The sequence below is a fragment of the Ruegeria sp. HKCCSP351 genome, assembly GCF_017872535.1.
Classification (GTDB): domain Bacteria; phylum Pseudomonadota; class Alphaproteobacteria; order Rhodobacterales; family Rhodobacteraceae; genus Ruegeria.
In genome coordinates, this window is record NZ_JAEDOV010000005.1 from 1 (window position 1) to 55,665 (window position 55,665).

The following is a 55,665-nucleotide window of genomic DNA, read 5'->3' on the forward strand; positions in this document are numbered from 1 at the left end:
TCGCCCTCAGCGAAGGCAACGACCCCCGCATCACAAAAGGGGCCCTCAACGCGCAGAGGGCCAATCTGGCCGATATCATTCTGGTTGGCCCGCACGCCGAGGTCGAAGCAGCCCTGAACGATCAGGGGGCTGCGGCCTCTCAGGGCATTGAGATCCATGACCCCAAGACTTCGGACCTGACCGAAGAATTTGCCCAGACCTTTTTCGAACTTCGCCAGCATAAAGGCGTCGATCGGGCCAAGGCCCGTGCTGCCGTTGAAACACCCCCCGTCTATGCCGCCATGCTGGTGCGCAGCGGACGCGCCACCGGCACTGTAGGAGGGGCCGTTCACACGACCGGCGATATTGTCCGCGCAGCCATCCAGGTGATTGGCATGGCCCCCGATGCAGGAATGGTGTCGTCCTTTTTCCTGATGTACCCGCCGGAAAACGCTCAGCCCGGGGCGCGGGCGATGCTGTATTCCGATTGCGGGCTGGTCATCAATCCGACCGCGGGCGAGCTGAGCAAGATCGCCATCGCGTCCGCCACATCGGCCCGGACGCTGCTGCAGGTCGATCCAAAGGTCGCGATGCTCAGCTTTTCCACCAAGGGCAGTGCCAAGCATCCCGACGTGGACAAAGTGATCGAGGCCACTGAGGCACTGCGCCAGGCCGCGCCAGATCTGAACGTCGACGGTGAACTGCAATTCGACGCCGCCTTTGTACCTTCGGTTGGTGAGCGTAAATCACCGGGTTCGTCTGTCGCCGGGCAGGCCAACGTGATGATCTTTCCCAACCTTGATGCTGGAAATATCGGCTACAAAATCACCCAAAGACTGGGGGGCTACACCGCCATTGGTCCGGTCTTGCAGGGGCTGGCCAAACCCGCCAACGACCTGTCCCGCGGATGCAGCGCCGAGGATGTGACCCAGATGATCGCCGTGACCGCGCTACAGACAACTGGACTGTAACACTTAATTTTCGCACCGTTCCCGGAACGATGTTCTAAAGTACCGAGGAAACTGACAAAATCCTCCTGACATAACCAACTGGACCCGCAAATGACCCATCAGCAGCCGATCCTTGATACGTCACCGAAAGTCTCGGACGAAATCCGCAGGACCACCTGCTACATGTGCGCCTGCCGATGCGGCATCAACGTCCACATGAAAGACGGCAAGGTTGCTTATATCGAAGGCAATCGCGACCACCCGGTGAACAAGGGTGTCCTGTGTGCCAAGGGGTCCGCCGGGATCATGCAGGTCAACGCCCCCTCGCGCCTGCGCAAGCCACTGAAACGGGTCGGCCCGCGTGGCTCGGGTGAATTTGAAGAGATCAGCTGGGACGAAGCGCTGGAACTGGCTGTCAGCTGGCTGGAGCCGATCCGTAAAGACAACCCGGAAAAGCTGGCCTTTTTCACCGGACGGGACCAAAGCCAGAGCTTCACCAGCTTCTGGGCTCAAAATTTCGGAACCTGCAACTATGCGGCGCATGGCGGCTTTTGTTCGGTCAATATGGCTGCGGGCGGCATTTATACGATGGGCGGCGCATTCTGGGAATTCGGCCAGCCTGATTGGGACCACACCAAGCTGTTCATGTTGTTTGGCGTGGCCGAAGACCACGACTCCAACCCGATCAAAATGGGTATTGGCAAGATCAAAGCGCGCGGTGCACGTGTTATCGGCGTCAACCCTATCCGCAGCGGATACAACGCCGTCGCTGATGATTGGGTCGGCATCACACCGGGAACTGACGGGCTGTTCATCCTGTCGTTGATCCATGTGCTGATGAAAGCCGGAAAGATCGATCTCGACTATCTCAGCCGCTATACCAATGCCCCGGTTTTGGTGAACGCGTCCGAAGGCGCCGGAAGAGGCCTGTTCCTGCGCGACGATGACGGAAAGCCTCTGGTCATCGACCGGAATACAGGCAAGCTGACGGCTTTCGATACGCCTGGCGTTCGCCCGGATTTGTCGGCGGTCTACGAAAACGACGGTGTCGTTCATCGCCCTGTATTTCACTTGATGGCGGAAAAATACCTGTCCGAGGAGCACGCGCCCGAAGCGGTTGCCGAAAAATGCGGCATTCCCGCCAAGCGCATTCGCGCGATTGCCACGGAACTGGCGCGCGTCGCCTTTGACGAGGCATTCGAGCTGGATCACGAATGGATCGATTTCCGGGGCGAGAAACACACAAAGATGATCGGTCGCCCTGTTGCGATGCACTCGATGCGCGGCGTTTCGGCTCATGCCAATGGTTTCCAGACCTGCCGCGCGCTGCACGTGCTGCAAATCATCCTGGGCACGGTCGAGGTTCCCGGCGGCTTCCGCTTCAAGCCCCCCTACCCCAAACCGGTCGAGGCGCACCCGACACCGCATTGCAAGGTGACGCCCAACTCGCCCTTGGATGGCCCGCATCTGGGGTTCGTCCGCGGTCCGGAACACCTAGCGCTGAAGGAAGATGGCAGCCCCGCACGGATCGACAAGGCGTTCACCTGGGAAAACCCGATGTCCAGCCACGGGCTGATGCATATGGTGATCTCGAACGCACATGCGGGCGACCCGTACAAGATCGATACGCTGTTCATGTACATGGCCAATATGTCGTGGAACTCGACCATGAACACCAAGGGTGTCATCGAGATGCTGACGGACAAGGATGAAAACGGCGATTACATTATCCCGCGCATCATCTATTCAGACGCCTATTCTTCCGAGATGGTGGCTTACGCGGACCTCATCCTGCCGGATACTACTTACCTCGAACGCCACGACTGTATCTCGCTGCTGGATCGCCCGATTTGCGAGGCGGATGCGGCCGCTGACGCAATTCGCTGGCCTGTGATCGAACCGGACCGCGACGTGCGCGGGTTTCAGTCAGTATTGATCGATCTCGCTAACCGCATGAAGCTTCCGGGTTTCACCCATGAAGACGGCAGCGCAAAATGGGTCGATTACGCCGACTATATCGTCAATCACGAACGCAAGCCGGGTATTGGCCCGCTGGCCGGATTCCGCGGTGAAAATGCCAACAAGGAAGGACGCGGAGAGGTCAACCCGGATCAATTGAACCGATATATCGAAAACGGTGGCTTCTACGTGGCGCATATCCCGCAAGGCGCGGATTACTACAAACCATGGAATGCTGCCTATCAGGACTGGGCCGTGGGCATTGGGCTCTATGACAGCCCGCAGCCATACCTATTCCAACTCTACTCCGAACCGATGCGCAAGTTTCAGCTGGCAGCCGAAGGCCATGGCGACCGACAGCCGCCTGATCATCTGCGCCAGCGGATCAAAGACACGATGGACCCGCTTCCGATCTGGTACGAAACCGACCAGCAGGGCAACGACGGCTTCACTGTCAACGCGCTGACTCAGCGCCCGATGGCGATGTATCACAGCTGGGGCACGCAAAACGCCTGGCTGCGGCAGTTGCACGGGCGAAACCCGCTCTATGTTCCGACCAGGCTGATGCGCAAGCATGGGCTGAGCGACGGAGATTGGGCCAAAATCACATCCCCTCATGGTGAGATCACCGTCCCTGTGATGGAAATGGCCGCGCTGAACGACAACACCGTCTGGACATGGAACGCCATCGGCAAACGCAAAGGTGCCTGGGCGCTGCAAGAAGACGCGCCGGAGGCCACAAAGGGTTTCCTACTGAACCACCTGATCCACGAACTGCTGCCGCCAAAAGGCGACGGGCTACGCTGGGCCAATTCGGACCCCATAACTGGTCAGGCCGCATGGTTTGACCTGAAGGTGAAAATCGAAAAGGCCGACGCGCCCGCCGATGCCCAAAGCCAACCTCATTTTGACCCGATCAAATCACCGGTCGGAACTGGCCCCGACAATCTGGCTTGGAAGGTGGGCAAATGACCCGGATCCGCGCTTCATCTGGCCACAAATATCCCGGGGGTGAATTGAGCCGCAGGCTCAAGAGAGGGCTGGCCCCCTCACCCGTCCTCAACAGCACAGGTATCCTGACATGACCCAGCTACCGAACTCAACCGAGCGCAAGATGGGTCTGGTGATCGACCTGGACACCTGCGTTGGATGCCATGCCTGCGTGATTTCCTGCAAGGGCTGGAACACGGAAAATTATGGCGCGCCACTGTCCGATCAGGACGCCTATGGTGCCAACCCGTCGGGCACTTTCCTGAACCGCGTGCATTCCTACGAGGTGCAACCGGCGGAAGGGCACGCGCAACTGATCCATTTCCCGAAATCCTGCCTGCATTGCGAAGACGCGCCCTGCGTCACCGTCTGCCCGACCGGGGCCAGCTACAAGCGAACCGAGGATGGCATCGTGCTGGTCAATGAAAGCGACTGCATCGGGTGCGGCCTGTGTGCCTGGTCCTGCCCCTATGGCGCGCGTGAACTGGATAAGGCCGAGGGGGTGATGAAGAAATGCACCCTCTGCGTCGACCGGATCTATAACGAGAACCTGCCCGAGGTGGACCGGATCCCCTCTTGTGTCAGAACCTGCCCGGCGGGCGCGCGGCACTTTGGCGATCTGGGTGATCCGTACAGCGACGTCAGCAAGCTTGTTGCGGAACGCGGCGGAATGGACCTGATGCCCGAAATGGGCACCAAACCCGTCAATAAATATCTGCCGCCGCGCCCGAAAGACACGGTGGAAGACCAGATCGACATCCTGGCCCCCCTGTTGGCACCTGTCGCTGAAGAACCCAAAGGGTTCCTTGGCTGGCTCGACAAGACGTTGGAGAAACTCTGATGCATCCCGCACCCTCCGTCATTCTGTTCACCACCCTGTCCGGTCTGGGATTTGGACTGCTGTTCTTTCTTGGCCTGGGGTTTCCGGCTGTCTCGGGTTGGGTGGCCTTTGTGTTCTTCGCCATTGCTTACGGTCTGGCCGTCGGAGGGTTGATGGCCTCGACCTTCCACCTCGGCCACCCGGAACGGGCCTGGAAGGCTTTTACCCAATGGAAAACCAGCTGGCTTAGCCGTGAGGGCTGGTGTGCCGTGCTCGCCCTGGTCGTCATGGGACTTTATGCGATTGGCGTAGTGTTTCTGGATCGGCATTGGAGTCTACTGGGTTGGATCGGAGCGTTGATGTCACTGGCGACCGTGTTCACGACTTCGATGATCTACACGCAACTCAAGACCATCCCGCGCTGGAATATGAACCTGACCCCTGCCATGTTTCTGAGCTTCAGCCTGGCGGGTGGTGCGTTGCTGGCTGGCCAGACACGTGTTGCTATTCCGCTTCTGCTGATCGCCGCTTTTGTTCAAATCCTGTATTGGAAGAAAGGCGACAAAGCGCTGGAGGCATCCGGAACGGATCTGGGCACGGCGACAGGTTTGGGTAACCGGGGCACAGTCAGAGCGTTCGAGCCACCGCATACCGGTACCAACTATCTGCTGCGTGAGTTTGTTCATGTGGTCGGGCGCAAACATGCCGAAAAGCTACGGGTGATCTCGTTTGTATTGGCCTTTGTCCTGCCGGTTCTGTTGCTGGTCCTGCCATTCAATCATTTCCTGGCCCTGCTGGCAGTGGCATCGCATCTGGCAGGTGTCGCGACCTCGCGCTGGCTGTTCTTTGCGCAGGCTGAACATGTCGTTGGGCTTTATTACGGTAAGCGTTGAGGGGGCTCTGCCCCCGCCGCGGCAAGCCGCGGCTCCCCCGGGATATTTTTGGCCAGATGAAGCCTGGATCCTGAAAATGAAAAAGGCGGCGCTCAGTATTCGAGGCCGCCTTTTCCTGTTTCTGAAGACCGGGTCAGATGAGGCCCGCGTGTGCCATTGCTGCATCAATCGCGGCCTTTGTGCTGTCTTCCAACTCTGTCAGAGGCGAGCGCACTTCGGTGCTGCAAAGGCCCAGTTTGCTGAGTGCATATTTGGCACCCACAAGGCCCGGCTCGATGAAGATCGCCTCATGCAGCGGCATCAGTTTGTCCTGATACTCCAACGCTTTTGCATAATTTCCGGCCAGCATGGCCTGCTGGAATTCAGCACAGAGCCTGGGAGCCACGTTTGCGGTGACTGAAATGCATCCTACACCGCCATGGGCGTTGAAACCCAGTGCAGTGGCATCTTCACCGGACAGTTGGCAGAAGTCCTTGCCACAGATCGCACGCTGCTGGCTGACACGCGCCAGATCGCCCGTCGCATCCTTGACCCCGACAATACGCGGCAACCGGGCCAGTTCGCCCATAGTGGCAGGGGTCATGTCGATGACCGATCGCCCGGGAATGTTGTAGATGATGATCGGAATATCCGCAGCCTCGTGCAGGGCTTGGAAATGCGCGATCAAGCCGCGTTGAGTCGGCTTGTTGTAGTAAGGTGTGACAACCAGCGCCGCATCGGCACCAACTTTTTCGGCGAACTGAACGAACCGGACGGCTTCGACCGTGTTGTTCGACCCGGCACCGGCAATAACCGGCACACGGCCAGCAGCCGTTTTGACCACTTCTTCGATGACCGTTTCGTGTTCGTCATGGCTGAGCGTCGGGCTTTCGCCGGTGGTTCCAACAGGCACCAACCCGGTCGAGCCTTCGGAGATCTGCCATTCGACCAGATGTTTAAGCGTCTTCAGGTCCAACTCGCCGTTGTTGAACGGAGTGACGAGGGCTGGCATCGAGCCTTTGAACATGACACGCTCCTTAAGGTGCATTTTGCAGTTTTTACGCCGCGGCCTCTCACGTTTCCAGCTTTGTGAGTTGATCCCGGCGGCGCAGGGTTTATCCTCACAGGCTCTATCCTCGGTTGGTTGGGAAATGCAAGGGATGACACGCTTTCTGGCACTGTTGACTGGTGTGATTCTATACGCAGCGGCGACACCGCAAGCCGCACGCGCGGACGCGGCCGGTGATTTGCGCGCTGGGCTTTATGAAATGCGCAAGGGCGACTGGAACGCGGCGCTGCGCGTATCGGGCCAGCGCGGCTCGGTCTCGCGCGATGTCATCGTCTGGCACTGGTTGCGTGAGGGGTTTGGCAGCTCGGGCGATGTGCTGGTGTTTCTCGAACGCCGCGCGGACTGGCCCGGTCTGGATTGGCTGCGCCGCAAGAGTGAGCCGGTCTTTACCGGGGCCGATCCGGACAGGGTTCTGAAGTTTTACGCTGGCTTACCCCCTCAGACTGCTGAAGGCGCGCTGAACTATGCGGTGGCCCTAAAGGCCAAAGGGCGCATTGGCGAGGCGGAAGCCGATATCGTGACAGCCTGGCGTACCATGCCGATGGGGTCGGGGTTGCAAAAGGACTATCTGGAGAATTTTGCCAAACTGCTGAAGCCGCACCATGCCGCGCGGCTGGACCGGATGCTGTGGGATGGCCATTTGGTCAGTGCTGAACAGATGCTGCCCCTGGTCACCACCGATGAGCGCAAGCTGGCCGAAGCGCGAATTGCGTTGCAGAAACGCCAGTCGGGCGTAGACGGCAAGGTGGCGGCGGTGCCAAAGTCGCTGGCAGATGCGCCGGGGCTGGCATTCGACCGTTTTGTCTGGCGCGACAAGAAAGAACTGGATGACAGCGCCGTCGACCTGATGCTGGCACGTTCAACCGGACCGGAGGCCCTGGGCGAGCCTGACAAATGGGCCGAGGGACGCCGCCGTCTGGCCCGGCTCGAGATGCGATCGGGGCGGGCAGCGCGTGCTTATGACGTGGCCGCCAAGCACCATATGACCCCGGAAATGGGATATTCCTATGCGGATCTGGAGTGGCTGGCCGGGTTTCTGGCCCTGCGCAAGCTGAATGACCCTGCCACAGCCGTGCGACACTTCCAGAATTTTTCGAATGCCGTGCAATCGCCGATCTCGAAAGGGCGCGGCGGCTATTGGCTGGGGCGGGCTTACGCCGAGCTTGGGGACGCAGACAAAGCCTATGAGGCCTATGCGATGGGCGCGGATCATCAGACCTCTTTTTATGGTCTTCTGGCGGCGGAACGGATCGGACGGCCATTTGACAAGGAACTGGCCAATCCGCGTCGCGCCCCGCATTGGCGTCAGGCAGATTTCGCCGATTCCAGCGTTCTGGAAGCCGGGCTGCTGTTGCTGAAGGCCGGAGAAGACAACTTGTCCGAGAGGTTCCTGACGCATCTTGTCGAAGGTCTTGACCCTGTGCAGGCCAATCAGTTGGGCGACCTTGCGATCGAGCTGAAACAGCCGCATCTGGCCGTCATGATCGCCAAGCGGGCAGCGACCACGGGCACAGTTTTGCCTGCGGCCTATTACCCGGTTCATCCTGTAGCCGACATGCGTCTGCCAATGGCCAAGGAAATGACGCTGGCTATCGCACGGCGCGAAAGCGAATTTGATCCGGTTGTCGTCAGCGGCGCGGGTGCGCGCGGCCTGATGCAAGTGATGCCTGCAACAGCCAAGCTGGTGGCCGGAGAACTGGGGATACTCAGCGGCCACCAGACCGGTCGGTTGACGTCGGACTGGCAATACAATGCCAAGCTTGGCGCCAACTATCTTTCGGGCCTTGCGACCGAGTTCAACGGGAATGTCGTCATGATGGCAGCCGGATACAATGCCGGTCCAAAGCGCCCGATCTCGTGGATGGAGCGCTATGGTGATCCGCGCACCGGCGAGGTGGATATCGTAGACTGGATCGAGACCATTCCGTTCAATGAGACGCGCAATTATGTGATGCGCGTGACCGAAAGCCTGCCGGTCTACCGCGCCCGTCTGGGGCAGCCCGCCCTGCCGGTTCCGTTTTCGCAGGAACTGATCGGATCATCGCTGGCGGCGTTCGCGCCATAAGGTAAACAGCCCTGCGGCCACAACAATCGCTGCGCCCGCGACAACTTCGGGGCGCAGTTTTTCACCAAAGATCGAAATCCCCAGAATCGCGCTCCAGACCAGGTGGAAATAGGCGAAAGGTTGGACGGCGCTGGCTTCGGCCATCTCATAACACTTGATCAGCAGCCAATGCCCGGTTGCCCCGCTGACGCACAGCAACGCCATCCAAAGCCAGTCGCTGCGGGCCATTGGCTCCCAGAACCACATCCCAAACAGGGTCATGGCGACGGCGCCAACGACCCCGGTCCAGAAAAAGCTGGTGGCCGTGCTGTCCTGACGCGCGACATAGCGCGTCAGCAGGCCGTAGATCGCAAACAGAAATGCCGAGATCAGCGGTATGACGGCCCAAGGATCAAAAACACCAACGCCCGGCTGCAGAATGATCAGAACACCAATGCAACCGACACCGATCGCAACCCAGCGCCGCCATCCGACCTGTTCGCCCAGAACCGGACCGCTCAGCGCGGCGACAAGCAGGGGATAGCATATGAAAACGGCCATACTGTCGATCAAACCGAGCACTGTGAAACCGAACACGGCGACGCAGATCTCGGTGGCCAGCAGCAGGCCCCGCAATATTTGCAACCCCATCTGGTTCGTCTGCATGGCTGCCCTTAACCCGCCTGAGGATCGCGCCGCCAGTGCAATGACAAAGGCCGCGAAGAACCAATAGCGGATCATCACCACCATGTAGGTGTTATAGGTTCCGGCCAAATGGCGTGAGATGCCGTCCTGCAAGGCAAAGACAATCGTCGCGCCCACCATCAGCGCGATACCCGCACCTGCATTGTTTTTCTGCGTCATGCCTTGAGTGCCCGCGTCATGTGCCGCTTGCGGCCATAGCCGGATGTACGGGTGACGGTGAAACCGGCATCCTGAAGCCCGCGTCGAACAAACCCGGCGGCCGTATATGTGGCTGCCGTGCCATCGGTGGCGGTGTGCGCCGCCACTTGCTGCATCAACTCTGTCCCCCACAATTCAGGGTTCTTGGCCGGAGAGAACCCGTCGAGGAACCAGGCGTTGGCCATGCCTGCCCATTGCGGCAGGCTGTTGCGCGCATCGCCGATGATCACTTCGCATTGAAGGGTTTCAAGATTGCAGGCGCGACCTGTCCAATGGGCCAAAAACCGGCTGCTCCACGGGTGCAACTCGGGGAAGGCCCCAAGCGCGCGACGCATATCATCCGTGGCCATGGGAAAGGCTTCGAAACTGGTGAACCGAAGCGGCCCTGTTTGGCCGGATCTCTCCCATTCGGACCAAACCGTCAGCAGGTTCAGACCGGTACCAAAGCCCAACTCGGCAATATGAAACCCCGGCGCAAAGCGTTCTGGCAGACCATTGCCTGCCAGAAACACATGGCGCGTCTCTTCCTGCCCGTTCTGCAACGAGTAATAGGGATCGTCGAAACGGTCCGAGACCGGTACCTGATCCTCGGTCCACGTCAATTCGGCATGCTGGTCTGCCATCGGGGAATCCTGTAGCTAAGCGGCGCGACACTGAACAAGGAAAAGGGAATTGGCAATGGTCGATGTGACGGTTCGCGGGGCGGGAATTTTCGGCCTGTCCATCGCCTGGGCCTGCGCCCGGCGGGGCGCGAAGGTACAGGTCGTCGATCCTTTTGGACCTGGTTCCGGGTCCAGTGGCGGTCTGGTGGGGGCCTTGGCCCCGCATGTGCCCGAAAACTGGAATGCCAAGAAAGCTTTTCAATTCGACAGCCTGATCATGGCCGAACCCTTTTGGCAGCAGGTCGAGGGTACCGGCGGCGTTTCTCCCGGCTACGGGCGGCTGGGCCGTCTTCAACCCATTCCTGATACCCGAAGCCTGGATCTGGCCCGGCAACGCGAAGGTTCCGCCGATCAGCTTTGGCAGGGGCAGGCAGAATGGCGGGTGATCAGCACATCGCAGGCCGGATCGTGGTGCCCGCCCAGCCCCACCGGTTTTGTCATCCGCGATACGCTGACGGCGCGCATGCATCCCCGACGGGCCTGCGCCGCGCTGGTTGCAGCCCTTGAGGTCATGGGTGTTCACGTTGTCGCAAACGCAGACGACAGGGGGCAAGTTGTCCACGCCACGGGCCTTGCAGGATTACTGGAACTGAACGACGCCTACGGAAAGACCGTCGGAAACGGTGTCAAAGGTCAGGCCGCCCTGTTGCGCTTTGATGCAGGAGAGATGCCACAGCTATTCGCGGATGCGGTCCATATCGTGCCGCATGCGGACGGGACGCTTGCAATCGGATCAACGTCCGAACGGGACTACGACGACCCGACCAGCACAGACAGTGCTTTGAACGATGTCATTGACCGCGCCACGCGCGCGCTGCCGCTTTTGCACGGGGCCGAGGTGATCGAACGTTGGGCCGGGGTGCGCCCCCGCAGCAAAAGCCGCGCCCCGATGTTGGGCCTGCATCCATTGCACCAGGGCCAGTTCATCGCCAATGGCGGCTTCAAGATCGGCTTTGGCATGGCTCCGAAAGTTGCCGAGGTTATGGCCGATCTGATGCTGGAGGACCGGGATTCGATCCCCGATGACTTCCGCCCCGAAGTCTCACTGTAATAGGGCCACAGCCTTCATGCATTGCCGCCCGTCCGGGCCGCGCACCCACATGTCCTGACCGTTCCGGCACAGCTGTGCAGTCTCGAAATGCATCAACGGTGAGGTCGCACGGAAAGAAAACGATTTGAGTGGTCCGCCAAGATCAACTGCAAACAGCATCAGAAGCTGCGCCAGAAGTGGCCCGTGCACAACCAGCCCTGCATATCCTTCCACATCACGCGCATAGTCCAGATCGTAGTGAATGCGATGGCCGTTGAAGGTCAGCGCCGAATAGCGAAACAGCAGGGTGGAATTAAACTCGACCGCGCGGATATCCGTTTCATCCGTGCGCGATTGGGGCGGCGCCGGAGTCATCACACCCGGTGCGGGGTCTTCACGATAAACAAGATCCTGCCACTCGGTCAGACAAAGTTGGTCGCCTTGCCGTATCTCGTGCCGCAACGTGACAAAACCCAACGGGCCGGACCGCCCCGCTTTTGCGCTTTGGTTTTCAAGAACCGATGTCCTGTCAGCAGGGACACCCGCGATCAGCGGTGCATGAAATTCCAATTGCCCACCGGCCCACATTCTGCGGGGCAATCCCATATCCGGGATCAGGCCACCCACCTTGGGATGCCCATCCCGCCCCAGCGCGGCAGGTGGTTGCGGCGCCCAGAAATAGAGCTGATGGAAGAATGGCGGCAGAGTTGAGCCTTTGGAAATAGTTGGCTCAGAGCCCAACGCAACCTGAAACGACGCGGCACGGGCCGGGTCAAGAATATCGCTTTGACGCTGTTCCAACATATGGGCAGTCCAAGCTTAGAAACCGGCCTCGGCCCTGAGTTTCTGCATCAGCATGTGCAGCGAGTTTTCGTATCGCTCGGACAACAACCTACCCTGATCGTCGAACTCATTCGAGCTGTCAGCAAGGTGAATTTCCGGACCCTGCAAGATACGGGGCTGAAAGGGCACCATGCAGGCGCGCAGGATCATCTGTGCCCTTTCCCCACCCGCGCGGCCACCCGCGGCCGACATTACAGCAACCGGCTTGCTCGCCCATGGATTGCCTTTCGTCCGGCTGACCCAGTCCAGTGCGTTTTTCAGAACACCCGAAGGCCCTTTGTTGTACTCGGGCGTCGAGATGATCACGGCATCCGCCTGCCCGATCTGGTCGGCCAGCATCTGAACAGATGCCGGTATCCCTTCGGCATCCTCCAGATCGCCATCATACAGCGGCAGGTTCAGGTCTGCTTCGGCATAGCTGACAGGGTCGAACAACCGGGCAGCTTCGCGCAGCAGCTTGCGGTTCGTCGCGTCCTTGCGCAGGGAGCCGGACAGGCCAAGCAGGGTCGGTTGAGACATCAGGGACAACTCCGTTTCAGTGTTTCCCAATAGTTAAACCGAGATTGACCCTGACCAAACCCCCATTGACGCACAGTCATTGCGCAACAAGGGCCGGGCCAGACCGGTCCTGCGTTTCAGGATCACGCGTTTCCGCTGGGGACTACGACAATCTCAACCCGACGGTTTTGCGCTTTCCCTTGTGGCGTCAGGTTGGACGCGACCGGGTTGTTCTCACCCTGACCGTAGGTTCTGATACGGCTGTAGCTGACACCATTGGCTTGCAGGATATCCGCGACCGCGTTTGCGCGACGCTCGGACAATCCCTGATTATAAGACGCGTCACCATCGCTGTCGGTATGACCGATGATCTGAACGTTCGAGTTGGGATAGTTAACAAGGTTCTGGCCCACTTTCACCAGATCCGCCCGCAGCGCCGGACGCACGGTCGAGCTGTCCGTGTCAAACGTAATGTCATTCGGAACAGTCACGATCAGCCGGTCACCCGCATTGACGATTGTAATCCCGTCATTCGCCAGTTGTTGGCGCAATTCCGCAGCCTGCTTGTCCAACTGGTTGCCGATCAGACCGCCACCTGTGGCACCAATGGCAGCACCAGCCAGCGCCCCAAGACCCGGGTTCGAATTATTGGCGATCGCGCCGACACCCGCACCGATAAGCCCCCCCAGAACCGCACCCTGCTTGGTATTTTTATTGGGGTCGTTCTGCACGGTCAGGGTGCCCGGATCGGTACAGGCCGTCACGGCCATGATTGAACACAAGCCTGTCGCCAGGAAAAACTTTGAAATCGTCATGATATCACCTTCTGCTCCGGTACCCGTTCTTCGGGCTTGATCCATTTCACCCAGTATATCACTGCGCTTGCTCACAGGCTCAAGCAACAATGCGGTGAAATAGGCGAATACCCGCCAAAGGCCACTCATACCGGTTCCGCAAAGGTGCCCGCGTGCTGTTGCTCCTGCCAGAGATCGCGCAAAGATTTACCCTGCCCCAGAAATCCTTCGTCAGTGTATTCACTGGACCAGATGCGATCGGTTCTGAAATGGCGAAAGCCGTTTCGCATCTCGCACCACCCTGCCAGCAACGTGCATTCGACATGATAGATCAGCGCCAGAGGGCGCACCACGCGGATGGTTTGTTCGCCTTCGCCGTCTATATAGGTGATACGGATTTTCCGTTCTGCCCGAATAGCTTCGCGATAATGCGAAACAGAAACACACCCCTTGTCGGGATCATCCGCCGGAGCCCCCCAGGGTGAAACCTGCAACCAATCGGTCGGGCTATGCAGAGCATCGATCTTCTGACAGATCCGACTGGCGGCCCGCTGCAGGTGGCTGTCGCCGGTGCGCGCCAGAAGAGAAAGGCCAACCCACAGGGCTTCAACCTCTTCCGCGTCGAAATTCAGCGGCGGCAAATCGTAACCGCGCCGCATCATGTAACCGACACCGGCCTCACCTTCGATGGGTGTTCGCTGGGCCTGCAATTCGGCAATGTCACGATAGACAGTGCGGATGGACACCTCCAGCCGGGTGGCCAGTGCTTCTGCCGTGACCGGCGCACTTGCGGCCCGCAGAATCTGGATGATTTCGAACAAACGGGTCGAACGGCGCATCGCATTCTCCTGACACTCTGCTGACACCCTAGCACACCCCACTGACACCATGCTGTCAGCAGTGAAGGGCGACAATGGGTGGATATCACACAAGGAGCCAAGAAATGCCGCACCTCGACAACCACATAATGATGACATTGAAACTTGGCCAATGGTCACAGGATCACACACTGCGTGCCTTCGAGATTGAACGTGAGCTCGCGCAGGAGCGCCATTGCCGCCAGCCGGTTTCAACGAAACGAACAAGACGTATTTCGCTGGGCAACCTGAAGATGTTGTGGGCCGGAATTGTCTGAGGTCAGAAATCGGGCTGGGCGCGAAACTTCATCGAGTGCCCGCCCTCGGGATGCTTCAGGCGCAGTTCTTCGGAATGCAGCATCAATCTGGGAAATTCCCTTGCCGCACCTGTTGCATAGAACGGATCGCCCAGAATCGGGTGACCCAATGCCTGCATATGAACGCGCAACTGATGAGACCGCCCGGTTTTGGGAAACAAACGTAGGCGAGAGGTTTCACCCTCATGTTTCACAACGCGCCAATCGGTGACCGCAGGTTTACCCGTATCATGACACACCATTTGTCTGGGTCGGTTGGGCCAGTCCACGATCAACGGCAGGTCAACGGTGCCGGTCTTTGGCTCCATCCGCCCCCAGACACGGGCAATATAGGTTTTCCGGGTCTGCCGCTTCTCGAACTGCATACTTAGATGCCGTTGTGCATGGGGCGTTTGGGCAAATACCATGACACCTGATGTGTCCCGGTCCAGTCGATGCACAAGCAGCGCCTGAGGGAAAGCCGCCTGCACGCGTGTCAGAAGGCAATCAGCCAGATGCTCGCCCCGCCCCGGCACGGAAAGCAGACCCGGCGGTTTGTTCACCACAATCAGCTGCGCATCTTCGTGCAGCACGTCCAGCGCGGTTTGCGGGGGGGCATAGGTTTCGCTCATGCTGGCCTGCCTATCTCAGCGCGCACCTTCCCGCAACGTCGTCCTTGCGCGCCCGGCCATGTTCGGTGAACTTCTGCGCAGGAGGACAGGACATGCACCCGACAATTGAACGACTGCAAGAGGTTGTCGCCAAGGGCGATGAGGCACTGATCCACGATCTGTTGGCCGAAGACGTGCAGTTCCTGCCACCAACCTATTACAGCACCTGGACCCGGCGCGCACCTGTGGCTGCCGTTCTTGGCCATGTCGGGCAGGTCTTTTCCGACTTCCGGTATCGCCGGGTCATGGGCGCCGGCAACGATTGGGCGCTGGAGTTTCAATGCAAGATTGGAGATCTGGACGGCATTGGCGTTGACCTCATTACACTGAACGATGAAGGTTTGATCCAAACCTTCGAAGTGGCCATGCGCCCCTACAAAACCGTCGGCGCTTTGCGCGAGGCGATGATGGCGCGCGTGATGACTGACGCTCGTTTTCTGGAATTCAAAAACGCCCTGACGTGACTTGATGATGCGCGCCCTGATAGCACCCGACCAGGTATTACGTGTGCCCTTGCTGCCCGTTCTGGCCACGCAAGCGCTTTTGGTGCGCCGCAACGCCCGGCTTTTGCCGGAGCCCACTGGCCCGCGAGAGGGCCGAACAGGGCGTGGGCCCCGCCTGCGCCTGCTGATCACCGGCGACAGCTCGGCGGCCGGAGTGGGCGCGGGAACTCAGGCACAGGCCTTGTCGGGACAGCTTGTGGACCGGTTGGCCAGACACCACTCGGTTGAATGGCAACTTGAGGCCACTACAGGGCACACGACGCTGGACACAATTGACCGTCTGAGGGGCATAAAGGGAGAATTCGATGCGGTGGTCACGGCTTTGGGGGTGAATGACGTCACCCGCGCCGTCTCCTGCCGCACATTTTCGGAACGTCAGGCTCAGCTTATTAACATCCTGTCAAACGAGCTGGAGGCGCGGCGCATAATCATCACCGGCGTTCCGCAAATGCACAGGTTTCCGGCCCTGCCACACCCATTGGCCTGGGTGCTTGGCCGTCAGGCTGCACGGTTGGATAACGCGTTGCAACAGGTTGTTTCCGTCCATTCCCATGTGCAGCACCTGAGGCTTGATCTGCCCGACGACCCGGCCCTCGCGGCACCGGACGGCTATCACCCAAGCCCCCGGGCCTATGCGCTGTGGGCAGATGCTGCAGCACGCCTGTTGCTTCAGGCCTGAGCCCGCGCCTGCCGGATCAATGGGATCGAGTAAATGACCAAAGCCACCCAGATCAAGGGGAATGCGATCATGCGTCCGGTGTCGATCTTCTCACCGAACATGGTGATGGCTGTAGTGAAAATCATAGTCGGCGCAATGTATTGCAGGATACCCATTGTCGACAGGCGCACCAGCTTGGCCCCGTTCGCATAGACCAACAATGGCACCGCCGTGACGATACCGGCGCAGGACAACAATACAGTATCAGACATCGCTACGCCAAAATGACCTGTGCCTTGCACGCCCAGCCAGGTGACATAAGCCAAGGCCGGGATCAAAAGGATCAGAACCTCAAGCAGGAAACCTTGGTTTGGTCCTATCGGCAGTGAACGTTTGAAAAACGCGTAGAACCCCCAGCTTACCATCAAACCAAGCGCCGCCCAGGGCAACCGCCCAGCCTCGAGAACAAGTACAAGAACGCCCAACGCGGCAAGCCCCACCGCGAACAGTTGGGTCCGTGTCAGGGGCTCACGCAGCAGAATTGCACCCAACGCAATACTGAACAGCGGGTTGATGTAATACCCCAACGCCGCGTCCAGCGCGTGCCCCGTCGAGATCGCCCAAACATAGATCGCCCAGTTCACGGAAATCAGCGCCGCCGTCAAAGCCGCCATGGCCAGCATCCGGGGATTGCCGAGTGCCGCCTTCAAGTCCCGGGTGCGCCCCAGCGCGACCAGCAGCAAACCTGCAACCGGAACAGACCAGATAACCCGATGCGCCACCACCTCGACCGGTCCTATGTGATCCATCGCCTTCATGTAAAGAGGCAGAAATCCCCACAGGACATACGCCGTGACAGCCAAAGCCAAACCTTTGGGCGTGTCTGCATTCTGAGGTGATAAAGGCGAGGCTGTCACGAAGGCTCTCCGGTTGATACCGGTTTCGTTTACGGCAGAACTGAACGGATTGAAAACTCTGAAAACAGTGAAGTGTCACATAACGATTTGTGATAAGTTAGCTGACCGCAGCTATTGCCCCAAAAATGCGAGGCTCTGCCTCGCGCTCCGGGATATTTAGAGCCAGGTGAAGCAAGAGATCCGCACTTCATCTGGCCCAAAATATCCCGGGGGAGTCGCCCGGCACGGGCGGCGGGGGCAGAGCCCCCTACCCTGTCTGTCAGACCTTCACCCGTTCGGATTTCGGGTCATACATCGGTTTAAGCGATGCTTCGGCTTTGACCTTCACGCCGCAAACATCGATCTCATAGGTTGAACCCAGAACGTCTGCGGCCTTTTCACCTTCGCACGGTACATAGCCCATTCCGATGGCACCGCCGAGGCTATGACCGTAATTGCCGGAACTCAGGTAGCCGACATATTCGCCATCACGCACGATCGGCTCGTTGTGGAACAACAGCGGTTCAGGGTCGGTCAGACGGAACTGCACCAGGCGCGATTTCGGGCCGCTTTCCTTGCGCGCGATCACCGCCTCGCGGCCGATGAAGTCGCAGCCCTTGTCCACCTTGACGGCAAAGCCAAGACCAGCATCAACCACGTGATCCTCACAGGTGATATCATGGCCGAAGTGGCGGAAACCTTTTTCGATCCGGCAGCTGTCCATCATGTGCATACCACACAGCTTCAGCCCCATATCCTGACCGGCCTCATGCAGCGTCTCAAACACGTGGCCCGCCATGTCCGAGGAAACATAGATTTCCCACCCAAGCTCACCCACATAGGTCACGCGATGTGCACGGGCCAGGCCCATTCCGATCTCGATCTGCTGTGCCGTGCCGAAGGGATTGGTCGCGTTTGTGAAATCGTTGGGCGAGACCTTTTCCAGCAGCGCCCGGGCGTTTGGACCCATGACAGCGAGAACGCCTTCACCCGCTGTGACATCTGTAATGACCACGCTGAAATCCCCGACATGGCGCATCATCCATGTCTGATCCGCCAAGCGTGTGGCTGCGGGGGTCACGACCAGATAGGCGGTTTCGGTCAGGCGGGTCACGGTGACGTCTGCTTCGATCCCGCCTGTGCGGTTCAAAAACTGCGTATAGACGATCTTGCCGATAGGGACTGAGTAGTCACCCCCGCCGATGTAGTTCATGAACTTTTCGGCATCAGGGCCTTCCACGCGAATCTTGCCGAAAGAAGACATGTCATACATGCCCACATTCTCACGCACGGCTCTGTGCTCGGCTGCGGAATTCTCGAACCAGTTCTGGCGCTTCCAGCTGTACTGGTATTCGCGCTCCTGCCCTTCATTCGCGTACCAATTGGCCCGTTCCCAACCAGCGATTTCACCAAAAACGGCGCCCTGTTCTTTCAGGTGATGGTGGAACGGGGTTCGGCGCACACCGCGTGCCGTAGCTTTCTGGCGATAGGGGTAGTGGTCGGCGTAGAGCAGCCCCAACGTTTCTTTTGAGCGTTCATAAAGGTATTTCTTATTGCCCTGAAACGGCTGCATCCGTCCGATATCAACATCGCCCAGATCGAAGGGCTTTTCACCGGTATCCATCCACTCGGCCAGCGACATGCCCGCGCCACCGGCGGACTGGATACCGATCGAGTTGAACCCGGCCGCGACCCAGACATTGTCCATCTCAGGCGCCAGACCCAGGTGATAGGCGTCGTCGGGAGTAAAGGATTCAGGGCCGTTGAAGAAGGTGTGAATACCCGCCTCGGACAGCATAGGCATCCGGCTGCAGGCCGCTTCGAGGATCGGCTCGAAGTGGTCGAAATCTTCGGGCAATTGGTCGAACTCGAAGCTGTCGGGAATACCGTTCATCGCCCAAGGTTTGGCATTGGGCTCGAATGCGCCCAGCATCATTTTGCCTGCATCTTCCTTGTAGTAGGCGCATTCATCTGGCACCCGCAGAACCGGCATCTGGCTCAACCCTTCAATGGGTTCAGAGACGATGTAGAAATGTTCGCAGGCATGCAGCGGCACATTCACGCCAGCCATCTTGCCTACCTCGTGTCCCCACATTCCCGCGCAGTTAACAACCATATCGCAGGCGATATGCCCTTGGGTTTGCCCATCATCACTGACCCAGTCGACACCGGTTGCACGCCGTCCGCGCCGGGAAATCCCGGTCACCTTCACCCGTTCCTTGATCACCCCACCGCGTTGACGCGCACCCTTGGCCAACGCCAAGGCAATATTAGCAGGATCCGCCTGGCCATCGGTTGGCAACCAGACGCCACCTGCCACGCCGTCGAGGTTGATGTGCTCATATCGCTCTTTGACTTCGGTCGGAGAAAGCTCTTCGACCGGAACGCCAAAGGCGCGGGCCATTGCCGCATTTCGGTGAAGCTCTTCCAACCGCTCACTTGTCAGGGCAACCGAAACGGACCCGACCTGACGGAGGCCGGTGGCGACGCCGGTCTCTTCCTCAAGGCCCAGATAAAGTTCGGCGGAATAGCGCGCCAATTTGGTCATGTTGGAAGACGCGCGCAGTTGCCCGATCAGGCCCGCCGCGTGCCAGGTGGTGCCGCTGGTCAGTTGCTTGCGCTCAAGCAGAACAACATCGGTCCAGCCCTTCTTGGTCAGATGATACGCGACCGAACATCCGATGACGCCGCCACCGATGATGACCACTCGGGCCTTGCTGGGAAGATCAACCATCCTGAAATCTCCGCTGTGTCAGGTTTGGCGTAAACTGCCACGGAAGATCGACAATAAATGCACCAAAAACGTCACAAGATCCGCATTTTTCACCGATGTGTCGCGGCCCGCTTTTCCCGCCGAACGACAAAGGGAGTGACTCCGAAGAAGCTTTTGTAAACAGAGGAAAACCCGTTCGGAAAACCGCAGGCCAACCCGATTTCGCGAACGCTCATAGTGGTGTTCAAAAGCAGGTTGTTGGCCTTGGCCAGCCGCATTTCGCGATAGAATCCGTTGGGCGTGGTGCCAAAGAAGGTTTTGAACTTACGCTCAAGCGAACGGTTCGACAGTTGCAGCGAATCGACGATCTGATTGATCGGCAGAGGGTCTTCAATATTGGCCTGCATGAGCTTGATGCACTGATCCAGCTTAACATCTCCGGTCGCCGTCAACTTTACCCCCGAGAAAGGCTGCATCGAGGCGAAATCCCGGATGTTTTCATGCAGCATGATGTCCGCCACGGTCATCTTCGCAGGCCCCGAGATATGGCGACCGATTACTGCCAGCGCGACATCTGTTGTCGCCTCCATTCCGGCACAGGTCACAACGGCGCCCTGTTCGGTTGCAATCGACAGCTTGGCTTCAAACCGGGCCCCGCGTTCCCGCAGGAACGAGGCGTTTTCCCAGTGAGTTGCCAAGTCATCTGAACCCTGTTCGTCGATATACCGGCTGGCCGCTTCCGCCAGCAGAAACACCTTGGCATCGCGGAAGGTATAGTCCGACACCACCCGCCCCAAAGACAAGTCCGGGTGATCCGGGTCAGAATTGCCGATCACAAAAAGATAATTCGCCTTGGGTTGCGCCTGCACGCGTTCCGTTTGCACCACCGCGTCGCTGCTGCTGGAGATCGGGCCACCTTTGAGCGACCGATAGGCAAAAGTGAACGGCGGCTTCGGACACACACGATTTGCCAGCCTGAGAACCTCGACCAATGAGGCCAGTTCAAGCAGCACAAATCCGGGTGCGACCAGAATATCGAAATGTTGCTGTATTGCCTGCGGTGAATCAGAAGCAACTTTCCTCATCGCTGTCACCTTAGACGATCTCGTGCCCGGCAGCACGCAACCGCTTGGCCAGCGCTTCGATGTGGTCCGGGCCAATTTCGCAGCACCCGCCGACAATCGTGGCCCCCTGATCGACCCAACGCATGACGTGATCCGCATAGGCATCGGGATCAAGATCATGGCGCTGATCCAACGCATCCACTGTCGGCGCGTCCTTTAGAAACTCATCTGAAATATGTGTAAAGCCGTTGGCGTAAGCACCATAGGGCTTGTTCATAGTGGACAGGATTTCCAGAGCAGCCGGGATCGCTTCGGGGCGCGAACAATTGATCAGCAGCGCGTCAGGCGAAAACTCTTCTACCAAAGGCGCGACATCCCTGAGTGGTTCGCCGGACCTGAGGCGACGGCCATCGTCGTCATTGACCGTGAATGACAGCCAGACTGGTTTGCCACATCCGGTCGTTCCACGCAGCGCGCCCTCGGCCTCCTGCACCGAAGATACTGTCTCGATCAGAAACAGATCGACGCGTGCAGCCATCAAGGCCACAAGTTCAGCGAATTTTTCCGCCGCATCTGCCGGGTCGGGATTCAGGTCGGGTCGGTAAGAAGCCAGAAGCGGCCCCAGAGACCCGGCGATCCGCCCCCCGGTCTCAGTACGGGCACGTTCGGCCTGCGTCAGGGCAGTGTCGATAAGGGCGGGCATCTGGTCCTCCATCCCCACCCGCACCAGGCGTGAGCGGTGGACAGCATAGGTGTTGGTGGTGGCAACCGTGGCACCACTGCGGAAGTAGTCGCCATGCACCGCGCCGACCAGATCAGGGTGGTCGATCATCACACGTGTGGACCATAGCGGCGTCGCCCGGTCTCCGCTGCGTTTGACCAGTTCCTGTCCGATCGAACCGTCCAACAGAGTGATCTTTGTCATGTCCTTGCTCCTTAAGGCAGCAGCACGAGTTTACCCGGAAGGGTCTTTGCCTGAAAATCAGCCTGTGCGCGGGCGATATCCTTCAACGGGTAGGTTCGGGAAACCAGTGGTTTGATCCGTCCGGTATTCATCAACTCCACAAGGCGGCCAAAGACTTCGGGAGCCTGATGCGTGCAGCCGTGGACGGTGATATCGCGCAAATAGATGTCTCGCAGATCAGCCTCGACAATCGGTCCGGCAATTGCCCCCGAAACGGCGTAGTGCCCGCCGGGTTTCAGGGCAAGGATCAGCGATGCCCATGCGGGCCCGCCCACCACATCGATGACCGCGTCGAACATATCCTGCGGCGGCAGCTCATCCCGGCCAAATGTGCCCAACGCGCCTTGGGATTTGACGACCTCTGCCTTCGCTGCCGCCGTCACACCCCAAACCGACGCTCCGCGCAGCGCAGCAAGCTGCACCGCCGCCAGACCAACGCCGCCTGACGCGCCGGTGATCAGAACCTTTTGCCCTGCCGTCACGCCCGCGCGCGTCAGCAGGTTTTCGGCAGTACCAAAGGCACATGGAATGGCCGCAATTTCCACGTCTGACAGGGGCGATGCACTTACGTCATAAAAGTCATTTGCTTCAACCAGACAGTATTGGGCAAAAGCGCCATCAATCTCAGACCCGAGCGCAATAAAGCCCTGAGGGCTGCCGGGGCGCGGACGCGGCAGGTTGATCGGGCAAGTCACGCGCTGGCCCTTTTTGAACCCCGAGTTTGGCCCAACCTTTTCAACGATCCCGCACAGATCGCCCCCCTGAATGCGGGGAAAGTTCAGTGCGCCACCCCATCCGCCGGCTTCAATATCCTGATCGACGGCATCCGTCGCACCGGTGACATCCGATGAATACCAGCCGACCCGCGTGTTGATGTCCGTGTTATTCACGCCTGCTGCAGCGACCCGAACAAGCACCTGCCCCGGCCCAGGGGCCGGGACAGGGATATCGTCGCGCCATTCCAGCGCCTCTGGCCCGCCATGGCCGGTCAGATAGACGCCAGACATGGTCGCCGGAAGCGTCACGCGCGCAACCGCTCGTTCTCGGGGTCCCAGAGCGGCTGGTCCAGCTCTACCACGGCGCGGCATTTCTGGCCGTAGATTTCGACCTCAAGCTCAGTTCCCGGATTGGCAAGCTCGGCTCGGATCATGCCCAGCGCGATGGATTTACCAACACGGTAGCCCCATGCGCCGGATGTGGTTTCGCCCACGATCTCATCGCCATGCCAGATGCAGGACATATACGGCGCGTCGCAATCGCCCGCATCAACAGTCAGGGTGACGAAGGACTTTTTCACGCCTTGCTGCTTTTCGTTCAGGATTGCGGCCTTGCCCGGGAAGTCCTGCGGTTTGTCCAGCTTGACGAAACGCTCCAACCCGCCTTCAAGCAGGGAATAGTCGGTCGACAGATCGCCCTTCCAGGCGCGGTACCCCTTTTCGATCCGCAGCGAGTTCAGCGCATACATCCCGAACGGCTTGGCACCGGCATCGATGATCGCGTCGTAGATCGCAGGCATATCCGCATTTTCCGCGTGAACTTCCCAGCCCAGCTCACCAGCGAATGAGACGCGCAGCAGAGCGACCCATCCGCCTTTGATTTCGCTTTCCTGAAAGCTGAGCCACGGCAAGGTCAGATCGGCCTCGGTAACTTTGCTGAGAATGTCCCGAGATCGAGGCCCGGTAACGATCAGCGTGCTCATCCGCGTTGTCCAGTCTTCCAGCGTGAACTCGGCATCGGCAGGTATGTGACGCACAAGCCATTCACGGTCATGCCATTGCGCGGTCGCTGCAGTGACCAGAACGAACAGGTCTTCGGCCTCGCGCGTGACCGACATTTCGGTCAGGATACGCCCGCGGTCATCTGCGAAGTAAACCAGCCCAACCCGACCAATCTTGGGCAATGCCCCTGCAACCAGACCGCGCAGCCATTCATCAGCACCCGGCCCCTGTATTTTGAACCGCGAGAAGCCCGGCAGGTCCAACACGCCACAATGATCGCGCACGGCCTCACATTCTTCCTTGATCCGCTGTTCCCACGGTCCGGACCGACCCCAAGTATGGGTCGCGTCCAGCGAGGTGTCATCGCCGGGCTGTGCAAACCAGTTGGCGCGTTCCCAGCCGCTATAGGCCCCCATGACACCGCCGTGCGCGATCACCTTGTCATGCACGGGCGACAGCTTCTTGTCTCGTGCGGCAGGCCATTCATGGTGCGGGAAGTGCATGGCATATTCGTTGCCATAAACTTCCATGCCTTTCTGGTTGCAATAATCCTGATCGGTGTAATCGGTATAGCGGCGCGGATCGACGGCCCACATATCCCATTCGGTCGCGCCATCAACGACCCACTCGGCCAGAACCTTGCCTGCGCCACCACCCTGCGCGATGCCAAACGTGAAAGTATGTGCTTCGAACGCGTTCTTGACGCCGGGCATCGGGCCGATCAAAGGCAGCCCGTCAGGCGCGTAAGGGATCGGCCCGTTGATGACGCGTCCAACGCCCGAGGTTGCCATCAGCGGCACTCGCTCCATCGCATCGGTGACGATATCTTCGATGCGGTCCAGATCGTCATTCCACAGCTGAAAGCTGAAATCATCCGGCATCGGATCGTCTTCGGTCATCCAGTGGCCCTTGCAGTTCGGCTCGTAAGGACCAAGGTTGAAGCCGTTCTTTTCCTGACGCAGGTAGTACGAGACATCCACATCACGCAGCAACGGCAGTTTGGCACCGCTTTGCTTGGTCCATGCTTCGATCTCGGGGATTTCATCGGTCAGCAGATACTGGTGGCTCATGACCATTGCCGGAACGGTGCGGCCACCGAAGGGCTTGAACCATTCGCCCACGCGCTGCGCATAGTACCCGGCTGCGTTCACAACATAGTCACAGGCTATATCGCCTTTGTCCGTGTGCACGGTCCAGGTGCCGTCATCATGCTGCGTCACGCCAGTCGCCGGGCAGAAACGGATGATCTTCTGCCCCATATCGCGCGCGCCTTTGGCCAGCGCCTGGGTTAGCTGCGCCGGATCGATGTCGCCATCCGTCGGATCGTAGAGAACACCTTCAAGGTCATGCGTTTCCAGGAAGGGATAACGCTCTTTCGCTTCTTCCGGGGTCCACATTTCCATCGGAATCCCCTGATAGCGGCCCATCGCCATGGCGCGCTCGAATTCCTGCACACGTTCTTTCGAATGCGCCAGTCGGATCGAACCGGTCTGGTGGTAGTTCATCGGATAATCGACTTCCTCACCCAGACGCGCATACAGCTCGGTCGAGTAGCGCTGCATGTTCATGATCGCCCATGAGGTCGAAAAGGTCGGAACGTTCCCTGCAGCATGCCAGGTCGACCCGGCAGTCAGTTCGTTCTTTTCCAGCAGAACACAATCGGTCCAACCTTTCTTGGCAAGGTGATAAAGCGAGGAAGCCCCCACCACACCGCCTCCGATAATGACCACGCGGGCTTTTGTTGGAAAATCACTCATGCGTTTTGATCCTTGTTACTGCGCCTCTTGAGGCAGATCGTCCGTAATGTCGTAGTAGTCGCCCTTGTCAGCCACAAAGATGTGCTTTGAGAGCTTTAAACCCGTAGGAGCGTCCAGCGCGCCCATGGAAATCGAAATCGTGTCCTCCTGGTTGTGTTGCCAGAAGAGGAACGAGCCACAGTTGCTGCAAAATCCGCGCCTGGCGATGTCAGACGCGCGATACCAGTTCAGCGTGTCGCTGGCCGAGAAACTCAGGTTGTCCTGACGGGTCGAAGCCGAAGCCCAGACATGGCCCGACTGTTTGCGGCATTGTCCGCAATGGCAGACCGAAGGCGGCGACATGTCTCCGTTGATCGTGAACGCGACCGAGCCGCAAAGGCAGGATCCCTTATGCATCTGACTACCCCTTTGTTGCGGGTGTGGTGCTGGTTCCCAACAACACACCGTAGATGACAAAACAGGCCGCCATGATCCGGCGCACCCAGATATTGAACACGGCGCCCAGCGCTGCCTTGCCCATCAAGGCACCCAGCGCCGTAAAGCCAGTGTAGCTGAGTGTGGTGATGACCAGCGCGGTAGGCATGATAACCCCCATCTGCTGCCAGATCGGAACCTCGGGCTGAACGAACTGCGAAAACGCGGCCAGGTATCCGGCGACGCTTTTGGGATTGATCGTGGCCACTGCCAGCGCGTGCAGATAGACATGTCGTGCCGGACGCTCGGAGGCTGGTGGAGGTTTTGTCGCATTCATCCAGCCGCGAATGCCCAACCAGATCAAAAACCCCGCACCAATCAGCTTGGCGACAAAGAACCCGGTCGGCGATGCGGCGATCAGCGCCGTCACGCCCAGCGCAGACAGGATCAGAAAGGCGCTGGCCTGCGTGAGAATAGCCAATACGCCCAGCATTGCCTTTGGAAACGGCAAACTCATCCCGTTCGAGATGCAATTAACCGCGTTCGGGCCCGGGGTGGTCACGAATACCACCCAGAACAACGCGAATATGGTCCAGGCCTCGAACGACATCAGTAAACCGGCGGGGCGATGACCCAGATGGCCACAGCGGGCTCATCATAAGGGTTGGCCCATTGATAGGGTTCATGTCGGATCCGAAAGCTGTCACCCGGCCCAACCGTGAACGCGCGCGACCCGATTGTCAGGTCCAGCCTGCCCGAGATCATGTATCCGACTTCCTGTGTCGGGCGATTGGCCGGTGTCTGCATCTGCGAGTTGGGTTTGAAGGTGGAATGTACCATTTCGAAATCATCGGTCAGATCCGGCGAGAGCAGCTCTTCGATCAACCCTTCCTCGCCCGACCCCATAGGTCTGCGCGAGCCGGCACGCACGACATATCCCTGCTCGTCCGCCGGTGCCGCCGAATGCGCAAACAACATCGACATGGGTACGCCAAGGCATTCGGCGATCTGCCTGAGGTCCGAAATCGAAGGCTCGGACATGTCACGTTCAACCTGGCTGAGCCAGCCCACAGACCTGTCCAACCGGATCGCGATATCACTCAGCGTCAATCCACGCGCCTTGCGCAGCGCGCGGATATCTGCGCCGAGTGTCGCACTTTGCGGGGCGTGGCTGTTCAAGGATGGCTCCAACGATCGTGAAAATTTCACCTCGTTTTTCACGATGACTCGATTCCGTGAAATTTCCAAGCATTTTTTCACGCAAGCCCGTATTCCGGGTGGCTATGCCCTGACGGTTCGGTCACTCAGCTGATATGGCAAACATAAATATCGGCGGTTTCTGAGGCGCGCTCCGGCCAAAGCGTAAAGCCTGTTTTTTGCAGAACGCGGGCTGAGGCCGGATTGTCGCGCCCAACCCCGGCGATGAGGCGTATGTCAGGCCCAGGCGCCAATGCGTCCCGCAGGCCTTGCAGCATCTCGGAGGCGTAACCATTCCCCCAGGCGGATTCTGCAATCAGATAGCCGATGTGAAGGCTTGGAATTGAATCGGCCTCTGAACTCATGGCCAACACGAATAGGCCAATAAGGTGGTTACCGTGGTTTTGGCGCGCAAGCAGAATATCGCTTTCAGCACGTCTGTCATCAATCCAGTTCGAAATACTCCGGCCCTGCAACTGCATCGACGGCGGCAGGTGTTTCAGGACCTCAGGGGTCAGAAGCGCTGCAAGATCATCTTCAAGCCGACCTCGCAATCGCGGATCGGCGAGTTCAACCTTCCAGTCGCTGACCGAAAGGCGCGGAGTTCGGAATTGGCCTGGGACCATGGTTAATCCAATACGGTTCGGACTTTCCGGTTTTATCAGGCTCCGAGTGAGATCGAAATGAGGAAATCGGCAGACACGCCCTGTACCACCGTAATTTCAATCAGACTTGCGCGAAGGTCTTTGACAGGATCGCGGACAGGTTATCCGCGTCTTCGGTTGAGAACGCGTCGGGTTGATTGCTGTCGATGTCGAAAACTGCAATCAATTCGCCCGCTGCGTTCCGGACCGGCAGAACCAGTTCGGATCGGGTGGAGGAGGCGCAGGCGATGTGACCCGGAAACGCATCCACATCCGGCACAAGCTGCACCTGCCCGGTGCGCGCTGCCGCCCCGCAGACGCCGCGCGCGAACGGGATGACCAGACAGCCGTGGCCACCCTGGTAGGGGCCGATTTTCAGCAAGCCCGGTTCTGTCACACGGTAAAACCCGGTCCAGTCGAAGCGGTCGTCAGAATAGTGGACCTCGCAAGCAACCGTGGCCATCAGAGCAATCTGATCGGTTTCGCCTTCGGTCAATGCTGCAATTGTACTGGCCAGCGAACTGTAATCGACGGTCATAGGTCCCGAACCCCTTGGAAAACTCGGGGGCGCTGCCCCCGAACCCCCGGAGTATTTCGAAAAAGATGAAGGGTCAAATGCGTTCGATCGCGATAGCTGTTCCTTCACCGCCGCCGATGCAGATTGAAGCAACCCCCCGCTTGAGATTTCGTTTCTCGAGCGCGTTCAACAAAGTGACCATGATACGGGCGCCAGATGCGCCGATAGGATGGCCCAAAGCACAGGCCCCGCCATTTACGTTTACCTTGTCGCGCGGCAATCCCAACTCGTGCATGAAAGCCATCGGCACAACTGCGAAGGCTTCGTTGACCTCCCACAGGTCGACATCATCCTTGTTCCAACCGATGCGGGACAGAAGCTTTTGCGCCGCCGGAACCGGCGCAGTCGTGAAAAGTCCGGGCGCTTGAGCATGGCTGGCATATCCCAGAATCCGCGCCCGAACTGTCAGCCCTCGCGCTTCTGCCGTTTCAGACGATGCCAGAACAAGCGCCGCCGCGCCGTCGGAAATTGACGAGGAATTGGCGGCCGTCACTGTCCCGTCCTTGCGGAAAGCCGGTTTCAACGTCGGAATTTTCTCGGGGCGGGCGGATTTGGGTTGCTCGTCGACAGTCTGTACAACCTCACCCTTTCGCGTGCGCACTGTGACGGGGACGATCTCGCCGTCGAAAGCACCGCTTTCTTGCGCGGACAGTGCGTTAGACAAGGATTTCAAGGCATATTCATCCTGCGCTTCGCGGGTGAACTGATACGCCTCGGCGCAGTCTTCGGCAAAGGTTCCCATCAGGCGGCCCTTGTCATAGGCGTCTTCCAGCCCGTCAAGGAACATGTGGTCGATCACCTGACCATGACCGATGCGCGCACCGCCCCGCATTTTCGGCAGCAGGTAGGGCGCGTTGGTCATGCTCTCCATCCCTCCGGCGACCATTGTGTCCGCATGACCCAATGCGATCTGGTCGAAGGCCATCATCGCCGCTTTCATCCCGGAACCACACATCTTGTTCAGCGTGGTGGCAGGAACCTCCTCGCCTAAACCCGCCGCGAAACCCGCCTGGCGCGCCGGTGCCTGCCCCTGACCTGCGGGCAGGACACATCCCATCAACACCTCGTCAACCGTCTGCGCCCCTGCCTGCTTTAACGCGGCACGAATCGCTGCGCCGCCAAGCTCGGATGCTGCGACACCGTCGAACATGCCTTGAAAACCACCCATTGGCGTTCTGGCAGCACCTGCAATAACAACATCTCTCATCCGGATAATCCTCCTGTCGTCCGGCCCTTGAATACCGAATGGTAAGAATTCGCGTCTAGCGTATTTCTACGACTCATTTTCAGATTGGAGGGCGGCCGGACCATGGGGCTGACCAGCACATCAGACGGTACGACACAGATTATCACGGTTCACTCTGACCGGATCGACGCTGCGATGGCAATTCAGTTCAAAGAAGACATGCGCGCAGAAACCGAGGCCTGCGCCGATCGGGTTGTTCTGGACCTGTCAGGCGTCGAGTTCATCGATTCAAGCGGACTGGGTGCAATCGTGGCCTCCATGAAACAACTGGGTCTGAACCGAAAACTCGATCTGGCAGGCCCGCAGCCCGTGGTGGAAAAGGTCTTTCGCCTGACGCGCATGGATACCGTCTTCAACTTGTTTGCAACACTGGATGACGCCCTGTCGGAACCAGACAGGTGACAACAGCAGGAGTGCGACAACGTGGAGCCCATTTGTAACGCGACCTGCTTGGAACTGAGCTTTCCCGCAACGGAAACAGAAGCCAGTGCGGGGATTGCGAAACTCAGCGCCGGATTGGCGAAACGAGGGTTGCCGCCGCACAAGGCGGACGACGTCAAGATCGCACTGGCAGAAGCAATCAACAACGTTGTGGAACATGCCTACATGGACGTGGCCCCGGCCGGGGTTCAGGTCACATGCCGGTTGGACAGAAACCGCCTGGATATTCTGATTTCGGACACGGGCCATCCATTGCCTGGCTACGAACCACCAGACGGAACACCAGCGCCACTGGGAACCCGCATTCGGGATTTGCCCGAAGGCGGGTTCGGCTGGTTCCTGATTCATCAACTCACCAGCGACATTTGCTATGAACGCCGCGACGGGTGCAATCGGCTTTCCTTGCGATTTAACTTTGAAGAAGATGGGTAACCCGCCGAAATTGGCCACAATAACGCCTTTTTCGAAACATTGTCGCGCCGCAAATCGCCGCCATACAGTGACTCGTAGCTCAGATAGCTTCCCTCGGCGCCAATTATCACAGCCCCCACCCAGTGAACGGCGCCGAGGATCTCCCCCCCTTGAAATGACTGGACAACCGGCAATCAGAGAATAGCTTTCCCTTGTTTGAAGGAGAAAGTACCCACCATGCGTGATCTGCACAAACCTGGCCGGTCGGAAGTTTTTGCGACGCGGGGGATGTGCGCAACGTCGCACCCGCTGGCCGCAAAGGTGGCAATCGATACTCTTGAGCGCGGCGGCAACGCCATGGACGCCGCGATAGCAGGTGCAGTTCTGCTTGGGATCTGCGAACCGCAGATGACAGGGTTAGGGGGTGATTGTTTCGTTTTGTTCAGCCGTGCGGGCGAAAACCGAATACACGCATTGAACGGTTCGGGTCGCGCACCGGCCGCCGCACAGGCGGAGCCCTTGCGGGACAAGGGCCTGTCATCTGTACCGTTGAACGGCCCGGACGCGGTGACTGTTCCCGGTGCCGTGGACGCCTTCTGTCACCTTGCAGAAACCGAAGGGCGTTTGGGGCTGGGTGCGATTCTGGAACCCGCAATTCACTATGCCGATGCTGGCGTTCCGGTGGCCCCTCGGGTTGCATTTGACTGGAAAACGGGGGCGGCCACATTACAGGGCGCTGCGCGTGATCATTATCTGATCAACGGACAGATACCCACAATCGGGCAGATTTTTTGCGCCCCCGGTCAGGCTGAGGTCCTGCGCAGGATCGCCAGCCAGGGACGCGACGCTTTTTATTCAGGAGACATTGCCGAGGATATGATCCAGGCCCTGTCCGCACTCGGAGGTGTCCATACCGCCGAGGACTTCCACCGCACCAGGTGCACTGAAACGCAGCCCATGCGCGGGGCCTACAAGGGTGTTGATCTGGTCGAACACCCCCCAAACGGCCAAGGCGCAACCGCGATCCTGTTACTGAACATTCTAAAACAGTTCGACTTGGCCAGTATGGATCCATTTGGAGCAGAACGAGTTCATATCGAGGCTGAAGCCACCAAGCTGGCTTATGACGCGCGGAACCGGTTCATTGCGGATCCCGATCATGTCGCACGGGCCGAGCGGTTTCTTGATATGGATGTTGCGGTCAGGCTGGCGGCACTGATTGACCCAAAATGCGCAATGCCCGCAGCAGCACCTTTGACGGAAGCCGTTCACAAGGACACGGTCTATATTACAGTGGTCGACCGCGATCTTATGGCTGTGTCGCTAATCTATTCGATCTTTCATGGCTTTGGATCAGGGATCGCGTCCGAGAAATACGGCATTCTGCTTCAGAACAGGGGGGCGGGGTTCACGCTTCAACCGGGTCACCCCAATGAACTGGCTGGCTGCAAGCGCCCGATGCACACGATCATACCGGGGATGTTGACCGAAAATGACCGTGTCACGATGCCATTCGGCGTCATGGGCGGTGCTTATCAACCGACCGGGCACGCGCGGTTCGTTTCGAACCTTAGGGACTTTGGGCTGGAGCTACAGGAAAGCATCAACGCGCCGCGAGCCTTTTTCGATGGAAATATCCTGAAACTGGAGCGGGGCTATTCTGAAGAAGTGGTGAAACAATTGTCTGAAATTGGCCACAATATTGAAATTCCAGAAACACCGCTCGGTGGAGCGCAAGCGATCCGAATCCGAAAAGACGGTGTTTTGGAAGGCGCCAGCGACCCGCGCAAGGATGGGTGCGCCCTTGGATACTGATCAGCGGCAGTACAATGCCGACCGGTTCGCCAAACCTAGTTCAGTTGGAAATGCAGAGGGTAAGCACCGTCTTCGAACGGGCCGAACATGTTGGAGATATCCGGGTGCTCGACCGGCTCTCCGGAATAGTCTGCAACCAGATTTTGTTCTGAAACATAAGCAACATAGAAGGATTGGTCGTTCTCTGCCAACAGGTGGTAGAACGGCTGTTCTTTCCGTGGACGGCTGTCTTCCGGAATGGCCTGATACCATTCTTCTGTGTTCGAAAACTCTGGGTCCACGTCAAAAATCACCCCTCGAAAAGGGTGTTTCTTGTGACGGACCACCTGGCCCAATCCGTATTTCGCGCGTGTCTTTAACATTGTTTCGGCCCCCACCGCATTTACTAACGGTTTTTGGCCCGAAATGCCAATCATTGATGTGAAATTCAGGGAAACAGTCTGTGAACCTAATATTGACAGTGTTCGAAATCGTGGCCCCGGTTTTTCTCTTGGCGGCCATTGGCTTTACGTGGGTCAAACTGGGGTTCGAATACCGGCTGCAATTCGTGACACGCTTTGCAACAACGCTGGCAATGCCCAGTCTAATCTTTGTTGCACTCATGCAAACCGACATTCCGGGCGGAGACTTGTCGCGTTTCACATCGGCGACCCTGGTCGCAAATCTTCTGCTGGCAGGGGTGTTCTGGTTGCTGGTTCGCGGATTGAAACTGGATCAGCGCACGTACCTGTCACCGCTGATATTCGGCAATACCGGCAACCTTGGCCTGCCGCTATGTATCTTTGCGTTCGGGCAGATTGGCTTGGGTTACGCAGTCATCTTTCTGTCTGTAACTGCGCTGTTTTCTTTCACCTATGGGATCTATCTGGTCGCCGGAAAAGGCGCATGGGGACAGGTCTTACGCCAGCCGATGGCCTGGGCGTCCATTCTGGGTGCGATGTTTTTGTGGCAAGGGTGGCAAACTCCGACATTTCTGACCAACACGTTAGAGCTTTTGGGGCAAATGGCTGTTCCGCTGATGTTGGTCACGGTCGGTGTGGCAATCGCCCGCCTGACCTCGCGCAGTCTGGGGCAAGCGCTCTGGTTGTCAGTCCTGAAACTTATCGTCTGCTTTGCGTTGGGCTGGGGGATTGGGGTGTTATTTGATCTCGACACAGTCGCCTTTGGCGTTCTGGTATTGCAGATTTGTACACCAGTCGCTGTGACCTCATATTTGTTGGCAGAGCGATTTGAAGCCGATTCCGATGCCGTTGCCGGCATGGTCATGGTGTCCACTGTGCTGTCCGTGGCGGCGTTACCCGTAATTCTTGCCATTGTTTTATAGCGATTGTGATTTCCTCAGAGCTCAATCTGCGCTAGAATAAACAAAAAAGGCATGAGGCACATGAGCAGAATTCTTATCGTACTCTTCGGGGTGCTGCTTTTGGCATCCTGTGGCGGCGGGTCAAAACAACCGCCCAGCAAACTGAACGACGCGTGCAGCATTGCTCGCGAACGACCCGATTTTATCAAGGCTTTCAAAAGCACCGAGCAGAAATGGGGTGTTCCGGTTCACGTTCAGATGGCCACGATTTATCAGGAAAGCCGGTATCGCCACGATGCGCGCACCCCGCACCGTTACGTGCTGGGCGTGATCCCGATGGGGCGGCAAAGCAGCGCCTATGGGTTCAGCCAGGCACTGGACGGCACATGGGATCAATATCAGCGCGAAACCGGCAAGCGCCGGGCCAAGCGGGATCGCATCCGCGATGCCTCGGACTTCATCGGCTGGTATATGAACAAAAGCTATGAGCGCAACGGCATCCACCCCGGCGACACACGCAATCAATACCTGGCCTATCACGAAGGTCACACGGGGTACGCTCGCGGCACCCACAACAGCAAGTCGTGGTTGTTGAGCGTGGCCAATGACGTGGACGCGCGCGCGCAACTGTATCAGGCACAGTTGGCGAACTGCCGGTATTGACCAGCAAAAAGCGGGTCAGCGATTGACTGACCCGCGTCTTTCCTTGTTCGAGAAAAGACCCTGATCAAGACCATTGCTTTCGGTCAACGCACCCAAAAGAACGGTGGTCTGGCTGCCGGCGTTGTCATGGATCACCCATTTGCGCAGCTCAACCGGATTATCGGTGAACATCAGTTCAATCCGGCCTGCTTCAGGGTTCTTGGGGTCTTGCGCGGTGACCACTGTGGCCGTGCCGTCAAAGCTGTGGCCGACAACCATATTGGCCTGATCAAGATTCACGTTGCGTGCCAGCACAATGGATAGAGGCGTGCGCTTCAGCGGGTATTGCTCGGGTGGCTGGTTCGATTTCGGATCGAAGATCTGAACACTGCCTGATCGCGCCAGCACCACAGCGCTGTTGGGCGGGTCATATTCGAACCGCATCTTGCCCGGGCGCTGCATCCACAGCTGTCCGGTGCTCAACGAGCCATCATCGTTCACCTGCGTGAACGTTGTCTGAACCGTTTTCAATCCGTTCAGGTAATTGGAGATCTGCGAAAGCGGCAGTTTTTCCGCCGCCCATGCGGCGGGTGCGGCCAGTGTCAAAGCAAGGGCAAAAGCAATCTGTTTCATGCTGTACAGATAGGCTGTCTGCCCTTGTTATTAAATATCCTATTGCTCGGGAACGAGGATTTCGCGTTTCCCGACATGATTTGCTGACGAAACAACACCTTCGTCTTCCATTTGCTCAACAAGACGCGCCGCCTTGTTGTACCCGATGGCGAGTTTTCGCTGAATATAAGAGGTCGAGCATTTGCGATCCTTGATCACAATTGCCACCGCCTGATCGTACAGCGCGTCCTCTCCGTTCGTGTTGCCGCCAGTATTCAGCCCCAGAACGGCGTCAATGTTGTCGACCTTGTCCTCGGCCGGGCCATCCAGAACGCTGCCCACGTAATCGGGCGGACCGTATTGTTTGAGGTGGTTGACGATCTCCTCTACCTCTTCATCCGACACAAACGGTCCGTGGCAACGGGTGATTTTGGCGCCACCGGCCATGTAAAGCATGTCGCCCTGCCCCAGCAGTTGTTCGGCGCCCATCTCGCCCAGAATGGTGCGGCTGTCGACTTTCGACGTCACTTGGAACGAAATCCGCGTAGGGAAGTTGGCCTTGATTGTGCCGGTAATCACGTCAACCGAGGGGCGCTGTGTGGCCATGATCAGGTGAATGCCCGAGGCCCGTGCCATTTGCGCCAGACGCTGGATACAGGCTTCGATTTCCTTGCCCGCGACCATCATCAGATCGGCCATCTCATCGACGATGACGACGATATAGGGCATCGCTTCGGGCGCGAATTGTTCCGTCTCGAACGTTGGTTCACCGGTTTCATCGTCAAACCCGGTCTGCACCGTGCGGCTGAACATCTCGCCTTTGGCCAGCGCATCCTTCACACGGCCATTGTAGCCCGCGATGTTGCGGACGCCCATCTTGGACATCTTGCGATAGCGGTCTTCCATTTCGCCCACGACCCATTTCAGGGCGACAACCGCCTTCTTTGGATCGGTCACAACGGGTGACAGCAGATGCGGGATGCCATCGTAAACGGACAGTTCCAACATCTTCGGGTCGATCATGATCAGACGGCATTCATCCGGCGTCAGCTTGTAAAGCAGCGACAGGATCATCGTGTTGATCGCCACCGACTTACCCGAACCCGTAGTCCCGGCGATAAGCAGGTGAGGCATCTTGGCCAAGTTCGCCACAACGGATTCACCGCCGATATCCTTGCCCAGCGCCAGCGGCAGCGCCTGATTGCCATCGCCGAAATCGCGGCTGGCCAGGATTTCCCGCAGCACGACCATCTCGCGGTTTTCGTTGGGCAATTCGATACCGATCACCGAACGCCCCGGCAGGGTCGAAACCCGCGCCGACAGCGCCGACATCGAGCGGGCAATATCGTCTGCCAAACCGATCACACGGCTCGCCTTGAGGCCCGGAGCGGGCTCCAGCTCGTACATGGTCACGACCGGGCCGGGGCGTACGCTGACGATTTCACCCTTGACGCCGTAATCGTCCAGAACGTTTTCCAGCATCCGTGCATTTTCTTCCAAGGCCTCATCGCTCAGGTGATGGCGTTGGATACTGGCGGGGTTGGACAACAAGCCCAGAGGCGGCAGTTCGAAGTCAGAGTGCCGTTCCTCGAAGGACAATGCCGGTTGCGCTTCGGCCTGCGCACGACGAGACGGCAACGGTGTCCGACGCACGGGCTGCGCCACCACAGGCTTGCGCGGTTCAGCTACCGGGATTTTCATCGCGGGGCGCTGCTGCGGCGCGGCGTCAGTGACATCCTCGAAAACCGACTCATCATCGATATCCAATTCGGATGCGTATTCGTATTGTTCTGTCCCGGCCTCATAACCGAACACAGCGGGTTCTTGCGCCTCTGGTGTGTCACCAGCGGACACCTGCGGCTCGGGGCGCAGACCATACGCCGTCATCGGCGGTTCGGGTGGCAGTTCGGACGAGGTATGCTGGTTCAGGATCAGCGGATCGGGACCGCGTCCACGACCCTTGGTCAACGGTAGGTTGGGATCCGGCTCGGGTGTCATTTCGCCTACGGCTACCTTGCGATTTCGCACGGCGGCCGAGATTTTGGAGCGGATGCGATCTTCGCCGGGCATGTCGTCAAAGCCCGCGATCGGTTCAGGATCCACCAACTCAGGCTCGGGCATTGGATCGGGGCGCCGGATAAGTGACGGCATTCGCGCCAACAGGCCTGATTTGACCGGAGGTTCAGGACGTCCCAATTCAGGTTCTTCAAAAACAGGATCGGCATAGACCAGTTCGTCGTCAAACATCGCCTCAGCCGCTTCAGCGCGGGCAAGCTTGCGTTCTTCCCACTGCGCCCGGCGATCCCGCGCGGCTTGCGCGGCCGAGGCCGCACCACGCCCCATCAGCGTCATCAGCATGTCATAAGACATAACAAGACCCAGTAGGAAGGCGCGGAAGCCGCGTTTCACGTCGGCCTTGGTGAAGCCCAGCACAAAAACACCCAGCGTGGTCATCCCGACGGCCATGGCCAGCGACATCAGCTTGACCAGAAAATGCGAGGAGATCGGCAACAGCGTCAGCAACGCGCCCATGACCGTGTCGCCGAACAAACCGCCCAAACCGTAGCTATGCGTTGCACGCCACTCGGCACCGGGAACAAGGGTAGCGGCATAGACCGAGGCTACAGCGATCCAGATCGGGGCAAAGATCAGGCGGGCAATGGCCCGGTCTTCACCGAAATGGCCAGCAAAACGCAGACCCCATCCAACCAGAACAAGCGCGATGCCCCAGCTTCCCCAGCCCACGATCATGAACAAGGGGGCTGCAATAGACGCGCCGACCCGTCCCATCCAGTTCTGCACCGGCGCGTCGGTCGAAACCATCCAATTAGGATCATCGGGCGTATAGGACCATATCATCGCAGCCGCGGCCAAGCCCAACAGGATCAGCGCAATACCGATCAGTTCCTTACTGCGTCGCTCCAGGGCTGCCTGTGTTGTGCTGTCCAGCAATGGGTCGCGGTTTCGCGCGTTATATGATGCCATTTTGCCCTCGTACCTCACGTATAGATGCAGTCGCGGAGTGTGATCAAACCACGCTGCAACTCTGTTTTTGGGGCTACCAATGCAACCCGGATAAAGCCTTCGCCCGGGTTATTTCCCGGATCACCTTGTGAAAGATATGCGCCCGGAAGAACCCGAACCCCGGTTTCCTTCCAAACCTTCAATGCCGCGTCCTCGCCATTCTCGACCGGCAACCACAGAAAGAACCCGGCCTCGGGCGACATGTAGCCCTGCACGCCCGCAAACACCTTATCCGCTATGGCGTATTTCTCCTGATAGAGCGCGCGGTTTTGCTCGACATGTGTCTCATCCGCCCAGACACGGGCCGCAGCAGCCTGCAAGGGCAAAGGCAGTGGGGATCCGGCATAGGTGCGCAGCTTTTTCACCTGGCTGATGGACTTTGGTCCACCGGCAATCAGGCCCGAGCGCAAACCAGCCAGGTTCGAGCGTTTTGACAGGGAGTTAAACAGCGTGATCCGTTCGGGATCAGCCCCTAGTTCCTGCGCGACAGTCAGAACCCCCGTCGGGGCTTGTTCACGGTAAATCTCGGAATAGCATTCGTCGGCGAAGATGCGGAAATCATAAGCCTCGGCCAGACGGATCAGGTCAGCCCAGTAGTCGCGCGATGCAACCGCGCCCTGCGGGTTGGCCGGGGAACAGATATAAGCCGCCGCTGTTTGGTTCAGCACATCTTTGGACAGGCCGGAATAATCCGGCAGATGACCAGTCGCGGCAGTTGCAGGGACAAAATAAGGTTGCGCACCCACCGAAATCGACGCGACCATGTAGACCTGATAAAACGGGTTCGGGCACAGGATGATCGGTTGTTTGCCATTCTTCTGTTCCGGGCACAGCGCCATGGCCGCATTATACAGCCCCTCACGTGTGCCGTTCAGCGCCATGACGTTGACGTCAGGGTCCATTTCGACCCCGTAGCGCCGCTTAATCCAGCCCGTGATTGCGCCGCGCAGGTCTTCCGAGCCTTCGTTCGGCGGATAGCCCTGAAACCCGGCAGCATTTTCCATGATGACATCCGTCACCCAAGCCGGAAAATCATGCGTCGGCGCGCCAATCGTCATATGAACGACGTCACCGCCCGGTTGATGGTGATCCAACAGGGCGCGCAAACGCGGGAATGCATATTCCGGTAGGTTCGAAAACCGCTCGGGAAAATCCATGTTACTGCCTCAATATCGGGGTCGTTTGCGCCCCGTTTTTTTGGCAGATTACAGTCCGCATACCTCTTCGTCCAGACAAAGAGGTTCCGAATCAGTGGATTGTGGCATTCAGGCCAATGCCGATTCCGCCGCTGACCCCAACCGCAACAGGGCCTCTTCCGAGTTCGGATACCCCATCATCATCAGCCCGCAACTGGGCGTTCCGGTGGGCAGGGTCAGCGCTGCAAGCCCCATCAGGTTGCCGATCCGCGTATTGCGAAGGGCCAGCAGGTTTTCTGTCACGTAATAGTCGTGATCGGTCATCAACCGGTCCAGATTGGGCGGCAAAATCGGTGCTGTAGGTGCCAGAACCGCATCGAACCCGGCAGTTGCCGCATCCCAGGCACTGCGGCACGCCTTGAGCTTGGCCCAGGCCGCGACATAATCGGTGCCGGAATAGCCCTTACCAATGCGAAACCGTTCCAGGATTTCGGGATACATTGCCCCTGGGTTGGCCTCGATCACATCGCGCCACAACCCATAGGCCTCGGTCGTGTAGACGACGCTGGACAGTGGCATCGCCTCGTTCAGCTCGGGCACGTCCAAGGGAACAATCTCAGCGCCTGCATCTGCAAGTTTCTCGATGGCCTCGTCATAAGCTTTTCGCGGTGCATCGCGCAGGTCGTCCTTGGCAATGTTCTGCAAATCGGCAAAGCGACGGCCTTTCAGCGAAGCACCCCTCAGGTCCGCAGGTGCCCCGCCTTCCAACAAGGCCAGCATATGTGCTGCATCTTCAACAGATCGCGCCAGTGGCCCAACAGTGTCAAACCGCAGACAGAGCGGCACCACACCTTCAAGGCTCAGCCGCCCGGCCGTGGTTTTCAACCCCACCAGATCATTCCATGCCGCTGGAATTCGCACCGAACCGCCGGTATCGGAACCGATCCCGCAGGCCGCCAGCCCCCAGGCAACCGACGCGCCCGCGCCGGATGAAGACCCACCCGGCACCGCCGTTTCATCATGGATACAAGGGGGCGTTTCGGTGATCGGGTTCAATCCAAGGCCGGAAAAGGCCAGCTCGCTCATATGCGTCTTACCCAGACAGACCGTTCCCATCTGCGTTGCGTTGCGCACCACAAGCGCATCCGCATCCGGCACACGGTCTTTCAGAAGCGCCGATCCGGCCTCGGTCGCGGTACCAGCGGTGTCGAACAGGTCTTTCCAGCTGATCGGAACCCCATCCAGCAACGATCGCCGCAATCCCATTTTCGCGCGTTGCTGCGCGGCTTCAGCCTCGGCGCGGGCGCGGTCATGGGTGACGCGGGCATAGATGCGGTCGCGGTGCGGATGGGCGTCTATTGCGGACAGGTAGGTTTCGGTCAATTCAACCGGATCGATCTGACCCATCCCAATGCCACGGCCCAAGTCACACGCCGTCATGGTCAACCAATCCTGCATCCCGCCCCCTCCTGCTTTTTGGCTTGAAAGAACGGTAGCGACAGGACTGCACATGGACAATCCCGAAAGGGCGCGCATAGTGCAGGGCATGACACAGGCATCTGACATTCTGATCGTGGGCGGCGGGTTGAACGGCCCGGCTTTGGCATTGGCTCTGGCACAAACCGGACATTCGGTCACAGTGATTGATGCGCTGGAAGAGAAGATCCGCAAGAATGCGGCGTTCGACGGGCGAGCCTATGCGCTGGCCTTGGCGTCACAGCGCTTGCTGGCTGCCATCGGTGTTTGGGACCGCGTTGCGGAACACGCCCAACCGATGCTGGAGATCAAGGTCACAGACGGCCACGCCGGTACAGGCCCGTCACCGTTTTTCATGCATTTCGACCATGCCGAAATAGAAGAAGGCCCGATGGGGTATATGGTCGAAGACCGTCACCTGCGCCGCGCCTTTCTGGATGCAATGGCCGATGATCCCCGCATCACTCAGCTGAGTGGCAAGACTGTTGTGTCGCAAAAGGCCGACACTACCGGAGTGACCGTAACGCTGGACGATGGTTCGACGGTGAACAGCAGCCTGCTGGTCGGGTGTGACGGTCGCCGCAGCGGCACCGCGCACCGCGCAGGTATCAAGCGCACCGGTTGGGATTATGGCCAGACCGCACTTGTCTGCGCCATTGAACATGAATTGCCGCATCACGGCATTGCCCATCAGTTCTTCATGCCGCCGGGTCCCTTGGCGATTCTGCCGCTGACCGGCAATCGCAGTTCCATCGTATGGAGCGAACGCACCGAGGCCGCGCAGCAGATCAACGCCCTGCCCGAGGACGCCTATCTGCAAGTGCTACGCCCGCGGTTCGGGGCTTTCCTCGGTGACATCCATCTGGCCGGAGATCGTTTCACCTATCCTTTGAACCTGACCATCGCCAATTCCTTTATCGCTGATCGTCTGGCACTGGTCGGGGATGCCGCCCACGGGATGCACCCGATTGCCGGTCAGGGTTTGAACGCCGGTTTGCGTGATGTCGGTGCGTTGGCAGAGGTTCTGACCTTGGCAGGACGGCGCGGCGAAGACATCGGGTCGCTTTTGGTTTTGGAACGCTATCAGGAATGGCGCAGGTTCGACACCGCTGCTCTTGCGATGGCAACGGATGTCTTCAACAAGCTGTTCTCGAACGACAACCCGTTGCTGCGCATTGGGCGAGACGTTGGTATGGGAATTGTCGGCGCACTGCCGGGGCTGCGGCGCGGTTTCGTGCGCGAAGCCGCCGGTTTGACCGGAGATTTGCCCAAGCTGCTGCAAGGGCAACCAATTTAGTCCAGCTGCCGTGCCTCGTCGACCAACATGACCGGAATGCCGTTGCGGATGGGAAAAGCCAGACCAGCGGCCTGTGACACAATCTCCTGCCTTTCGGCGTCATAGCGCAGGGTCGTTTGCGTCTGCGGGCAGACCAGAGCTTCGAGCATACGGCGATCAAAGGCGTGTTCAGGGTCAGTCATTGCAGTTTTTCCTCATTCGATCCGCCTCGCATTGCGAATTCTATCAATGTCATCAGCGTCTCGCGCCGTGTGCGCAGGCAAGGGGCCTCTAACAAGGCCTGTTTATCTTCCGGATCGAAGTCCAACAACATGGACAGCGAGTTCACCAGCAATTCATCCTCGGCATCTTTCAGCGAATCCCAATCGGTGGACAATTGCCGGGACGAAAAGAAGCGTTCCAGCAAAGCCAGGAACTTGGTGCGGTTGAATCTGTCGTCGTTTTCGGCCGTGCCCAGATCCCTGTCAAAGCCGTCCCACGAGACTTCGCATCGCCGGTATGGCGTGAAAGCGTCCAACTCTGACACCACGCGGAACCGGGACACACCGGTCAGCGTGATCAGATAACGACCATCTTCCGTTTCGGAAAACTGGGTCACACGCCCGACGCATCCGATGCGGTGCAGTTTGTTCTCATCATGGGCCGAAGGATTTGGCTGGACCATCGCAATCAGCCGTTCCTTGGTCTTGAGCGCATCGTCCAGCATCTGCAAATAGCGCGGCTCGAAGATGTGAAGCGGCAAGCGCGAGCGGGGCAACAACAGCGCCCCGGGCAAGGGGAAAACGGATACGGTGTCCGGCAGATCAGCGGGATGCATCATGTCCCAATTCTAGCTCTGATCAGCAATTAGGCAAATATCATCGAGCTGAGTTTGCGACGACCGTTCAGAACGATCGGGTCATTGGGCTTGAGCGCGTCAAAGATCGTGAAAAGCTGAGTCTTGGCGGCCCCGTCATCCCACTCACGATCCCGGCGAAACAATTCCAGCAATTGCGCTACGGCTTCTTCCACTTCGCCGTTCGCGTGCAATGCCTGCGCCAGATCAAACCGGGCCTGATGATTATTGGGATCAGCATCAACGGCAGCTGTCAGATCCGCCACCGGACCCGCATCAGCCGCTTGCTTGGCAAGCTGCAATTGCGCATGCGCAGCCTCGACCTCGGCCGAGTTGGATATTTCGGCCGGTGCACCGTTCAGGATCGCCTCGGCATGCTCCAGATCGCCAATGGCGATATGTGCCCGCACCAGCCCGCCATATGCTGCCGCGTGGTTCGGGTCTTCGCCAAGAATAGCGGCAAAAGTCTGCGCAGCATCTGCCGCTGCGCCGTCGCTCAGCATTTCTTCGGCGGCTACTACGGCGTCATCCAACTGGCCGCCCGGGCTTTCCCCACCTGACGCCTCGATCACGCGGTCCACGAAAGCCTTGATCTCGGACCCCGGCAGCGCGCCCTGAAAACCGTCCACAGGTTGCCCTTTAAAAAACGCATAGACCGTTGGAATCGACTGGATGCGCATTTGCGAGGCGATCATCTGTGCCTCGTCCACGTTGATCTTGACCATCTTCACCGCGCCTTTGGCGGCGGTAACAGCGTCTTCCAGCATCGGGCCCAGCGTCTTGCACGGGCCGCACCAGGGTGCCCAGAAGTCAACAATAACAGGCGTTTCCTGCGAGGCTTCGATCACATCGACCATGAAAGTGGCCTCGGTCCCGTCCTTGATCAGATCGGTGGCTGGGGCGGTTGCGCCGTTCAGGATGTCCATGGCAATCACTCTTTCGTTCGAACTTGCGCCCTATATGCAATCGCTTGTCGCAGAAACCAAGGGCAGAGTTTCAGTTCAAATGTCGAAAGTCGCAAAGACCGGCGCATGATCGCTGGGCTTTTCCCACCCACGCGCATCCCGCAGAATGCGACTGGAATGGCCTGCGTTCGAAATATCGGGCGTGGCCCAGACATGATCCAGCCGCCGACCCTTGTCTGCCGCATCCCAGTCGCGGGCCCGGTAGGACCACCAGCTAAAAAGCTGCCCTTCGGGAATATCCTGCCGGGTGATATCGACCCAACCCCCTGCGTCCTGGGTCTCGGCCAGGTGTTCCACTTCAATCGGAGTGTGCGAGACGATCTTGAGCAATTGTTTGTGCGACCAGACGTCATCTTCGCGCGGGGCAATGTTCAGATCGCCGACGAGGATGGATTCTTCCGGCTTTTCTGTGTGGAACCAATCGCGCATGTCCGTCAGATAGTCGAGCTTTTGGCCAAATTTCTCATTCACTTCACGATCAGGCACATCACCGCCAGCGGGGACATAGAAGTTGTGGATCGTGACACCATTCTCCAATCGCCCGGCTATGTGGCGCGCGTGGCCGAGATCTGCGAAATCCTTGTCGCCCACCTCCTCAATCGGCAAGCGGGACAGGATCGCGACGCCATTATATCCTTTCTGGCCACGGGCAATCATGTGGGTATAGCCCAGTGCCGAGAACCCTTCGGTCGGGATCTTTTCAACCGGTGACTTGCATTCCTGCAAACACAGGACGTCGGGGGCTTCTTCCTGCAACAGTTTCAGCACAATCGGCTCGCGCAGGCGGACCGAGTTAATGTTCCAGGTGGCAAGGGTGAAGGGCATGGCGAGGATTCCTCTGTCGCGATTTGGCGAAGGTTAACGCGGTGGGGGATGGGGTACCATCAGAAAAGAAAATCTAGGACGGGTGGCTTTCATTTTGGGGGGCATCATCGCAAATCTCGTACCAGTCCGGCTTTTCCGAAACAAATTCGTGAAACTGAACATTCTGCTCTAACCCGGTATCCAGTGCATTTGCTGCAATTGGAAAACTGTCTGCTTCTGAAATGATTTCACCCAAAGATGTCCCACAATTCCCGCAGAAACACCTGCCGTATTTGTAGGGCGGATCAGGCCGGTGCAGCGTTACATTTTCCCTTCCCCGAACCCACACCAAGTCTTCTTTTTTGACAAATACGACTGTGCTGGCCCCGGCTTTTCTGCATCTTGAGCAATGGCAGGTTCCCATCACGGATGGTTGAGACTTCAGGTTAAACTTCACCGCCCCGCACAAACAGCTTCCTTCGATCATCACGCGCTCCTCCAACCCTTCGCAAGAAATAGAACATTACAGGAACAAAATGGGTTTCGCAACGCCTGTGACGGTATAGGCGGCGCATGATCTCGCCCTTCAGAAAAGAAAAAAGCCGGGCCATTCGGCCCGGCAGTCCAACAGGGAGGTGCATGTCATAACCCGGACATGCGCGGGTTGGGAGTAACCTAATTATGAGTACAGGGTATCACTTTGATCCAAGTCAATCCACACCCAGTTAAGACACCAGCCTATATCCACCGGATTCTGTGACCAAAAGGCGCGCATTTGACGGATCGGGCTCAATCTTCTGTCGCAGGCGGTAGATGTGGGTTTCCAGCGTATGCGTTGTAACACCTGCATTATATCCCCAAACTTCGTGAAGCAGCACGTCCCGCGCCACCACGCCGTCGGTCGAGCGGTACAGGAATTTGAGGATGTTGGTTTCCTTCTCGGTCAGGCGGATTTTTCTGTCCTCTTCCGTGATCAGCATCTTCATCGCCGGTTTGAACGTATAGGGACCAAGTACAAATACTGCGTCCTCCGATTGTTCGTGCTGGCGAAGCTGCGCACGGATACGTGCCAGAAGTACCGGGAATTTGAATGGTTTCGAAACATAGTCATTCGCGCCAGCATCAAGGCCCAGGATCGTATCGGCATCGCTGTCATGACCGGTCAGCATCAGGATCGGGCTTTTGACACCCTGTTTGCGCATGAGGCGGCACAGTTCGCGCCCGTCGGTATCCGGCAGACCCACATCAAGAATGACCAGGTCATAGATCGCTTCGCGCGCGCGCTCCATGGCAGAGTGACCATCTGACGCCTCGAACACGTCAAAGTCTTCGGTCATGACAAGTTGCTCGCTGAGCGCCTCACGTAGATCCTCGTCATCGTCCACCAGCAGGATTTTCTTGAGTTGAGCCATTTCCCGGTCCTCCAAACGCTTTTCCATCACTTGCGTGTGGAATATGCAATCAACAAGATTTGCTGCAACCGTTTCACGCCTTCGTGTCAGAGTTCGCGGAATTGTTTCACATTTCCTTTCGAAAGAGCTAGGAGAAAGATTGAGCGTTATAGGGTAACATTGATGAGTCTCATCCCCGATATCACGGAACTTCTGGCCCGGGCCCGGGCAGATCTGCGCATGGGCGTTCCCGTTGCGCTGACTGATGACAGCGGCTTCAGCGTGCTTGCGGTTTCTGCCGAAACCCTCAGCCCGCAGCGTTTGGCCGACCTGAAAAAACTAGGAAATCCGGTGGTGGCCATAACAGGGCGGCGTGCTGAAACCCTGAAAGCGCGGGTATACGACGGGGATCTGGCACGGGTATCGATCCCGGCGGATGCAGATATCGCATGGGTACAGGCGGTTGCCGATCCTTCCGACGATCTGAACGCGCCCATGAAGGGCCCGTTGATGACCGAGCGTCACGGCAATGCCAATCTGCACCGTATCGCAATTGCATTGGCCAAATCCGCGCGCATCCTTCCCGCTGTGGTCGTGGTACCTGTCGAGGACGGCAGGGAATTTGCGGCGTCCCACGGTCTGACATGCATTGATCACACGCGCGCCACGCCTCATCTGGCGGATCGCAGCACTTTGCACGAAGTCGTCGCGGCCCGCCTTCCGATGGAGGTGTCCGAAGCCGGTCGGTTACACGTGTTCCGCCCGGAAGACGGCGGTGAAGAACACTACGCCGTCGAGATCGGACGTCCGGACCGCGATAAGCCTGTGCTGGCCCGATTGCATTCTGCCTGTTTCACCGGCGATCTGATGGGAAGCCTGAAATGTGACTGCGGCCCGCAACTGCGCGGCGCCCTGGAGCAGATGGGGGCAGAAGGTGCAGGCGTTCTTTTGTATCTGAATCAGGAAGGGCGCGGTATAGGTCTGGCCAACAAGATGCGCGCCTATTTCCTTCAGGATCAAGGTTTTGACACCGTTGAGGCGAACCACAGGCTGGGTTTTGAGGACGATGAGCGCGATTTTAGGCTTGGGTCGGACATATTGAAGTCGCTGGGTTTCAACTCAGTCCGCTTGCTGACCAACAACCCGGCCAAGATCGCCATGATGGAGCGAACAGGTATCGCAGTAACCGAGCGTGTCCCTCTGAAAGTTGGCGAAACCTCTCACAACCGGGGATACCTGGCAACCAAGGCCAAGAAGTCAGGCCATCTGCTTTGACCCCAGGCGATCTTGTTCTGACCCCGCGCGGCATCCGGTTTCTTGGCAGGGTGTTCCCCTGTTCCGTGGGCAAAGGCGGGTTGAGCAACGCAAAACGCGAAGGTGATGGGGCGACCCCCACCGGATATCATCGAATTGTTGGGATGCTATACCGGGCAGACCGATTGGCCGCCCCCAGCAAATGGGCCTGTGCCATTGGCCCACGGGACTTGTGGTCTGACGACGTGTCTGAAAGCAGATACAACCACATGGTCAGCGCACCCTATGCATTCAGCCACGAAAGGCTGCACCGCGCCGACCCATTATATGATCTGATTTTGTTGACCGACTGGAACTGGCCAGACGCCGTTCCGGGCAGAGGGTCAGCGATATTTCTGCACCAATGGCGCAGACCCGGCTATCCAACAGAAGGCTGCGTTGCATTTCGTCGGGACCATCTACACTGGATATCACAGCGCATTGCCCCCGGAACAAGGTTGATTATTCCCGAGGTTTAATTCGTTCGCCAAAGATAGCTGAGCCAACGCGCACATGTGTCGCGCCAAGGGCGATGGCCTGTTCGAAATCGTCACTCATCCCCATAGACAATCCGTCAAGCCCGTTGCGCGCTGCGATTTTTGCCAACAGCGCAAAGTGCAGAGCAGGCTCTTCATCGACCGGAGGAATGCACATCAATCCACGCACGGGCAGATCCAATGACCTGCACTCGGCTATGAAACCATCCGCGCCCGCAGGAAGGATACCGGCCTTTTGGTCTTCCTCACCAGTGTTGACCTGAATGAACAGATCCGGACAGGTTCCCATTTCCTGTGCCAAACGTGCCAGTGTCTTGGCCAGTTTGGGTCGATCTACCGAATGGATCGCATCGCACAGTTCCATTGCGTGACGGGCCTTGTTGGTCTGCAACGGACCAATGAGGTGCAGATCAATACCCTCGAACTGTTCTTTGAACGCGGGCCACTTGCTTGCTGCTTCCTGCACGCGATTCTCGCCAAAACATCTGTGCCCCTGCTCAAGAACCTCCTGCACCCTTTCATTCGGCTGCACTTTGGACACGGCAATCAGTTTGACCGAACCTGCAGGTCGGTCCGACCTGGCTTCGGCTTTGGCAATACGTGCGGCGATGTCTTGCAACGACATGGGACCCTCATCCTGTTTTGGAGCAGGAAAACACCAAGTCGGCGCAAAAGAAAAGGGCGAGTCCGAAGACCCGCCCTTAAACCTTGCGGTTCAGATCAGCTTAGAAGTTGAACTGAGCACCGAAGTCAGCAACCAGCGTCGAGTCTGTGCAGCTGTCACAGTCGTTGACACCGATACCACCGCGCAGCGATGCACCGCCGCCCAGGTCGTAGATCGCACCAACAGCAACCTGCTGGGTATCAGCAGACGCGTTACCGTCACCGTAGGTGAACAGCAGGGTGGTTGCGGCACCCAGGTTGTAGGCAGCCGAAAGACCCCATGCGGTACCGTCTGTCGAAGCAACTTGAGTTGCGTCGTCTGCAACAAACAGAGTACCCGAGAAGTCACCCCATTCGCCACCCAGGGTCAGAACGGTCAGGCTCGGATCGCTACCAACATTACCCGGAAGGTCGGTTTGGCCGTAGGCCAGAGCGGCTGTGATGTTGTTGAAGGTGTAGGTTGCGCTGATGTCCCAACGGTCAGCATCAACAGGTGCACCGTTCAGAGCTACAGTCGCTTGGTCGTACGATGCGCCAAACGAGAAGTCACCAACCGAGTACTGGAAGAACACGGCGTTCGAACCCGAACCGGTCGACGAGTAACCCAGGAAGCTGTAGTTAACGCCCGAGTACTGACCTGCGAACAGTTCCAGACCTACTTCGTTGCCGTAGTAGTTTGCCAGGTTGTCGAAGGCACCTGCAACGTTACCGGCGTCAACACGCAGGCCACCGTAGATGACCGAGAAACGTGCGCCGTTCAGACCGGCAGAGTTTGCTTCACCGTTGCCGCTGTTTTCGTCAGCTTGCAGACGAACACGGCCTTCGAAACGAACGCCACCGTCGGTTTCTGCAATGCCGTCGATGTTCAGACGGAAGCGCGAAACCAGGATCGCGTCGTCAGTTTGAACAACAGCAGTACCAGTTGTCGTTGTGGTACCTGTGGTTACGAAGTTTGTAACGGTACCGCTACGATCTTCAACGTAGCCAATACCAAAGCGGCCATAACCGCTGAAGTTAACTTCAGCTGCTGCAACGCCTGCGGTCGCAATCAGCGCCGTCGATGCGAAGAGAACTTTTTTCATCTTGTTTCCCTCGGTTTCAAAAGAGTTATCTACTCGACACATGCCTCGGCATATGTCTCAGCACGGACACCGTTTCGCTCTTTTTGCCCCCTTTGCGCAAGCTTGGCATAAAGGCGGGAGCGTCATTGAGGTCAAATTGGTGCAAGGATGCCACAGTCAGTTTTCGCCCTGATGCAGCTGATACACTTACATTTCAGAAGAATGGACTTGTTGCAGCGGGGGTCCTTGGCTAGGAGTATCCCCTGAATACTGTAGAACAAGTGAAACAGGACCTGTTTACAATGCGCCTGCCGATGATTTTGGGAATGATCCTGCTGACCGCCGCTCTTTCGGCATGTGGGCAGAATCGAAACACTTCGACAACGTACTCCCCCAACCTCGCTGGCGGCAATTCGGACGAACAGGAGCTGAATGATCCCGAGCGGACAACAATCTGGGACATTTTCGACCGCAGTACCGCCGAACAGACCACAAACGTAAACCGGTATCTGTGGGCGGCTTCTCTGGATGTGCTGAGTTTCCTGCCTGTGCAAGAGGTTGATCCGTTTACCGGTGTAATCGTAACGGGTTACGGCACACCTCCGGGCGGCGGCCGATCCTACCGGGCAACTGTTCACATCAGCGATCCGGCGCTTGCCGCGCGCTCTTTGTCGGTTGCGCTGCAATCGAGTGGGGGAGCTCCGGTAAGTGCAGCAACTTCCCGCGCAGTCGAGGATGCGATTCTGTCGCGTGCCCGGCAGCTACGCATAGCGGACAACAAGTTCTAGCAACCCGCCGAAAATCACAATATTACCACGCCGGGTTCCTACCCGGCGTTTTCATTCACGAAGGACCGCACAATGTCGCGCTACTCGGCCACCGAAATCGAAGCAAAATGGCAGGAGGCCTGGGACAAGGCCGGGATCTTCACCGCCAACCACAAGGCGGACAAGCCAAAATACTATGTGCTTGAGATGTTTCCTTACCCGTCTGGCAGAATCCATATGGGGCATGTGCGCAACTATACGATGGGTGACGTCATCGCGCGGCACAAGCTGGCAACGGGCCATAACGTGCTGCACCCGATGGGCTGGGATGCATTCGGGATGCCTGCGGAAAATGCCGCGATGGCTATCGGGGGTCATCCGAAGGACTGGACCTACAGCAACATCGCCGACATGCGCGATCAGATGAAACCACTTGGCCTGTCAATCGACTGGTCACGTGAGTTCGCGACCTGCGACCCCGAGTATTACGGCCAACAACAGGCGTTGTTCCTCGATATGCTGGATGCCGGGCTGGTTTATCGCAAAAACGCTGTGGTGAACTGGGACCCGGTCGACATGACCGTTCTGGCCAACGAGCAGGTTGAAAATGGTCGTGGCTGGCGTTCGGGCGCACTGGTAGAGCGGCGCGAGCTGACCCAGTGGTTCTTCAAGATTTCGGATTATTCCGAAGAGTTGCTCGACGCGCTGGATACTCTGGACAACTGGCCCGCCAAAGTGCGCCTGATGCAGGAGAACTGGATCGGCAAATCCCGTGGTCTGCAATTCGGCTTTGAACGCACTGACGGCGGCGATCCGATCACCGTCTATACAACCCGCCCTGATACGCTGCTGGGCGCATCTTTCGTTGGCATCTCGCCCGATCACCCGATCGCAAAACAGCTTGAAGCCGAAAACCCCGAAGTGGCTGAATTCGTGGCCGAATGCCGCAAAGGCGGCACCACGGAAGAAGCCATAGAAACCGCAGAAAAGCTGGGTTTTGACACAGGCATCAAGGTCAAGCATCCGCTGGACCCGAGCTGGGAACTTCCGGTCTGGATCGCCAATTTCATCCTGATGGATTACGGCACTGGCGCAATCTTTGCCTGCCCTGCGCATGACCAGCGCGATCTCGACTTTTGCCGCAAATACGGTCTGCCTGTGGTCGACACATTCTTTGCACTGGATGACGGCACGCCGGTCGACAAAATTGCATTCGTCCCGCCGAAAACCGAGAAGGTTCGCTGGGTGAATCATTTTGCAGGTTTGACCGAGGCGACAGGCGAGGAAGCCATCAACGCCACCGTCGATTTTGCTGAAAAAGCCGGTTGGGGCGAGGGTGTCACCAAATACCGTTTGCGGGACTGGGGACTCAGCCGCCAGCGCTATTGGGGGTGTCCGATTCCCGTCGTGCATTGCGAAAGCTGCGGTGTGGTGCCCGAGAAGAAAGAAAACCTGCCGGTCCGCCTGCCCGACGATGTGACATTCGACAAACCCGGCAACCCGCTGGACCGCCACCCGACCTGGCGCGATTGTTCCTGCCCCTCCTGCGGTGCTCCGGCCAAGCGCGAGACCGACACAATGGACACGTTCGTCGATTCGTCGTGGTATTTCGCGCGCTTTACCGCTCCGCGTGCGAAAACACCCACCGATCTGGCTGAGGCCGAGTATTGGATGAATGTCGACCAGTATATCGGCGGCATTGAACACGCGATTCTGCACCTGCTTTATTCCCGGTTCTTTGCGCGGGCGATGAACCTTACCGGCCACTTGCCCAAAAAGGCTATCGAGCCGTTCGATGCGCTGTTCACGCAAGGCATGGTGACGCATGAGATTTACCAGACGCGCGACGCCAACGGCCGGCCGGTTTATCACCTGCCCGAGGATGTGACCGACGGCAAACTGGCCGATGGTACTGAGGTCGAAATTATCCCTTCGGCCAAGATGTCGAAGTCCAAGAAAAACGTGGTCGATCCAGTTAGCATCATTTCAGCCTTTGGGGCCGATACGGCCCGTTGGTTCGTGCTGTCCGATTCGCCACCCGAGCGGGACGTGGAATGGACGGCGGCAGGGGCTGAAGCCGCCTATAAGCATTTGAATCGCGTTTGGAACCTGTGTGACAGGATCGGTGCCATGGAGGCCAATGCAGCGGGCGAAGGCGATGAGGACCTGTTGCGCGAGATGCATAAAACCATCCGTGACGTGACATTGGGTGTTGAAAGCTTTGGCTTCAACGCCGCCATCGCCAAGCTTTATGCTTTCACTAACACGCTGGCAAAATCCAAGGCCGGTGCGGCGGCTCAGAAACAAGCGATCAAAACACTGGCCCAGTTGATGTCACCAATGACGCCACATCTGGCGGAAGATATCTGGGCGCATCAGGGCGGTGAGGGCCTTGTGGCCGTCGCCCCGTGGCCCGTCGCGGATGAGGCGATGCTGGTTGATGACACTATCACCCTGCCCATCCAGATCAACGGCAAGCGTCGCGCGGAAATCAGCGTTCCGAAAGATATGGACAAAGCCGAGGTTGAAAATATCGCGCTCAGCACCGAAGCTGTCCAAAAGGCGCTGGATGGCAACGCGCCGAAGAAAGTTATCGTTGTTCCGGGCCGGATCGTGAATGTCGTTGTTTGATCGCAGAACATTGCTTGTGATGCCGCTGGCGCTGGCTGCCTGCGGCTTTCAACCGGTTTATGCTCCGGGCGGGTCGGGTTCTGCCTTGTTTGGTCGGGTGGCGGTGTCCGCGCCAAATACCGTCGAAAGCTATCTTCTGGTTCAGAACCTTGAACAGCAACTGGGCCGCAGCGCGGGCGCTGTCAGCGATTACACTCTGGATGTTCAGGTCTCGACCGAAATCCGCGGCGCGGCCATAACCACGACGAACGAGACAACGCGGTACACGATTGATGGACGGGCGCAATACGCTTTGAAATCCAACGAAACCGGGCAAGTCGCGGCGTCCGGCACCGTAACCGATTTTGTGGGCTATTCTGCTTCGGGTTCCACCGTGTCGACGCTGGCTGACGAACGCGATGCGAAAGAACGCCTGATGGTGATCCTGTCCGGGCATATCGTGAACCGCCTGTTTTCAACGCCGGGCTTGTCCGAATGAAGTTGAGCCCGCGCGAGGCCGACGGGTACTTCGCCAAGCCGGATGCGGACAAGACGGGGCTGCTGATCTATGGTGCGGATGCCATGCGGGTGGCGCTTAAGCGGCAACAGGTTCTGGCCGCACTGCTTGGTCCCGGCGCGGAAGAGGAAATGCGCCTGACCCGCCTGCCGGGTGGTGACTTGCGCGGCGATCCGGCGTCGCTGCTGGACGCGGTCAAGGCGGTTGGGTTTTTCCCCGGCCCGCGCGCGGTGTTTGTGGAAGACGCCACCGAAACCGCCTCGCCTGCGATTCTGGCCGCGCTTGAAGATTGGACCCCCGGCGACGCTCAGATCATCGTGACGGCTGGTCAGCTGAAACCAAACTCGAAAATCCGCAAAGCGTTCGAGGGGCATCCCGCGGCCTATGCGATAGGTATTTATGACGACCCGCCATCGCGCGCAGAGGTCGAACGGGTTCTGGCCGAAGCACATCTGAAAAACACCCCCCGCGATGTCATGTCTGCCATCAGCGAACTGGCCAACAGTCTCAGCCCCGGTGACTTCACCCAAACCGTTGAAAAACTGTCGCTTTACAAGCGTGGTGACAACTCTGAGCTGACAATGGAAGACCTCGAAGCCTGCGCCCCGCGTTCGACCGAGGCGGCGCTTGACGACGTGCTGAACGTGGTTGCCGAAGGCCGCGCCGGAGAGATCGGGCCGCTGATCCGGCGATTGCAGGCACAAGGCACCAACGGGGTAACTCTGTGCATTGGGGCGACCCGGCATTTCCGCACACTTTATGCCTGCGCCTCGGATCCGGGTGGTGCGGCGCAGGGTATCGGTAAGTTGCGCCCGCCGGTTTACGGCAAACGCCGTGACCGTATTCTGCGTCAGGCACAGGGCTGGGGGGCGCCCAAGTTGCAAACAGCGCTGACCGTTCTGACAGACACCGACCTGTCCCTGCGATCCGCCGGACAAACAGCCCCCTCAATGGCTCTGGTTGAGCGTGCTATGATTCGTCTGGCGATGCTTGCGCGGTCGCGCTGAGTTATCTGTCCTGATCCAGCCAATCGGCAGCAGCCCGACCGGCCCAGCGACCCGTGGCAAGACAGGCAGTCAAAAGATACCCCCCGGTTGGCGCTTCCCAGTCCATCATCTCACCCGCGCAGAACACGCCCGGCATGGACCTCAGCATCAGACCGTCATCCAACGCGGATCGTTTCACGCCGCCTGCCGTCGAAATAGCCTCATCCATCGGTCGCAGCCCCGCGTGCAGGATTGGCAGTTTCTTGAGGACCGCCACGTCGCCCGGCAGCGGCAAGTGACTGCGTTTTGCCATCTCGTGAAACACGGCAATCTTCTGCGGTGACAGATTCAACGACTTTCTCAACCATTGCGAAAACGTGGTTTTCGACTTTTTGGAAGACCATCGCGCCTGCAAGGACTGCTGGTCCAGATCAGGCACCAGATCGACATAAAGTGGCTGCCCTTTGCGCAAGGCAGGGGTGAGAGTGTAAAGCCCTCCTCCCTCCAGCCCGGTTGCCGAGATCGCAGCCTCGCCGCGGCTTTCCAGGCCACCGGCCATCCACCGAACCGATTTCAGCGCTGCCCCGAAATGTGGCTGCATATGAGGGCTCCAGTCCACAGACAGGGCTGAATTCGCAGGTTCAAACGGTGCCAGATCCACGCCCCTGCCGGACAGGATTTGCGCCCAATGACCATCCGATCCAAGGCGGGCCCAGCTTGCCCCGCCCAGTGCCAGCACGGTTACAGCGGCGGTTAGGTTTTGTGGCCCGTCCGGGGTGGCGAATACCAGCGCATCAGCTTCCCAACCTTTCCATCGCCAACGGGTTTTGATCTCAACCCCTGCTGCGTCCAGTCGCGCAAGCCATGCGCGCAACAAGGGCGACGCCTTCATGGCCTCGGGAAAAACCCGCCCGGTAGAGCCCGTGAATAATGTCTGGCCCAATCCACGCGCCCAGTGCTGCACGGCTTGCGCATCAAAGGCGGTGATCATCGGGCGCAACCAGTCCACCGCATTGTCATAAGACCGCATCAGTGTCTCAGGCGGTTCGTCCTTTGTCAGGTTCAGCCCCGATTTACCTGCCATCAGAAATTTGCGCGCAACCGAAGGTTTGGCTTCGGCAACCAGTACGGAATGCCCAGCCTCGGCCAGTTGCTCGGCCGCCATCAACCCTGCGGGGCCTGCTCCGATCACCACTGCCTGCACCATTCGCACCCTCTTGCCTTCGCCATCCATCGGCGCAAGTTTCAAACCATTATGACGAACAACGATCCGATCTGCCCGCTCTGCGACCGCCCAATCCCCAGCGGGGGTGGCAGCCTGCATCATCTGATCCCAAAACTCAAAGGAGGCAAGGGCGGACCTACCGTCCTTCTGCACCAGATTTGCCACAAAGAAGTGCATGCCACTCTGACCGAGGCCGAACTTGCGCGCAGTTACAACACGGTCGCAGCCTTGCGCGCGCATCCCAGGCTTGAGAAATTCCTGATCTGGGTGCGTAAACGGCCCCCCGGGTTTCGGTCGAAAGTTCCG

At 58.4% G+C, this 55,665-nt stretch carries 56 protein-coding genes (1 of these 56 only partly in view); 22 read left to right on the forward strand and 34 right to left on the reverse strand.

Features of this window, described 5'->3' with window-relative positions:
- From pta to I9182_RS11395, 4 genes are all read left to right on the forward strand, one after another.
- On the forward strand, nucleotides 1-950 hold a 950-nt coding region (gene pta, locus I9182_RS11380; RefSeq protein ID WP_209598317.1), incomplete at its 5' end, for a phosphate acetyltransferase.
- Between the two features lie 90 nt (nucleotides 951-1,040).
- Complete coding sequence (locus tag I9182_RS11385) at nucleotides 1,041-3,860, forward strand: molybdopterin oxidoreductase family protein (RefSeq protein ID WP_209598318.1); 2,820 nt, start codon at nucleotides 1,041-1,043, stop codon at nucleotides 3,858-3,860.
- A gap of 109 nt (nucleotides 3,861-3,969) precedes the next feature.
- The gene (locus I9182_RS11390) at nucleotides 3,970-4,719 is read left to right on the forward strand and encodes a 4Fe-4S dicluster domain-containing protein (RefSeq protein ID WP_209598319.1); all 750 of its coding nucleotides are present in this window, start codon (nucleotides 3,970-3,972) and stop codon (nucleotides 4,717-4,719) included.
- Nucleotides 4,719-5,591 carry a DmsC/YnfH family molybdoenzyme membrane anchor subunit gene (locus tag I9182_RS11395; protein WP_209504940.1) on the forward strand — a complete coding sequence of 291 codons (873 nt, stop codon included), beginning with the start codon at nucleotides 4,719-4,721 and terminating at the stop codon, nucleotides 5,589-5,591. The genes I9182_RS11390 and I9182_RS11395 overlap by 1 nt, the downstream gene beginning before the upstream one ends.
- 133 nt (nucleotides 5,592-5,724) lie before the next feature.
- Here I9182_RS11395 and dapA read toward each other — a convergent pair whose 3' ends face one another.
- Nucleotides 5,725-6,597 carry a 4-hydroxy-tetrahydrodipicolinate synthase gene (dapA, locus tag I9182_RS11400; protein ID WP_209504941.1) on the reverse strand — a complete coding sequence of 291 codons (873 nt, stop codon included), beginning with the start codon at nucleotides 6,595-6,597 and terminating at the stop codon, nucleotides 5,725-5,727.
- A gap of 133 nt (nucleotides 6,598-6,730) precedes the next feature.
- Between dapA and I9182_RS11405 the strand changes: the two genes are divergently transcribed.
- Nucleotides 6,731-8,704, forward strand: a complete 1,974-nt coding sequence (locus tag I9182_RS11405; protein ID WP_209598320.1) for a lytic transglycosylase domain-containing protein — start codon at nucleotides 6,731-6,733, stop codon at nucleotides 8,702-8,704.
- Here the strand turns inward: I9182_RS11405 and I9182_RS11410 are convergent.
- Together I9182_RS11410 and mnmD are read right to left on the reverse strand one after the other, a co-directional pair.
- Complete coding sequence (locus I9182_RS11410; RefSeq protein WP_209504943.1) at nucleotides 8,678-9,547, reverse strand: DMT family transporter; 870 nt, start codon at nucleotides 9,545-9,547, stop codon at nucleotides 8,678-8,680. The two genes, I9182_RS11405 and I9182_RS11410, sit on opposite strands and share 27 nt — an antisense overlap.
- Nucleotides 9,544-10,209, reverse strand: coding sequence for a tRNA (5-methylaminomethyl-2-thiouridine)(34)-methyltransferase MnmD (gene mnmD, locus I9182_RS11415; RefSeq protein WP_209598321.1), 666 nt, complete (start codon nucleotides 10,207-10,209; stop codon nucleotides 9,544-9,546). Before mnmD ends, I9182_RS11410 begins: the two co-directional genes overlap by 4 nt.
- Before the next feature lie 55 nt (nucleotides 10,210-10,264).
- On the opposite strand from mnmD, the gene I9182_RS11420 reads away from it, so the two are divergent.
- The gene (locus I9182_RS11420) at nucleotides 10,265-11,299 is read left to right on the forward strand and encodes an FAD-dependent oxidoreductase (protein WP_209598322.1); all 1,035 of its coding nucleotides are present in this window, start codon (nucleotides 10,265-10,267) and stop codon (nucleotides 11,297-11,299) included.
- On the opposite strand, the gene I9182_RS11425 is transcribed toward I9182_RS11420, so the two are convergent.
- The 4 genes from I9182_RS11425 to I9182_RS11440 all read right to left on the reverse strand — a co-directional run bounded on the left by I9182_RS11425 (nucleotide 11,291) and on the right by I9182_RS11440 (nucleotide 14,252).
- A complete protein-coding gene (locus tag I9182_RS11425; protein ID WP_209598323.1) occupies nucleotides 11,291-12,082 on the reverse strand; it encodes an acyl dehydratase in 792 nt (263 codons plus the stop codon). The genes I9182_RS11420 and I9182_RS11425 overlap by 9 nt on opposite strands.
- 15 nt (nucleotides 12,083-12,097) lie before the next feature.
- Complete coding sequence (locus tag I9182_RS11430; protein ID WP_209504947.1) at nucleotides 12,098-12,640, reverse strand: NAD(P)H-dependent oxidoreductase; 543 nt, start codon at nucleotides 12,638-12,640, stop codon at nucleotides 12,098-12,100.
- 122 nt (nucleotides 12,641-12,762) lie between these two features.
- Entirely contained in the window at nucleotides 12,763-13,434 is a 672-nt protein-coding gene (locus I9182_RS11435; protein WP_209505259.1) for an OmpA family protein, read from the reverse strand.
- 125 nt (nucleotides 13,435-13,559) lie between these two features.
- Nucleotides 13,560-14,252, reverse strand: a complete 693-nt coding sequence (locus I9182_RS11440; RefSeq protein WP_209598324.1) for a YafY family protein — start codon at nucleotides 14,250-14,252, stop codon at nucleotides 13,560-13,562.
- Nucleotides 14,253-14,356: 104 nt separating this feature from the next.
- On the opposite strand from I9182_RS11440, the gene I9182_RS11445 reads away from it, so the two are divergent.
- Nucleotides 14,357-14,548: a hypothetical protein gene (locus tag I9182_RS11445; RefSeq protein ID WP_209598325.1), complete on the forward strand. Its 192-nt coding sequence runs from the start codon at nucleotides 14,357-14,359 to the stop codon at nucleotides 14,546-14,548.
- A gap of 2 nt (nucleotides 14,549-14,550) precedes the next feature.
- On the opposite strand, the gene I9182_RS11450 is transcribed toward I9182_RS11445, so the two are convergent.
- Entirely contained in the window at nucleotides 14,551-15,198 is a 648-nt protein-coding gene (locus tag I9182_RS11450; RefSeq protein ID WP_209598326.1) for an RluA family pseudouridine synthase, read from the reverse strand.
- Nucleotides 15,199-15,290: 92 nt separating this feature from the next.
- On the opposite strand from I9182_RS11450, the gene I9182_RS11455 reads away from it, so the two are divergent.
- Together I9182_RS11455 and I9182_RS11460 are read left to right on the forward strand one after the other, a co-directional pair.
- Complete coding sequence (locus I9182_RS11455; RefSeq protein WP_209598327.1) at nucleotides 15,291-15,701, forward strand: nuclear transport factor 2 family protein; 411 nt, start codon at nucleotides 15,291-15,293, stop codon at nucleotides 15,699-15,701.
- A 4-nt stretch (nucleotides 15,702-15,705) separates the two neighbouring features.
- Nucleotides 15,706-16,419 (forward strand): SGNH/GDSL hydrolase family protein, encoded by a 714-nt coding sequence (locus I9182_RS11460; protein WP_245222612.1) that lies wholly within the window; start codon nucleotides 15,706-15,708, stop codon nucleotides 16,417-16,419.
- Here I9182_RS11460 and rarD read toward each other — a convergent pair.
- From rarD to I9182_RS11520, 12 genes are all read right to left on the reverse strand, one after another.
- Complete coding sequence (gene rarD, locus I9182_RS11465) at nucleotides 16,410-17,315, reverse strand: EamA family transporter RarD (protein ID WP_209598328.1); 906 nt, start codon at nucleotides 17,313-17,315, stop codon at nucleotides 16,410-16,412. The genes I9182_RS11460 and rarD overlap by 10 nt on opposite strands.
- Nucleotides 17,316-17,574: 259 nt before the next feature.
- The gene (locus I9182_RS11470; protein WP_209598329.1) at nucleotides 17,575-20,028 is read right to left on the reverse strand and encodes an FAD-dependent oxidoreductase; all 2,454 of its coding nucleotides are present in this window, start codon (nucleotides 20,026-20,028) and stop codon (nucleotides 17,575-17,577) included.
- A gap of 89 nt (nucleotides 20,029-20,117) precedes the next feature.
- Nucleotides 20,118-21,092, reverse strand: a complete 975-nt coding sequence (locus I9182_RS11475; protein WP_209598330.1) for a helix-turn-helix domain-containing protein — start codon at nucleotides 21,090-21,092, stop codon at nucleotides 20,118-20,120.
- A gap of 10 nt (nucleotides 21,093-21,102) precedes the next feature.
- Nucleotides 21,103-21,996 carry a homocysteine S-methyltransferase family protein gene (locus I9182_RS11480; RefSeq protein WP_209598331.1) on the reverse strand — a complete coding sequence of 298 codons (894 nt, stop codon included), beginning with the start codon at nucleotides 21,994-21,996 and terminating at the stop codon, nucleotides 21,103-21,105.
- Nucleotides 21,997-22,007: 11 nt separating this feature from the next.
- Nucleotides 22,008-23,042 (reverse strand): alcohol dehydrogenase family protein, encoded by a 1,035-nt coding sequence (locus I9182_RS11485; RefSeq protein ID WP_209598528.1) that lies wholly within the window; start codon nucleotides 23,040-23,042, stop codon nucleotides 22,008-22,010.
- A 14-nt stretch (nucleotides 23,043-23,056) separates the two neighbouring features.
- Nucleotides 23,057-25,510, reverse strand: coding sequence for an FAD-dependent oxidoreductase (locus I9182_RS11490; RefSeq protein WP_209598332.1), 2,454 nt, complete (start codon nucleotides 25,508-25,510; stop codon nucleotides 23,057-23,059).
- Nucleotides 25,511-25,525: 15 nt separating this feature from the next.
- Nucleotides 25,526-25,906 carry a GFA family protein gene (locus I9182_RS11495; protein ID WP_209504957.1) on the reverse strand — a complete coding sequence of 127 codons (381 nt, stop codon included), beginning with the start codon at nucleotides 25,904-25,906 and terminating at the stop codon, nucleotides 25,526-25,528.
- Between the two features lie 4 nt (nucleotides 25,907-25,910).
- A complete protein-coding gene (locus I9182_RS11500) occupies nucleotides 25,911-26,534 on the reverse strand; it encodes a LysE family transporter (RefSeq protein ID WP_209598333.1) in 624 nt (207 codons plus the stop codon).
- Nucleotides 26,534-27,103 (reverse strand): XRE family transcriptional regulator, encoded by a 570-nt coding sequence (locus I9182_RS11505; protein WP_209598529.1) that lies wholly within the window; start codon nucleotides 27,101-27,103, stop codon nucleotides 26,534-26,536. Before I9182_RS11505 ends, I9182_RS11500 begins: the two co-directional genes overlap by 1 nt.
- 125 nt (nucleotides 27,104-27,228) lie before the next feature.
- Nucleotides 27,229-27,747 carry a GNAT family N-acetyltransferase gene (locus I9182_RS11510; protein ID WP_209598334.1) on the reverse strand — a complete coding sequence of 173 codons (519 nt, stop codon included), beginning with the start codon at nucleotides 27,745-27,747 and terminating at the stop codon, nucleotides 27,229-27,231.
- Between the two features lie 100 nt (nucleotides 27,748-27,847).
- Nucleotides 27,848-28,303: a GAF domain-containing protein gene (locus I9182_RS11515; protein WP_209504961.1), complete on the reverse strand. Its 456-nt coding sequence runs from the start codon at nucleotides 28,301-28,303 to the stop codon at nucleotides 27,848-27,850.
- A 73-nt stretch (nucleotides 28,304-28,376) separates the two neighbouring features.
- The gene (locus I9182_RS11520; RefSeq protein ID WP_209504962.1) at nucleotides 28,377-29,549 is read right to left on the reverse strand and encodes an acetyl-CoA C-acyltransferase; all 1,173 of its coding nucleotides are present in this window, start codon (nucleotides 29,547-29,549) and stop codon (nucleotides 28,377-28,379) included.
- 102 nt (nucleotides 29,550-29,651) lie between these two features.
- Here I9182_RS11520 and I9182_RS11525 point away from each other — a divergent pair, with 102 nt between their 5' ends.
- The 3 genes from I9182_RS11525 to I9182_RS11535 all read left to right on the forward strand — a co-directional run bounded on the left by I9182_RS11525 (nucleotide 29,652) and on the right by I9182_RS11535 (nucleotide 32,255).
- Nucleotides 29,652-29,990, forward strand: a complete 339-nt coding sequence (locus I9182_RS11525; RefSeq protein ID WP_209504963.1) for an STAS domain-containing protein — start codon at nucleotides 29,652-29,654, stop codon at nucleotides 29,988-29,990.
- Nucleotides 29,991-30,038: 48 nt separating this feature from the next.
- Nucleotides 30,039-30,461: an ATP-binding protein gene (locus I9182_RS11530; RefSeq protein WP_245222614.1), complete on the forward strand. Its 423-nt coding sequence runs from the start codon at nucleotides 30,039-30,041 to the stop codon at nucleotides 30,459-30,461.
- Between the two features lie 216 nt (nucleotides 30,462-30,677).
- Nucleotides 30,678-32,255 carry a gamma-glutamyltransferase family protein gene (locus I9182_RS11535; protein ID WP_209598530.1) on the forward strand — a complete coding sequence of 526 codons (1,578 nt, stop codon included), beginning with the start codon at nucleotides 30,678-30,680 and terminating at the stop codon, nucleotides 32,253-32,255.
- Between the two features lie 35 nt (nucleotides 32,256-32,290).
- On the opposite strand, the gene hspQ is transcribed toward I9182_RS11535, so the two are convergent.
- Nucleotides 32,291-32,617: a heat shock protein HspQ gene (gene hspQ / locus I9182_RS11540; RefSeq protein WP_209598336.1), complete on the reverse strand. Its 327-nt coding sequence runs from the start codon at nucleotides 32,615-32,617 to the stop codon at nucleotides 32,291-32,293.
- A gap of 80 nt (nucleotides 32,618-32,697) precedes the next feature.
- Here hspQ and I9182_RS11545 point away from each other — a divergent pair, with 80 nt between their 5' ends.
- Together I9182_RS11545 and I9182_RS11550 are read left to right on the forward strand one after the other, a co-directional pair.
- Nucleotides 32,698-33,579: an AEC family transporter gene (locus I9182_RS11545; protein WP_209598337.1), complete on the forward strand. Its 882-nt coding sequence runs from the start codon at nucleotides 32,698-32,700 to the stop codon at nucleotides 33,577-33,579.
- A 60-nt stretch (nucleotides 33,580-33,639) separates the two neighbouring features.
- Nucleotides 33,640-34,221, forward strand: coding sequence for a lytic transglycosylase (locus I9182_RS11550; protein WP_209598338.1), 582 nt, complete (start codon nucleotides 33,640-33,642; stop codon nucleotides 34,219-34,221).
- Between the two features lie 15 nt (nucleotides 34,222-34,236).
- On the opposite strand, the gene I9182_RS11555 is transcribed toward I9182_RS11550, so the two are convergent.
- The 4 genes from I9182_RS11555 to I9182_RS11570 form a co-directional block, all read right to left on the reverse strand.
- The gene (locus tag I9182_RS11555; protein ID WP_209504969.1) at nucleotides 34,237-34,833 is read right to left on the reverse strand and encodes an outer membrane lipoprotein carrier protein LolA; all 597 of its coding nucleotides are present in this window, start codon (nucleotides 34,831-34,833) and stop codon (nucleotides 34,237-34,239) included.
- Nucleotides 34,834-34,872: 39 nt separating this feature from the next.
- Entirely contained in the window at nucleotides 34,873-37,797 is a 2,925-nt protein-coding gene (locus tag I9182_RS11560; RefSeq protein WP_209598339.1) for a DNA translocase FtsK, read from the reverse strand.
- 14 nt (nucleotides 37,798-37,811) lie between these two features.
- Complete coding sequence (locus I9182_RS11565; protein WP_209598340.1) at nucleotides 37,812-38,993, reverse strand: aminotransferase class I/II-fold pyridoxal phosphate-dependent enzyme; 1,182 nt, start codon at nucleotides 38,991-38,993, stop codon at nucleotides 37,812-37,814.
- A 108-nt stretch (nucleotides 38,994-39,101) separates the two neighbouring features.
- Nucleotides 39,102-40,430 (reverse strand): amidase family protein, encoded by a 1,329-nt coding sequence (locus tag I9182_RS11570; protein ID WP_209598341.1) that lies wholly within the window; start codon nucleotides 40,428-40,430, stop codon nucleotides 39,102-39,104.
- Between the two features lie 88 nt (nucleotides 40,431-40,518).
- Between I9182_RS11570 and I9182_RS11575 the strand changes: the two genes are divergently transcribed.
- Nucleotides 40,519-41,745: an FAD-dependent monooxygenase gene (locus tag I9182_RS11575; RefSeq protein ID WP_209598342.1), complete on the forward strand. Its 1,227-nt coding sequence runs from the start codon at nucleotides 40,519-40,521 to the stop codon at nucleotides 41,743-41,745.
- Here the strand turns inward: I9182_RS11575 and I9182_RS11580 are convergent.
- From I9182_RS11580 to I9182_RS11605, 6 genes are all read right to left on the reverse strand, one after another.
- Nucleotides 41,742-41,927, reverse strand: a complete 186-nt coding sequence (locus I9182_RS11580; RefSeq protein ID WP_209598343.1) for a Trm112 family protein — start codon at nucleotides 41,925-41,927, stop codon at nucleotides 41,742-41,744. The genes I9182_RS11575 and I9182_RS11580 overlap by 4 nt on opposite strands.
- Nucleotides 41,924-42,565 carry an LON peptidase substrate-binding domain-containing protein gene (locus I9182_RS11585; protein ID WP_209598344.1) on the reverse strand — a complete coding sequence of 214 codons (642 nt, stop codon included), beginning with the start codon at nucleotides 42,563-42,565 and terminating at the stop codon, nucleotides 41,924-41,926. The genes I9182_RS11580 and I9182_RS11585 overlap by 4 nt, the downstream gene beginning before the upstream one ends.
- A gap of 26 nt (nucleotides 42,566-42,591) precedes the next feature.
- Nucleotides 42,592-43,506, reverse strand: coding sequence for a thioredoxin (gene trxA, locus I9182_RS11590; RefSeq protein WP_209598345.1), 915 nt, complete (start codon nucleotides 43,504-43,506; stop codon nucleotides 42,592-42,594).
- A 75-nt stretch (nucleotides 43,507-43,581) separates the two neighbouring features.
- Entirely contained in the window at nucleotides 43,582-44,370 is a 789-nt protein-coding gene (locus I9182_RS11595; protein ID WP_209598346.1) for an exodeoxyribonuclease III, read from the reverse strand.
- 73 nt (nucleotides 44,371-44,443) lie between these two features.
- Nucleotides 44,444-44,836 carry a GFA family protein gene (locus I9182_RS11600; RefSeq protein WP_209598347.1) on the reverse strand — a complete coding sequence of 131 codons (393 nt, stop codon included), beginning with the start codon at nucleotides 44,834-44,836 and terminating at the stop codon, nucleotides 44,444-44,446.
- Between the two features lie 238 nt (nucleotides 44,837-45,074).
- The gene (locus I9182_RS11605) at nucleotides 45,075-45,761 is read right to left on the reverse strand and encodes a response regulator transcription factor (RefSeq protein WP_171724917.1); all 687 of its coding nucleotides are present in this window, start codon (nucleotides 45,759-45,761) and stop codon (nucleotides 45,075-45,077) included.
- 162 nt (nucleotides 45,762-45,923) lie between these two features.
- On the opposite strand from I9182_RS11605, the gene ribA reads away from it, so the two are divergent.
- Nucleotides 45,924-47,015 carry a GTP cyclohydrolase II gene (gene ribA / locus I9182_RS11610; RefSeq protein WP_209504978.1) on the forward strand — a complete coding sequence of 364 codons (1,092 nt, stop codon included), beginning with the start codon at nucleotides 45,924-45,926 and terminating at the stop codon, nucleotides 47,013-47,015.
- Nucleotides 47,012-47,512: a L,D-transpeptidase family protein gene (locus I9182_RS11615; protein ID WP_209504979.1), complete on the forward strand. Its 501-nt coding sequence runs from the start codon at nucleotides 47,012-47,014 to the stop codon at nucleotides 47,510-47,512. The genes ribA and I9182_RS11615 overlap by 4 nt, the downstream gene beginning before the upstream one ends.
- Here the strand turns inward: I9182_RS11615 and I9182_RS11620 are convergent.
- Together I9182_RS11620 and I9182_RS11625 are read right to left on the reverse strand one after the other, a co-directional pair.
- Nucleotides 47,496-48,155, reverse strand: a complete 660-nt coding sequence (locus I9182_RS11620; protein ID WP_209598348.1) for a YggS family pyridoxal phosphate-dependent enzyme — start codon at nucleotides 48,153-48,155, stop codon at nucleotides 47,496-47,498. The two genes, I9182_RS11615 and I9182_RS11620, sit on opposite strands and share 17 nt — an antisense overlap.
- Nucleotides 48,156-48,255: 100 nt before the next feature.
- Nucleotides 48,256-49,275 (reverse strand): porin, encoded by a 1,020-nt coding sequence (locus I9182_RS11625; RefSeq protein ID WP_209598349.1) that lies wholly within the window; start codon nucleotides 49,273-49,275, stop codon nucleotides 48,256-48,258.
- Between the two features lie 281 nt (nucleotides 49,276-49,556).
- Between I9182_RS11625 and I9182_RS11630 the strand changes: the two genes are divergently transcribed.
- From I9182_RS11630 to holA, 4 genes are all read left to right on the forward strand, one after another.
- Nucleotides 49,557-50,042: a DUF3576 domain-containing protein gene (locus I9182_RS11630; protein WP_209598531.1), complete on the forward strand. Its 486-nt coding sequence runs from the start codon at nucleotides 49,557-49,559 to the stop codon at nucleotides 50,040-50,042.
- 72 nt (nucleotides 50,043-50,114) lie between these two features.
- The gene (gene leuS, locus I9182_RS11635; protein WP_209598350.1) at nucleotides 50,115-52,652 is read left to right on the forward strand and encodes a leucine--tRNA ligase; all 2,538 of its coding nucleotides are present in this window, start codon (nucleotides 50,115-50,117) and stop codon (nucleotides 52,650-52,652) included.
- Nucleotides 52,639-53,130: an LPS assembly lipoprotein LptE gene (gene lptE / locus I9182_RS11640; protein ID WP_209598351.1), complete on the forward strand. Its 492-nt coding sequence runs from the start codon at nucleotides 52,639-52,641 to the stop codon at nucleotides 53,128-53,130. Before leuS ends, lptE begins: the two co-directional genes overlap by 14 nt.
- Nucleotides 53,127-54,155: a DNA polymerase III subunit delta gene (holA, locus tag I9182_RS11645; RefSeq protein ID WP_209598352.1), complete on the forward strand. Its 1,029-nt coding sequence runs from the start codon at nucleotides 53,127-53,129 to the stop codon at nucleotides 54,153-54,155. Before lptE ends, holA begins: the two co-directional genes overlap by 4 nt.
- Nucleotide 54,156: 1 nt before the next feature.
- Here holA and I9182_RS11650 read toward each other — a convergent pair whose 3' ends face one another.
- A complete protein-coding gene (locus I9182_RS11650) occupies nucleotides 54,157-55,341 on the reverse strand; it encodes a TIGR03862 family flavoprotein (protein WP_209598353.1) in 1,185 nt (394 codons plus the stop codon).
- Between the two features lie 48 nt (nucleotides 55,342-55,389).
- Between I9182_RS11650 and I9182_RS11655 the strand changes: the two genes are divergently transcribed.
- Nucleotides 55,390-55,665 carry the 5' portion of an HNH endonuclease gene (locus I9182_RS11655; protein WP_209598354.1) on the forward strand. Its footprint extends 21 nt past the window's final position, so 276 of the gene's 297 nt are visible here — the first part of the coding sequence; it begins with the start codon at nucleotides 55,390-55,392; its stop codon lies beyond the right edge, outside the window.

What these genes read in the sequence shown, in the direction of transcription:
- I9182_RS11385 (WP_209598318.1), top strand. Translation starts at nt 1,041, where the DNA reads ATGACCCATCAGCAGCCGATCCTTGATACGTCACCGAAAGTCTCGGAC.
- I9182_RS11390 (WP_209598319.1), top strand. Translation starts at nt 3,970, where the DNA reads ATGACCCAGCTACCGAACTCAACCGAGCGCAAGATGGGTCTGGTGATC.
- I9182_RS11395 (WP_209504940.1), top strand. Translation starts at nt 4,719, where the DNA reads ATGCATCCCGCACCCTCCGTCATTCTGTTCACCACCCTGTCCGGTCTG.
- dapA (WP_209504941.1), bottom strand. Translation starts at nt 6,597, where the DNA reads ATGTTCAAAGGCTCGATGCCAGCCCTCGTCACTCCGTTCAACAACGGC.
- I9182_RS11405 (WP_209598320.1), top strand. Translation starts at nt 6,731, where the DNA reads ATGACACGCTTTCTGGCACTGTTGACTGGTGTGATTCTATACGCAGCG.
- I9182_RS11410 (WP_209504943.1), bottom strand. Translation starts at nt 9,547, where the DNA reads ATGACGCAGAAAAACAATGCAGGTGCGGGTATCGCGCTGATGGTGGGC.
- mnmD (WP_209598321.1), bottom strand. Translation starts at nt 10,209, where the DNA reads ATGGCAGACCAGCATGCCGAATTGACGTGGACCGAGGATCAGGTACCG.
- I9182_RS11420 (WP_209598322.1), top strand. Translation starts at nt 10,265, where the DNA reads ATGGTCGATGTGACGGTTCGCGGGGCGGGAATTTTCGGCCTGTCCATC.
- I9182_RS11425 (WP_209598323.1), bottom strand. Translation starts at nt 12,082, where the DNA reads ATGTTGGAACAGCGTCAAAGCGATATTCTTGACCCGGCCCGTGCCGCG.
- I9182_RS11430 (WP_209504947.1), bottom strand. Translation starts at nt 12,640, where the DNA reads ATGTCTCAACCGACCCTGCTTGGCCTGTCCGGCTCCCTGCGCAAGGAC.
- I9182_RS11435 (WP_209505259.1), bottom strand. Translation starts at nt 13,434, where the DNA reads ATGACGATTTCAAAGTTTTTCCTGGCGACAGGCTTGTGTTCAATCATG.
- I9182_RS11440 (WP_209598324.1), bottom strand. Translation starts at nt 14,252, where the DNA reads ATGCGCCGTTCGACCCGTTTGTTCGAAATCATCCAGATTCTGCGGGCC.
- I9182_RS11445 (WP_209598325.1), top strand. Translation starts at nt 14,357, where the DNA reads ATGCCGCACCTCGACAACCACATAATGATGACATTGAAACTTGGCCAA.
- I9182_RS11450 (WP_209598326.1), bottom strand. Translation starts at nt 15,198, where the DNA reads ATGAGCGAAACCTATGCCCCCCCGCAAACCGCGCTGGACGTGCTGCAC.
- I9182_RS11455 (WP_209598327.1), top strand. Translation starts at nt 15,291, where the DNA reads ATGCACCCGACAATTGAACGACTGCAAGAGGTTGTCGCCAAGGGCGAT.
- I9182_RS11460 (WP_245222612.1), top strand. Translation starts at nt 15,706, where the DNA reads ATGATGCGCGCCCTGATAGCACCCGACCAGGTATTACGTGTGCCCTTG.
- I9182_RS11470 (WP_209598329.1), bottom strand. Translation starts at nt 20,028, where the DNA reads ATGGTTGATCTTCCCAGCAAGGCCCGAGTGGTCATCATCGGTGGCGGC.
- I9182_RS11475 (WP_209598330.1), bottom strand. Translation starts at nt 21,092, where the DNA reads ATGAGGAAAGTTGCTTCTGATTCACCGCAGGCAATACAGCAACATTTC.
- I9182_RS11480 (WP_209598331.1), bottom strand. Translation starts at nt 21,996, where the DNA reads ATGACAAAGATCACTCTGTTGGACGGTTCGATCGGACAGGAACTGGTC.
- I9182_RS11485 (WP_209598528.1), bottom strand. Translation starts at nt 23,042, where the DNA reads ATGTCTGGCGTCTATCTGACCGGCCATGGCGGGCCAGAGGCGCTGGAA.
- I9182_RS11490 (WP_209598332.1), bottom strand. Translation starts at nt 25,510, where the DNA reads ATGAGTGATTTTCCAACAAAAGCCCGCGTGGTCATTATCGGAGGCGGT.
- I9182_RS11495 (WP_209504957.1), bottom strand. Translation starts at nt 25,906, where the DNA reads ATGCATAAGGGATCCTGCCTTTGCGGCTCGGTCGCGTTCACGATCAAC.
- I9182_RS11500 (WP_209598333.1), bottom strand. Translation starts at nt 26,534, where the DNA reads ATGTCGTTCGAGGCCTGGACCATATTCGCGTTGTTCTGGGTGGTATTC.
- I9182_RS11510 (WP_209598334.1), bottom strand. Translation starts at nt 27,747, where the DNA reads ATGGTCCCAGGCCAATTCCGAACTCCGCGCCTTTCGGTCAGCGACTGG.
- I9182_RS11515 (WP_209504961.1), bottom strand. Translation starts at nt 28,303, where the DNA reads ATGACCGTCGATTACAGTTCGCTGGCCAGTACAATTGCAGCATTGACC.
- I9182_RS11520 (WP_209504962.1), bottom strand. Translation starts at nt 29,549, where the DNA reads ATGAGAGATGTTGTTATTGCAGGTGCTGCCAGAACGCCAATGGGTGGT.
- I9182_RS11525 (WP_209504963.1), top strand. Translation starts at nt 29,652, where the DNA reads ATGGGGCTGACCAGCACATCAGACGGTACGACACAGATTATCACGGTT.
- I9182_RS11535 (WP_209598530.1), top strand. Translation starts at nt 30,678, where the DNA reads ATGCGTGATCTGCACAAACCTGGCCGGTCGGAAGTTTTTGCGACGCGG.
- hspQ (WP_209598336.1), bottom strand. Translation starts at nt 32,617, where the DNA reads ATGTTAAAGACACGCGCGAAATACGGATTGGGCCAGGTGGTCCGTCAC.
- I9182_RS11550 (WP_209598338.1), top strand. Translation starts at nt 33,640, where the DNA reads ATGAGCAGAATTCTTATCGTACTCTTCGGGGTGCTGCTTTTGGCATCC.
- I9182_RS11555 (WP_209504969.1), bottom strand. Translation starts at nt 34,833, where the DNA reads ATGAAACAGATTGCTTTTGCCCTTGCTTTGACACTGGCCGCACCCGCC.
- I9182_RS11560 (WP_209598339.1), bottom strand. Translation starts at nt 37,797, where the DNA reads ATGGCATCATATAACGCGCGAAACCGCGACCCATTGCTGGACAGCACA.
- I9182_RS11565 (WP_209598340.1), bottom strand. Translation starts at nt 38,993, where the DNA reads ATGGATTTTCCCGAGCGGTTTTCGAACCTACCGGAATATGCATTCCCG.
- I9182_RS11570 (WP_209598341.1), bottom strand. Translation starts at nt 40,430, where the DNA reads ATGCAGGATTGGTTGACCATGACGGCGTGTGACTTGGGCCGTGGCATT.
- I9182_RS11575 (WP_209598342.1), top strand. Translation starts at nt 40,519, where the DNA reads ATGACACAGGCATCTGACATTCTGATCGTGGGCGGCGGGTTGAACGGC.
- I9182_RS11580 (WP_209598343.1), bottom strand. Translation starts at nt 41,927, where the DNA reads ATGACTGACCCTGAACACGCCTTTGATCGCCGTATGCTCGAAGCTCTG.
- I9182_RS11585 (WP_209598344.1), bottom strand. Translation starts at nt 42,565, where the DNA reads ATGATGCATCCCGCTGATCTGCCGGACACCGTATCCGTTTTCCCCTTG.
- trxA (WP_209598345.1), bottom strand. Translation starts at nt 43,506, where the DNA reads ATGGACATCCTGAACGGCGCAACCGCCCCAGCCACCGATCTGATCAAG.
- I9182_RS11595 (WP_209598346.1), bottom strand. Translation starts at nt 44,370, where the DNA reads ATGCCCTTCACCCTTGCCACCTGGAACATTAACTCGGTCCGCCTGCGC.
- I9182_RS11600 (WP_209598347.1), bottom strand. Translation starts at nt 44,836, where the DNA reads ATGATCGAAGGAAGCTGTTTGTGCGGGGCGGTGAAGTTTAACCTGAAG.
- I9182_RS11605 (WP_171724917.1), bottom strand. Translation starts at nt 45,761, where the DNA reads ATGGCTCAACTCAAGAAAATCCTGCTGGTGGACGATGACGAGGATCTA.
- ribA (WP_209504978.1), top strand. Translation starts at nt 45,924, where the DNA reads ATGAGTCTCATCCCCGATATCACGGAACTTCTGGCCCGGGCCCGGGCA.
- I9182_RS11620 (WP_209598348.1), bottom strand. Translation starts at nt 48,155, where the DNA reads ATGTCGTTGCAAGACATCGCCGCACGTATTGCCAAAGCCGAAGCCAGG.
- I9182_RS11625 (WP_209598349.1), bottom strand. Translation starts at nt 49,275, where the DNA reads ATGAAAAAAGTTCTCTTCGCATCGACGGCGCTGATTGCGACCGCAGGC.
- I9182_RS11630 (WP_209598531.1), top strand. Translation starts at nt 49,557, where the DNA reads ATGCGCCTGCCGATGATTTTGGGAATGATCCTGCTGACCGCCGCTCTT.
- leuS (WP_209598350.1), top strand. Translation starts at nt 50,115, where the DNA reads ATGTCGCGCTACTCGGCCACCGAAATCGAAGCAAAATGGCAGGAGGCC.
- lptE (WP_209598351.1), top strand. Translation starts at nt 52,639, where the DNA reads ATGTCGTTGTTTGATCGCAGAACATTGCTTGTGATGCCGCTGGCGCTG.
- holA (WP_209598352.1), top strand. Translation starts at nt 53,127, where the DNA reads ATGAAGTTGAGCCCGCGCGAGGCCGACGGGTACTTCGCCAAGCCGGAT.
- I9182_RS11650 (WP_209598353.1), bottom strand. Translation starts at nt 55,341, where the DNA reads ATGGTGCAGGCAGTGGTGATCGGAGCAGGCCCCGCAGGGTTGATGGCG.